We start from the raw sequence: 57,263 nt of genomic DNA on the forward strand, positions 1-57,263 counted from the left end.
GGAAACCCGCGACGACATGCACCAAGCCCTCCTCCAACTCGCCCACTGCATGATCCTCGCCCGCAAACACCCCGCATTCTGAAAGCACCCCTTAGGCAAAATCGTGAGGCTCGCCGGGGCGCCCGCCGATGCGGCTGGTGAGCTCGTCGGCGGTGACGCGCACCAGCCGCGCCAGCTCCGGCCAGGTGCGCCCGCACGATTCCGGGGGCTGCCCGTCGTCCTCCGAACCGGCGCCGACCTCCGCGCAGTGGTGCCGCATGGTCACGCTGATCGCGGCCGCGGGGCGACCGCCGTGGTCGAAGGCCGCGCAGGCCACCGAGGCGAACCCCTCGGTGATCTCGCCGTCCTCCACCGCCCACCCCCTGCGCCGCTCGCGGCTCAGCAGCCGCCGCAGCCCTGGCAGGTCCCGCGGCCCCCGCTCGGTGCGCAGCACGAAGGCATCCGCCCTGGGGAACAGCGCGCGAACCTGCACCCGCGGCAGGTGCGCCAGCATCGCCCTGCCCGAGGCGGCCAGCTGCGCGGGCAGCCGCACCCCCACGTCGGTCACCAGGGTCTGCGGCTGCGCGGGCCGCTCCTTGACCAGGTAGAGCAGCTCGTTGCCGTGCAGCACGCCCAGGTGCGCGTTGTGCCCCACCCGGTCCACCAGCCCCCGCAGCAGCGGCCCGGCCAGCCGCTCCAGCGGCTCGTGCCGCAGGTACGCCGAACCGAGCTCGAAGGTGGCCACGCCCAACCCGTAGCGGCGCTCCTCCGGCAGGTGCGTCACGAAACCGGCGTCGACCAGCTCCGACAGCAGGTGGTACGTCGTCGAGCGCGGCAGCTCCAGCTCCCGCGCGATCACCGCGGCCGAGACCGGTCCCGGGCGGGCGGCCAGCACCCGCAACACCGCCAGCCCGCGCCGCAGCGCCGGCACGTCACTGCTCGATCCCATCGCGACTCCCGGAGCGGGAACACCTGTCTGAAATCCCGGACACAATCACGCTATCCCGGCTTTCCGATCCGCCGCGCTCAGGGTGGGATGGGCGTATGCAGCACAACGCCGAACACGCGGACAACGAGCCAGCGGAGATCGGTCCGGAGCCCCTCACGTTCGAGGACGTGCTCGCGGTCGCACGTGGCCACGCCCGGGTGCGGCTTTCCGAGCGGGCCGAGCAGGGCATCGGCGACACCAGGAAGCACATCGACACGCTCGCCGCGGCGGAACAACCCACCTACGGGGTCTCCACCGGGTTCGGCGCGCTGGCCGTGCGCCACATCCCCCCGGAACGCCGCGCCGCGCTGCAGGCCTCCTTCGTGCGCTCCCACGCGGCGGGCACCGGTGACCCGGTCGAGCCCGAGGTGGTGCGCGCGCTGATGCTGCTGCGGCTGCACACCATCGCCACCGGGCACACCGGTGTGCGGCCGGGGACCGCCCACGCGCTGGCCGCGCTGCTCAACTCCGGGCTGGTCCCCGTGGTCCACGAGTACGGCTCGCTGGGCTGCTCCGGCGACCTCGCCCCGCTGGCCGCGGTGGCGCTGGCCCTGACCGGGGAGGGTGAGGTCTTCGACGCCGCCGGGTACCGCAGGCCCGCCTCCGAGGCGCTGCCCGCGGCGGGAATCCGGCCGGTCACGCTGGCCGAGAAGGAAGGCCTCGCGCTGACCAACGGCACCGACGGGATGCTCGGCATGCTGGTGCTGGCGCTGCACGACCTGTCCGAGCTCGTCGACGTCGCCGACATCACCGCGGCGATGAGCGTCGAGGCCCTGATGGGAACCGACCGCGCCTTCGCGGCCGACCTCCAGAGGCTGCGTCCCCACCCGGGGCAGGCGCACTCGGCGCGCCGGATGCGCGAGCTGCTGGCGAACTCGCCGATCGTGGCCAGCCACCGCGGCCCCGACTGCACCCGCGTGCAGGACGCCTACTCGATGCGCTGCTCACCGCAGGTGCACGGATCAGCGCGGGACACGATCGCCCACGCGGGCACCGTCGCCGAACGCGAACTCGCCTCGGCCATCGACAACCCGGTGGTGCTGGACGACGGGCGCGTGGAGTCCAACGGCAACTTCCACGGCGCCCCGCTGGCCCACGCGCTCGACTTCCTGGCCGTGCCGCTGGCCGACGTCGCGAGCATCGCCGAACGCCGCACCGACCGGATGCTCGACGTGGCCCGCTCCCACGGGCTCCCGGCCTTCCTGGCCGACGACCCCGGGGTGGACTCCGGCTACATGATCGCGCACTACACGCAGGCTGGGGTGCTCACCGAGCTCAAGCGCTCGGCCGCGCCCGCCTCGGTCGACTCGGTGCCGACCAGCGCGATGCAGGAGGACCACGTGTCCATGGGCTGGTCGGCGGCGCGCAAGCTGCGCTCGGCCGTGATCGGGCTGCGCAGGGTACTGGCGATCGAGCTGCTCACCGCGGCGCGGGCCCTGGACCTGCGCGCCCCGCTGCGGCCCGCCCCGGCCACCGGGGCCGTCCGCGACCTGCTGCGCACCGGGGTCGACGGGCCCGGACCGGACCGGCACGTGGCCCCCGAGATCGAAGCCGCCGAACAGCTCGTCGCCTCCGGTGCGGTCCGCCGGGCCGCGGCCGGGCACGTCGACCCCGCAGCCGAGGGAGGACACCAGTGATCACCGGACCCCGAACCGTGCGCGCCCAGCGCGGCACCGAGCTCACCGCCCGCGGCTGGAGCACCGAGGCCCCGCTGCGGATGCTGCGCAACAACCTCGACCCCGAGGTGGCCGAACGCCCCGATGACCTGGTGGTCTACGGCGGCACCGGCAAGGCCGCCAGGGACTGGGCCAGCTACGACGCGATCGTGCGCGAGCTGACCAACCTCGGCGCGGAGGAGACGCTGCTGGTGCAGTCCGGCAAACCGGTCGGCGTGCTCAGCACCCACGAGTGGGCCCCGCGCGTGCTCATCGCCAACGCCAACCTGGTCGGCGACTGGTCAAACTGGAACGAGTTCCGGAGGCTGGACGAGCTCGGGCTGACCATGTACGGCCAGATGACGGCCGGTTCCTGGATCTACATCGGAACCCAGGGGATCCTGCAGGGGACCTACGAGACCTTCGGGGCCGTGGCGGCCGAGCGCTTCGGCGGGTCGCTGGCGGGAACCCTCACCGTCACCGCGGGGCTGGGCGGCATGGGCGGGGCGCAGCCCCTGGCCGTGACCATGAACGAGGGGGTGGCGCTGGTCGTCGAGTGCGACGCCGACCGGGCCCACCGCAGGGTGCGGCACGGTTACCTGGACGAGATCGCCGACGACCTCGCCGACGCCGTGGCCCGCGCCGAGAAGGCCAAGCGGGACCGCAGGCCCTACTCGGTCGCGGTGATCGGCAACGCGGCCGAGGTGCTGCCCGAGCTGCTGCGGCGCGAGGTCGAGGTGGACGTGGTCACCGACCAGACCTCGGCCCACGACCCGCTGTCCTACCTGCCGCTGGGGGTTTCCACGGAGGAGTGGGCGGAGCGGGCCGCGCGCGACCCCGAGGGGTTCACCGCCAGGGCGCGGGAGTCGATGGCCGCGCACGTCGAGGCGATGGTCGGCTTCCAGGACGCGGGTGCCGAGGTCTTCGACTACGGGAACTCGCTGCGCGGTGAGGCGCGGACGGCAGGCTACGAGCGGGCGTTCGACTACCCGGGGTTCGTGCCCGCCTATCTCAGGCCGCAGTTCTGCGCGGGCAGGGGACCGTTCCGCTGGGCCGCGCTGTCCGGCGACCCTGCCGACATCGCGGCCACCGACCGGGCGATCCTGGAGCTGTTCGGCGAGGACGAGCACCTGGCCCGCTGGATCAGGATGGCCGGGGAGCGGGTCTCCTTCCAGGGGCTTCCCGCGCGGATCTGCTGGCTGGGCCAGGGGCAGCGCGAACGGGCCGGGCAGCGCTTCAACGAGATGGTCGCCTCCGGGGAGCTGAAGGCCCCGGTGGTGCTCGGCAGGGACCACCTGGACACCGGATCGGTGGCCTCGCCGTACCGGGAGACCGAGAGCATGGCCGACGGCTCGGACGCGATCGCGGACTGGCCGCTGCTGAACGCGTTGGTCAACACCGCCTCCGGGGCAACGTGGGTCTCCGTGCACAACGGCGGAGGCGTCGGGATCGGACGCTCGTTGCACGCGGGGCAGGTCACCGTGGCCGACGGGACCGAGCTGGCCGCGCGCAAGCTCGGCCGGGTACTGACCAACGATCCCGGCGCCGGGGTGCTGCGCCACGTCGACGCGGGATACGAGCAGGCGCGGGACACGGCCCACCGGCACGGCCTGCGGGTACCGACCGAGTGAGACGAGCGTGCGCGTCGGCGAGCGGCGTGGTGTTTTCGGTGCTCCCGGAGTCGGAAGCACCACGCGGCCGGCCGCGGGCGCTCCGGCGCCGAACCGAGTCGTCGAACACCCACTCCAGAACGGAGGTAGCAGGTGGTCACACCGAACGAGCTGCTCGCCGAGATCGACGGGATCGGGAGGGACCGGACCCGGGGCGGCTACTCGCGACACGTCTTCGACCACGCCGAGCTCGAGCTCAGGGAGTGGTTCACCGCGCAGGCCTCGGCGCGCGGGCTGACGGTGCTTCCCGACGGGAACGGCAACCTCTGGGCCTGGTGGTCCGACCCCGGGGACGACGCCGTGGTGACCGGAAGCCACCTGGACTCCGTCCCGGGAGGAGGGCGGTTCGACGGCCCGCTGGGCGTGGTCAGCGCACTGTCCGCGGTGGACCGGCTGCGGGCCGAGGGGTTCCGCCCGAGCAGGCCGCTCGCCGTGGTCGTCTTCGCCGAGGAGGAGGGCGGGCGGTTCGGCGTTCCCTGCCTGGGCTCGCGGCTGGCCAGCGGTTCCACCGCCCCGGAGACGGCGCTGGGGCTGCGTGACGAGTCGGGCACCACCTTCGCCGAGGCGATGAGCGCGGCCGGGATGGATCCGCGGCTGGCCGGGCCGGACCCGGCCAACCTGGGACGGGTGGGTCGTTTCGTGGAGCTGCACGTCGAACAGGGGCGCGGCCTGATCGACCGGGGCAGCGCCGTGGGGGTGGCTTCGACGATCCTGGCCCACGGGCGGTGGCGGTTCCGCTTCACGGGGCAGGGAAACCACGCGGGGGCCACCCCCATGGGCGACCGCGCGGACCCGATGCTGCCCGCGGCCGGACTGGTACCGGAGGCGCGTTCGGCGGCGCTGCGGTTCGACGACGCCAGAGCCACGGTGGGGCGGCTGCGGCCGAACCCCGGTGGGACGAACGTGATCGCCGAGTCGGTGGACGTGTGGCTGGACGCCAGGGCGCACCGGGACGCCGACACCAGGGCGCTGGTCGACGAGCTGTCCGGGCGGGCGGAGGAACTGGCCGCGCAGGAGGGCTGCTCGGTGCGGGTGTCCGAGGAGTCCTACGCGGACGGCGTGTCCTTCGACTCCGGGGTGCGCGACGAGCTCACCGCGCTGCTGGGAGCTCCCGCGCTGCCCACCGGGGCCGGACACGACGCGGGGGTGCTGTCCGCGCGCACACCGGCGGGCATGCTGTTCGTGCGCAACCCCACCGGGATCAGCCACGCTCCGCAGGAGCACGCCGAGCAGGACGACTGCACCGCAGGCGCCGAGGCGTTGACCGAGGTGTTGCGGCGGTGGAGCCGATGACCGGGAAGGGGCAGCCGGAGCCGATGACCTACTGGTGCGAATGGGCCTGGCTCGCGGACGGGCCCGCGGCGAACGTGCTCGTCGAGACCGACGGCGGGCGGATCACCGGGGTCACCGCGGACGCGGGCGCGTGCCCGCCGCGGGCGCGGCGATTGAACGGGCTGACGCTGCCCGGATTGTCCAATGTGCACTCGCACGCCTTCCACCGGGCGCTGCGGGGGCGCACCGCCGATCAGCGGGGGACCTTCTGGACCTGGCGGGACCGGATGTACCGCGTCGCGGAGCGGCTGGATCCGGACAGCTACTACCGGTTGGCCCGCGGGGTGTACGCGGAGATGGCGCTGGCCGGGATCACCGCGGTCGGCGAGTTCCACTACCTGCACCACGCACCGGGCGGGGGCGCTTACGACGACCCCAACGCGATGTCGGCCGCGCTGGTGCGGGCGGCCTCCGAGGCGGGTATCCGGATCACCCTGCTGGATACCTGCTACCTGAGCAGCGGTTTCGGTCCGCCCGTCGAGGGGGTGCAGGCCAGGTTCTCCGACGGGACGGTCGAGTCCTGGGCGGAGCGGGTGGAGGATTTCGAACCCGATCACGACGGGGTGCTCGTCGGGACGGCGCTGCACTCGGTGCGCGCGGTGCCGCGAGCGGCGATGCCGACGGTGCGGGACTTCGCCCACACGCGGGGAGTGCCGCTGCACCTGCACCTGTCCGAGCAGCGCGCCGAGAACGACGCCTGCCTGGCCGTCACGGGGCGCACCCCGACGCAGCTGCTCGACGAGGAGGGGCTGCTGCGTGCGGGAACCACCGCCGTGCACGCCACGCACCCGGCTCCCGCCGACGTGGCGCGGCTGGGCCGCAGCGGGACCGGTGTGTGCCTGTGCCCGACCACGGAGTCGGACCTGGCCGACGGGATCGGACCGGCCGACGAGCTGGCGGTGGCGGGGTGCGCGCTCTCGCTGGGCAGCGACGGGCACTCGGTGATCGACCCGTTCGAGGAGGCCAGGGCCGTGGAGTCCACCATGCGGCTGCGCAGCGAGGTGCGGGGGCACTTCTCCACCGGGGAGCTGACCTCCATGGCGACCTCGGCCGGGCACCGCGCGCTCGGCTGGCCGGACGCGGGGCACATCGAGCTCGGGGGCCGTGCGGACCTGGTCACGCTGTCCCTGGACAGCGCGCGGTTCGCCGGGGTGCCGCTCTCCTCGGCGGTGCTGGCCGCCGGTTCCGCGGACGTCCGGGAGGTCGTGGTGGACGGAGTTCCCGTGGTGCGGGACGGTGCGCACCTCCGGGTGTCCGATGCGGCCGGCGAGCTGAGCGCGAGCATCGGGGACCTGCTCGAAGCGCCGTGAGCACGAACAACTTCCTGGAGCGGCTCCGGAGTGACAGTTTCGCGCGATACGTTCGACAGTGGTGGGAAAGGACGGAGCAGGGAGCAGTGCCAACAGCCACTATTATCACCGGGATTTCCGAGCTCACCACCAACGACGCCGAGCTCGGCCGACTCGCCGACGCGGCGCTGGTGTTCGAGGGGCAGCGGATCAGCTGGGTCGGCCCCGCGCGGGAGGCCCCGGCCGCCGATCACCGGGTCGACCTGGAGGGCCGAGCCGTGCTGCCGGGCTGGGTGGACAGCCACACCCACCTGGTGTTCGCGGGCGACCGGACGTCCGAGTTCACGGCGCGCATGGCCGGGCGACCTTACACGGCCGGGGGCATAGCCGAGACCGTGCGCGCAACCCGGGCCGCGGACGACGCGGAGCTCGCGGCCAACCTCCGCGCGCACATCGCAGAGGCGGCCGCGCAGGGGACCACCTGCGTGGAGACCAAGACCGGATACGGGCTGACCGTCGAGGACGAGCTCCGCGCGGCCCGCATCGCCGCGAACGAGGCCGACGAGGTGACCTATCTCGGGGCCCACCTGGTCCCACCGGAACGCGAGGCCGAGGACTACCTGGAGACGGTTCGCGGGCCGATGCTCGACGCCGTCGCCCCGCACGTTTCCTGGTGCGACGTGTTCTGCGAGCGCGGGGCCTTCGACGCGGAGCAGTCCCGGCGGGTGCTGCTCGCCGCGCGCGAGCGGGGGCTCGGGCTGCGGGTGCACGGCAACCAGCTCGAGCGGGGGCCGGGGGTCGAGCTGGCCGTCGAGCTGGGAGCGGCCAGCGTGGACCACTGCACCCATCTCGGCGAGGCCGACATCGCCGCGCTCGCGGGCTCCGGCACCGTGGCGACCCTGCTGCCCGCCTGCGATCTGTCCACGCGCCAGCCGTTGCCGCCCGCGCGGGAGCTGCTGGACGCGGGAGCGACCGTGGCGCTGGCCAGCAACTGCAACCCGGGCTCCTCCTACACCTCGTCCATGGCGTTCTGCGTGACCACGGCCGTGCTGCAGCTGCGGATGACCGTGGACGAGGCCGTCCGGGCGGCGACGCGTGGCGGTGCCGAGGCGCTGGGCAGGGACAGCGGCGACGGGGCCGTGGGGGTGCTGCGCCCCGGAGCCAGGGCGGACGCGCAGGCGCTCGACGCTCCCAGCGCGGCGTGGCTGGCCTACCGTCCCGGGGTGCCGCTGACCCACCGGGTGTGGCGGGCCGGGCGGCCGGTGCGCTGAGGGCGCCGGCGGGATCGCCGAGCCGACGCCGCCGCGCCGGGGACACCACCGAACGGTGACCGGGAACGCGCTCCGTAAAACGCTGCTGGTGCGGACGTATGGGAGTGCGGCTGGCTGTTTAACGCCATCGAGTGGTTGATGCCGAACGTGCTGCACGCCGGCTTCGGACTCGGGGAGGATGACTCCCGGCCGTGTGGATCCGACATTTCGGATGGGCACAACGACAGCGTCGAGAGGACAGCACGATGTCCCTGCACCCACGGAACCCGGCGGCATCCTTTCTGGCCGCGGCCGGTTTGCTGGTCACGGCGATTCCGGCCCAAGCCGCGGTGTCTCCGGCCAACGCGGAAGCGGCTCCGCAGGGAAGGGTCTGTATCAACAACTTCTCCCCGGCGAGGGCGTGCTTCATGAGCCATGGGGACCACATCGTGGTGTGGGACGAGGAAAAGGACGGTTCGACCCCCCTGGTCCGGTGGGACACCGATTACTTCCGGTCAGGTGAGTGCGAGTTCGACGGCAGGAACAACCCGACGGACTGCGACTACAACATGAAGGAGGGAAGGAGGATCACTTTCCGGATACTGCTGCACGACGGAAGTGAGATCGTTGAAAGCGGCCCCAGCCGCAGTGCCAGGATTTGATCCACGGGAAAGGCCCGGGTGCGCTCGGAAGCCCCGACGTCGTGCAGACCGCTGCCCGATGTCGGGCCTCCCGGAGCGGGAGCCCGCGAGAGGTTCCGCCACGAAACCGCCTACACCAGCCGAGCCCCCGCGAAAGCCTGCCGCTCCAACGCAGGCGCTCTGAGCCTGCGCAGTCGGCACTGCCGCGGGTTCTCGGTCGAGCGCTCGGCGAGGACGGTCCCGACGTTGTGTAGGTCGCTACCCGATGTCGGGGCACCCGCAGCCGGGCGCCGACCGAGGTTCCGCCGAGTGACCACCCGAGCAGACCGAGTCCTCGGGACCCAGTTCCCTAGAACGGGTAGTGCGCCTGCTGCTCGCGGAAGGTCACCCACCTGGTGTCGGTGAAGGCCTCGACGCCGCTGCGCCCGCCGAAGTGGCCGAACCCGGAGTCCTTGACGCCGCCGAACGGTGCCTGGGGCTGGTCGCCCACCGACTGGTCGTTGATGTGGAAGATCCCGGTCTCGACTCGTCGTGCGATCTCCCAGCCCTTCCTGGTGTCGGCCGTGATCACTCCGCCGGTCAGCCCGTACGGCGTGTCGTTGACGACCTCGATCGCCTCCTCGACCGAAGCGTAGCCGAGCACCGTGGTGACCGGGCCGAAGATCTCCTCCGAGTAGATCCGCTGCTCCGGGGTGACACCGCTGAGCACCGTCGGCCGGTACGCCGCACCCTCCGGCGGCCGGCCGCCGCAGTGCGCCACGGCGCCCTGTTCCAGGGCGTCGTCGACCAGCGAGGCGATCCGCCGCGCGGCGGCCTCGTCGATCACCGGGCCGATCACGGTGTCCGGATCGCGGGGATCGCCGAAGGGCAGTCCGGCGACCTTCTCGCCCAGTCGTTCGGTGAACTCGGCACGCATCGCCGCGGGCACCAGCACCCGGTCGGCGGACATGCAGATCTGGCCCGCGTTCATGAAGGCGCCGAAGGCGACCGCGTCCACCGCGTAGTCCAGGTCCGCGTCGTCGAGCACCAGCACCGAGTTCTTGCCGCCGAGTTCCAGCACCGCGGGCTTGAGGTGGCGGGCGGCCTGGATCCCGATGGAACGCCCGACCTCGGTGGAGCCGGTGAAGTTGACCCGCCGGACCCTGCGGTCGGCTATCAGCGCGTTGCCGATCTCGGCACCGTCCGCGCTGTCGTTGGTGATCACGTTGAGCACGCCGTCCGGCAGCCCGGCCTCCCGCAGGATCTCCGCCAGCCGGAGTCCCGCCGTCAGCGGAGCCTGCTCGCTCGGCTTGAGCACCACCGTGTTGCCCATGGCCAACGCGGTGGCGAACGAGCGTGTTCCGAGGATCAACGGGGCGTTCCACGGCGCGAACGCCGCGACCACCCCGGCGGGCTGCCGCAGCGCGAAACTCCACTCGCCGGGATCGGAGGAGGTCAGCACCTCGCCGCGCGGGCCGGTGGTGGAGGCGGCCGCCTCCCGCAGGATGTCGGCGGCCAGCTCGACGTTGAACATCGCCCACGGTCGGGTTCCGCCCACTTCGCCGGCCATCAGCTCGACGATCCGCTCGGTGTGCCGGCCCAACAGATCCGCTGCCCGCAGCAGGATCTCCCTGCGCCGCAGCGCTCCGGTGCGCGACCACTCGCCGAACGCGGCGGCCGCGGCGTCGACCGCCGCGGTCACGTCGTCGGCGGACGCCGCGGCGACCTCGGCGAAGACCTCACCGGTGTGGGGCTCGGTGACCGTCGTCGTACGCCCGTGAGCGGCGGGGCGGGTGCCGCCCCCGATGATCAGCTGGTGTTCGAAAGGCGCCATCGTCTCTCACTCTCCCCGGAACTTTCCGCCGATCCCACCACCGCGGGGCGGTGGCACGCACGTGCCGGAGCGAAATCGCGTCCTGTTCGCCACTCGGTGTGCGTGCTCCGGACGTCGTTGCTCGAGGTGATCCGCAACGCCCCGAGGCGCCGACTCGCGTGCCGGCTACCCGACCGGCCGCACGAGCCGCTCCGCGGGGCGACTACTCCACGCGGGAGGACTCGTTCGTGTCGCTGTCCTCGGAGGGGAGCCGGATGTCGTTGACGGCGATGTTGACCTCGATGACCTCCAGGCCGGTCATGCGTTCGACGGAGTCCAGCACGTTTCGCCGCACGGCCCGGGTGAGTTCCACGATGGACACCCCGTACTCGACGACCACGTCCAGGTCCACGGCGGCCTGCTTCTCGCCCACCTCGACCCGGACCCCGGACGAGGTGGAGGTGCCGCTCCCTCCGGAGACCCGTTCCCGCAGCGCGCCGAACGCCCTGGAAGCCCCGCTGCCCATCGTGTGCACCCCGGAGACCTCGCGCGCGGCGATCGCCGCGATCTTCTGCACGACCGAGTCCGCGATGCTCGTCCTGCCGCCCCGGTTCTCCCCGTCGTGCCGCTGCTCCACCCGCGTGCTCCGCGTCCCGGAGGTGCTCGTCGGCTGTTCGGCGTCGTCCTGTGCCATGTTCGCTCCCTGTGTCGCCGGTGGTGTTTTCGCGTCGCCGGTTCCCGTGGTCGAAAGTAAGTGGACTCCCCGCGAGTCCGCGAGCGTGGTCGCCTCCATGGTGGCCCCGGTGCCGGGAACGTGGAGCGGCGAGGCCGCTCACATCGGTTGTGCGCTTTCGAGCAGCGCGTCCAGCACGCTCCGCAGCAGCGGGTGCTGTTCGCGACCGTGCCGGACCGCGGCGAACACCCTCCTGGTGGGCACCCGGTCGCTCAGCGGGCGGACCTCCGCGCCGTGCTCGGAGGGGACGGCCCCGCGCGGCACGAGCGCCACCCCGGTGCCCGCGGCGACCAGTGCGACGACCGCGTGGAAGTCGTCCGAGGTGTGCGTGATGTTCGGGGCGAACCCGGCGTCGGCGCACCGGATCTGGATGACCTCGCGGCACGGGTTGTCCGGCAGCGGAACGATCCAGTCCTCCGCGCGCAGCTCCTCGACCCCGACCGTCTCGCGGGAGCACAGCGGGTGCCGGGGCGGCAGCACCGCGTCGAAGGGCTCGGTGTAGAGCGGGTAGCGGGTCACGCGGGGTTCCTCGCCGCGGGCGGTCGCGCTGTACTCCATGGAGACAGCGATGTCGGTCTCCCCGGACAGCAGCATCAACAGGCTGTTGTGGGCCTCCGCGTCGCGGACCAGCACGGTGATCCCGGGGGCTGATCCGCGCAGCGTGGTGATGGCGGGCGCGAGCACCCGCGTTATCGCGGAGGCGAAGGAGGCCACCTCGACCCGTCCGACGGTGCCCGCCGCGCAGGCCGCCATGCTGGCTTCGGCGCGTTCCAGCTCGGCCAGCACGTTCTTGGCGTGCTCGGCCAGGAGCTCGCCCGCCGCCGTCAGGCGGACGCGCCGCCCGCTGCGGACGAGCAGCTCCTCGCCTGCCTCGTGCTCCAGGGAGGTCAACTGCTGTGAGACGGCCGAGGGGGTGAGGAAGAGCGTCTCGGCCGCCGCGCGCACCGTGCCGTGCTCGGCCAGCGCGCGCAGCACGGCCAGTCGACGCGGGTCAATCATTCGGCCAGCTTACCTGCCTTTTCGCGGGCCCTGACGAACGCGGCCACCGCCTTCTCGACGTCGGAGGAGTCGAGCGCGGCCGACATCTGGGTGCGGATGCGGGCCTTGCCGTGGGGGACGACCGGGTAGGAGAACCCGATGACGTAGACCCCTTCCTCCAGGAGCAGCTCGGCCATGCGCGCCGCTTCGGAGGCGTCGCCGATCATCACAGGGATGATCGGGTGCTGGCCGGGCAGCAGGTCGAAGCCCGCTTCGGTCATGCGGGAGCGGAAGAGCTCGCTGTTCGAGCGCAGCTGTTCGCGCAGCCGCGGCTGGGTCGCGATGAGGTCCAGCGCGGCCAGCGCCGAGGCGACGATCGGGGGAGCCAGCGAGTTGGAGAACAGGTAGGGCCGGGAGCGCTGGCGCAGCAGCTCCACGATCTCCGGCCAGGCCGCGACGTAGCCGCCGCTGGCGCCGCCGAGGGCCTTGCCCAGGGTGCCGGTGACGATGTCCACCCGGTCGGTGACCCCGAACAGCTCCGGGGTGCCCGCCCCGGTGGAGCCGAGGAACCCGACCGCGTGCGAGTCGTCGACCATGACCATCGCGTCGTGCCGCTCGGCCAGTTCGCAGATCTCGTCCAGCGGGGCCAGGTATCCGTCCATGGAGAACACGCCGTCGGTGACGATCAGCCGGTGCCTGGCGTCGGCGTGCTCGGTCAGCTTGCGTTCCAGCCCGGCCATGTCGCGGTTGCCGTAGCGCGCGCGGCGGGCCTTGCACAGCCGGACACCGTCGATGATGCTCGCGTGGTTGAGCTCGTCGGAGATGATCACGTCCTGCTCGTCGAGCAGGCTCTCGAACAGGCCGGTGTTCGCGTCGAAGCACGAGCTGTACAGGATCGTGTCCCCGGTGCCGAGGAACTCGGAGAGGCGCCGTTCCAGTTCCTTGTGCGGTGCCTGGGTTCCGCAGATGAACCGCACGGAGGCCATTCCGAGCCCCCACTGGTCCAGTGCCCGCTTGGCTGCCTCGACCAGCTCGGGGTTGTCGGCCAGTCCCAGGTAGTTGTTGGCGCAGAGGTTGAGCACTTCGTCCTCGGAGCCGTCCGAGCCGACCGCGACCCGCGCCCGCTGCGGGGTGTCGAGGACGCGCTCGTGCTTGTACAGGCCCGCCGAACGGATCTCGTCCAGCCTGCCGCGCAGGTCTTCGGCGACTTTGCCGAACATGGGGTTTCCTTTCGCCGTTTGCGACTCGTGGTGGAGCTTCGCGTAGCTGGTCGGGTAGCCGTCACGTGGGTCGGCGCCTTGCCGCGTCGCAGGGCGCCTCGAGCAGCGGCCGCCTCCGGCCCGGCCGCGGGTCGCGCCGCCCGCACCGCCGCGCGGCCGGGCCGGCGAAGTCCTGCTACTCCACCGTCCAGTCCAGGATGACCTTGCCGCACCGGCCTCCGCGGGCGGTTTCGAAGGCCTTCCGGTGTTCGGTGTAGCCGAAGCGGTGGGTGATCACGGGGCTCAGGTCCAGGCCCGACTCCAGCAGCACCGACATCGAGTACCAGGTCTCGAACATCTCCCTGCCGTAGACGCCCTTGAGGGTGAGCATCTTGAGCACGACGGAGCTCCAGTCGATCGCGAAGCCCTCGGCGGGCAGACCGAGCATGGCTATGTGCCCGCCGTGGGCCATGTTGGAGATCATGTCGCGCAGCGCCGAGGGCTGTCCGCACATCTCCATGCCGACGTCGAAGCCCTCGGTCATCCCGAGCCGTTCCTGCACCTCGTGCGGCTCGTGCTCGGAGACGTTCATCGCGAAGTCCACGCCGATCCGGCGCGCGAGTTCCAGCCGGTACTCGCTGGCGTCGGTGATCACGATGTGGCGGGCGCCAGCGTGCCGCGCCACGCCCGCGGCCATCAGCCCGATCGGTCCGGCGCCGGTGATCAGCACGTCCTCGCCGACCACGGGAAAGCTCAGCGCCGTGTGCACGGCGTTGCCGAACGGGTCGAAGACGGCGGCCACGTCCGGGTCGACGGACTGCTGGTGCACCCAGCAGTTCGACTCGGGAACGGCCGCGTACTCGGCGAACGCCCCGTCGTAGTGCACACCGAGCCCCCGGGTGTTCGCGCACAGGTGCCTCCTGCCCGCCAGGCAGTTGCGGCACCGCCCGCAGACCAGGTGGCCCTCGCCGCTGACCAGGTCACCCACGGCCACCTGGCGCACCCCCGCACCGACCTCGACCACTTCGCCCACGAACTCGTGACCCGCGATCAGGGGTGGTGTGATGTTCTCGGCCGCCCACTCGTCCCAGGCGTCGATGTGCAGGTCGGTGCCGCAGATCCCGGTTCGCAGGATCTTGAGGACCACGTCCCGCGGCCCGGGTTCCGGGTCGGCGACCTCGGTGAGTTCCAGCCCCGGGGCGGCGGCCGGCTTCACCAGTGCTCGCACGGTTCCTCCAATTCCGTGGCGATCCGGCCGGGCTGTTTACCCTGGGTGTAGCCGCGTCCGTTCCGCCGGTACGCCGGTCGGCGTATCGGGATCGCCGCACGGGATTGTCTCCCCGCCCGCGGCGCCGGTCCAGCAGGACTTTCCGCACAGGGGGGTAAGCCGGACTGCACAGCGCGGGAGCGTGCTCACGTGTCCGCTCGCCGGGCAGGAGGCGTCACCGTGACCGGTGCTCCCGCTCAGAACCGTGTTTCGTGTTCGCTCCTTCCGAGGAAGAGGAATGTTTTTCTATTTTTGCTGCTCGAATGGGTGGAAAAAACCACTGTTCGGGTGTTGAACACATGCTGCTGGGTGGTTTCCGGAAAAATGTTCGTCTATTTTTTCGCTCTTGTGGGCGATTGTCGATTGTTCGCGGTTTCCATTAGTTTCTTGTGTGGCGGAGATGCCGTCGAACCGATATGAATCGAGGTATGCGATGAAGCGTTTCGGTGTGACCCTGAGTGCTGTTGCCATGGCTGTGGGTGCCCTGGCCATGGCCGGTCCGGCCGCCGCGGCTCCGGGAACAGTCTACTGGGGTGATAGCCAAGGAAACTGGTATTCCATCGACAACCCCAAAGGTTGCTACGACACTCCGGACGGGGACAAGCTGAACAATAGGACTACGGGTCCGATCAAGCTCTACAGCGAATCCGGCTGCGGTGGAACAATCGTGTACGAGGTTGCTCCGCACAGGTCGGTTCCCCCGCCTGAGGTGCACTTCGAGAGCATCAGGGCCTGAGTCCCCGGCGGAGTGATTTCAGATGCACGGTGGTTCTTCTCGTGGTGTGTTCCCGCCTGGGAAGCGCCACCGTGCGCTGTGTTTCCCGTCGGCGGTTCAGCGTTTTTCGTGTGGACTTTTCAGGAGGAGGTTTGGCGGTGAAGATTTTCGGTGTGACCTGAGTGCTGTCGCCATTGCTGTGGGTGCCCTGGCCATGGCCGGCCCGGCAACCGCGGCCCAGGGGAGCGTCGACTGGAAGGACGGCCAAGGGAACTGGCATACGGTCACCAACCCGAAGGGGTGCTATGACACTCCGGAGGGTCGGGCGTTGAACAACAAGACGATCGATGCGATCGAGTTGTATTCCGAGCCGAAGTGTGGAGGTATGCTCGTGTACAAAGTCGGCGTCAACAAGTCGGTACCACCGCCCAAGGTGCACTTCGAGAGCTTCAAGGCCTGAGGAGGTGATCCTTTCGGTCGTGTGTCGGGTGCTTCAGCGCGCCCGGAGCGGCGCGGAAATCGATCCGCGCTGAGAACGGAAAAATTATGTCGTGCGTCCTTTGCGGGCCTGGCCGAAAACTGGTGCGATGTCGCTTCGTTCGCTCTGTCCGGTTATTTTCGTTTTTTTGGTGATGGCTTTTCCTGCTTCCGCGCACGCGGCTGTCGGGGATTTTACCTATTCGAACCGGAGTGGTAATCTGATTATTTTCCGCCATCCCGACGGTTGTTATGATACGGCCGCGTCGGGTTCCATGTGGAACGAGACCGACGCCCCGGCTCGGGTGTTCGCTCTGCCGAACTGCGAGGGGGAGCTTCTGTTGGAGCTGACCCCCGGGGAGCGTGCCGAGGTCCCGGGGTTCCAGAGTGTTCGCTTTTGACGGGTGGAAAATGCGGCACGGGGTGGAACCGTGGATATCCGTTCGGTTCGAGGAGGTGATCGGGAGGATTCGGTGGGCGAGTCCTCCGGCGGTCGGGCCGGCGGAGGACTCGGCTGCTCCGCCGCGACCGTGAGGATGTCGACCGTGATGTGGTGGCGCGCACCACCGGATCTCAGTCCTCGTCTGCCTCGTCCTCGGAGCTCTCCTCGTCGCCCTCGTCGCGGGCCAGGAAGGTCGCCAACCGCTCGACGGAGTCCTCGAACTCGGGATTCTCGTCGACGAACGCGCGCATCCGGTCGGCCAGCCAGACCATGCTCACCTGTTCGTCCCCGCGACGTTCCTCGAGCTCTTCGAGACCACGGTCGGTGAAGTACAAACCCGCCTCCCAACAACGGTCCTGGTTTCCTGTTCGGTGGATCGTCGAGGGGAAGCCTAAGCTGCCCCGTCCTGCCGGTGCTGGACCGGGGCCGAGCGCGCCGGGTGCTCGACCGGTTCGACCGGGGCTGCGGGGCCGAGGGGCCCGCAGCCGTGTTGCGGATGGTTCCCGGAGCGCTCGTGCCCAGGGCCGAGGGGGCGGGGCTCGCCCGAACTGTTCGCACGTCGGAGGCGACGCACCCGGCGGCGGCTCTCGAAAAGGCCGTTCCGCTCTCGGTGGGCGACGTACCCGGTGATGGTCATCCCGGCACGACAGGGAGGAAGCCGCCGCGCGGGAAGGTGGCCTGCCCGCGCGGTGAGGTCCCGGCACGTCCCGCGCGGCCCCGCCCCGAGAGCAACGGGGCCGCCGGCCCGTGCGGACCGGCGACCCCGTCACCGTGCGAAACCCCCGGCCGCTCGGGCCGGCCGTTGGGCGAGCCGAGCCGCCGACTCCTCCTAGTCGGCGAAGGCGTTGGTGATGACCTCTGCCTGCTCCACGTCGTGGACCTTCTTGAGGCCGGTGGCCGGAGCCGCCATGGGCCTGCGTGCGACGACCTTGAGCCGACCCGCCAGCTCGGGACCGAACTGCTGGGGCAGCGCGAGCCCGAGGAACGGCCAGGCGCCCTGGTTGCGCGGCTCCTCCTGAACCCAGCGGAGCTCGGAGGCGTTGGAGTAGCGCTCCAGCAGCCTGCCCAGCTTGCGGTGCGGGAGCGGGTAGAGCTGCTCCAGCCGCACCACGGCCGTGTCCTGCGACTCCCGCTTGGCCTGCTCGGCGGCCAGCTCGTAGTAGAGCTTGCCGGTGCAGAGCACGATCTTGCGCACCTCGCCCGGGTCCGGCCCGGTCGGGTCGTCGATGACCGAGGCGAACTTGCCCGAGGTGAAGTGCTCGATCGGGCTGGTCGCCTCCTTGAGCCGCAGCATCGACTTGGGGGTGAACACGACCAGCGGCCGGTCGATGCCGTCCAGGGCGTGCCTGCGCAGCAGGTGGAAGTAGTTCGCCGGAGTGGACGGCATGGCCACCGTCATGGACCCTTCCGCGCACAGCTGCAGCCAGCGTTCGATGCGGGCCGAGCTGTGGTCGGGACCCTGCCCCTCGTGCCCGTGCGGAAGCAGCATGACCACGTCCGAGCGCTGTCCCCACTTGGCCTCGCCGGAGGAGATGAACTCGTCGATGATCGGCTGGGCCCCGTTGAAGAAGTCACCGAACTGGGCCTCCCACAGCACCATGGCGTCGGGGTTGCCCACCGAGTAGCCGTACTCGAAACCGACGGCGGCGAACTCCGACAGCGCGGAGTCGTAGGTGAGGAACTTGGCCTGCTCCGGGGAGAGGTTCTGCAGCGGGGTGTACTCGGTGCCCGTCTTGCGGTCGATGACCACCGCGTGCCGCTGCCCGAAGGTGCCGCGCCGGGTGTCCTGCCCGGTCAGCCGCACCGGGTAGCCCGAGGTGGTCAGCGAGCCGAGCGCGAGCAGCTCGCCGAACGCCCAGTCGATCCCGCCTTCCTTGCCCATCTTGGTGCGCCGCTCCAGCACGGGCTTGACCCGCGAGTGCGGGTTGAAGCCCTCCGGGAGGTCGGTCTGGGCGTCGGCGATCCGCCGCACCTCCTCCTCGGAGATGCTGGTGTCCAGCTTCGTGGGGATCTGCTGCTCGGACTCGACCGACGGGCTCGGCTCCGGCGGGTGCTTCTCCAGCTCGCGCACCTCGTTGAACACGTGCTCGAGCTGGTTGGCGTAGTCCTTGAGCGCGTTCTCGGCCTCGTCGACCGTGATGTCGCCGCGTCCGATCAGCGACTCGGTGTAGGTCTTGCGGACGCTGCGCATCTTGTCGATGGCGTCGTACATGGACGGCTGCGTCATCGACGGGTCGTCGCCCTCGTTGTGCCCGCGCCTGCGGTAGCACACCATGTCGATCACGACGTCCTTGCCGAAGGTGTTGCGGTACTCCACCGCGAGCTTGGCGACCCACACGCAGGCCTCGGGATCGTCCCCGTTGACGTGGAACACCGGCGATCCGGTCATCTTGGCCACGTCCGTGGAGTACTTGCTCGAACGTCCCGACTCGGGCGTGGTGGTGTAGCCGACCTGGTTGTTGATGATCACGTGCACCGTCCCGCCGGTGCGGTAGCCGCGCAGCAGCGAGAGGTTCAGCGTCTCGGCGACGACTCCCTGCCCCGCGAAGGCGGCGTCACCGTGCAGCAGCACCGGCAGCACGGTGAAGCCCTCCTGACCCTTGTTCAGGATGTCCTGCTTGGCCCGGACGAGGCCTTCCAGCACGGGGTCGACGGCTTCCAGGTGCGAGGGGTTGGAGGTCAGCGAGACCTTGGTCTCGCCGTCACCGAACATCCTGAAGTACTTGCCCTCGGCACCCAGGTGGTACTTCACGTCGCCGGAGCCGTGCGCCTGCCCCGGGTCGAGGTTGCCCTCGAACTCCTGGAAGATCTGGGCGATCGGCTTGCCGACGATGTTGGCGAGCACGTTGAGCCTGCCCCGGTGGGGCATGCCGACGACGACCTCGTCGAGTTCGGTCCGTGCCGAGGAGTCCAGCACCGCGTCCAACAGCGGGATGATGGTCTCGGCGCCCTCCAGGGAGAAGCGCTTCTGCCCGACGTACTTGGTCTGCAGGAAGGTCTCGAAGGCCTCGGCCGCGTTGAGCTTGGACAGGATGTACTTCTGCTCGGACTGGTCCGGCTTCTCGTGCGGCTTCTCGACGCGGTGCTGCAGCCACTCGCGCTCGTCCGGCTCGAGGATGTGCATGTACTCCACGCCGACCGTGCGGCAGTAGGAGTCCCGCAGCACACCCAGGACGTCGCGCAGGCTCATGTGCTCCTGCCCGGCGAAACCGCCGACGGGGAACTCCCGGTCGAGGTCCCACAGCGTCAGGTTGTGCGAGAGGACGTCGAGGTCCTCGTGCCTGCGCTGCCGGTAGTTCAGCGGGTCGATGTCGGCCATCAGGTGACCGCGGGTGCGGTAGGCGTCGATCAGCTCCAGCACCCGGGCGGTCTTGTCGACGGCGCCCTCCGGGATGTCCGTGGACCACCGAACCGGCTCGTAGGGGATGCGCAGCGAGGCGAAGATGTCGTCGAAGAAGTTGTCCTCGCCGAGCAGCAGGTTGTGCACCTTGCGCAGGAACTCGCCGGACTCGGCGCCCTGGATCACCCTGTGGTCGTAGGTGGAGGTCAGCGTCACGATCTTGCTGATGCCCATCTCGGTGAGGGCCTTCTCGCTGGCGCCCTGGAACTCGGCGGGGTACTCCATGGCGCCCACGCCGATGATGGCGCTCTGGCCCTGGGTGAGCCTGGGAACCGAGTGGTTGGTTCCGCTGGGACCCGGGTTGGTCAGCGAGATCGTGGTGCCCGCGAAGTCCTCGGCGGTCAGCGCGTTGTTGCGCGCCTTGCGGATGATGTCCTCGTAGGCCTGCCAGAACTGGAGGAAGCTCATGTTCTCGCACGCCTTGATGGAGGCCACCACGAGGTTGCGCGAACCGTCCTTGCCCGGCAGGTCGATCGCCAGGCCCAGGTTGACGTGCTCGGGGGTCACGACCGCGGGCTTGCCCTTGGCGTCCTCGTCGTAGTGACGGTTCATGCCGGGGAAGTCCCGCAGGGCGCGCACCAGGGCGTAGCCGATCAGGTGGGTGAACGAGATCTTGCCGCCCTTGTTCCGCTTCAGGTGATTGTTGATCACGATGCGGTTGTCGAAGAGCAGCTTCGCCGGGATCGCGCGCACGCTGGTGGCGGTGGGCACCGACAGCGACTGCTCCATGTTCTTGGCGATCGCCGCGGCCGGGCCGCGCAGCGGCTTCGTCTCGTCGCCGCCGGACTCCTCCTTGACCGGTGCGGCCTTGGCCGCCTCCTGCGGGGACGGCTTGGAAGCCTGCTGCGCGGTGCTCTGCCTGGCGCCGTCCTGCGCGGCACCGGTCTTGGTGGAGGCGGATTGCTGCTTGGTCGGTTGGGAGCCCGCGGCACCTTGAGAGCTGGGGCGTTGCGCGTCCGCCGGGGCGGAGCTCACCGTCGCGCCGTTGTGGACCTGGCCGTTCTGCTGGTCGGCCTTGGTGGCGGTCGAGGTGCTCCGGCTCGCTGTCGCGCTTGCCGCCTCAGCCGAGGTCTCCCCGGTGGTTGACTGGCCGGGCCGGTAGTCGGCGAAGAACTCGTGCCATGCCGAGTCTACCGACGACGGGTCATTGAGGTACTGCTCATACATTTCCTCGATCAACCACTCGTTGGGGCCGAACTGTGAGGCTGGACTGCTGCTGGACACGGCTGGCGTTCGCCTCGATCCATCTGCTCGTGGTTTTGCAACGCTCGCGTACCAGGCTAACGCTTCCGGGGTGTTTCGTTGGCACTCTCCCGAGATCCTTGCGGTTGAGCGCGGGTTGCCGAATCGATCAGGTGGAGGACGGGCGCCTCCTTCCGGGTGATTCCGCTCCTGCTCGAGCTCGGCTTTTCCGGTAGTATGTGGGGTTTTTGCCTCATCGCCTTGAAGCGCTCGTCCCGGGCGGGACCGCGCTCCGAGAGGAATGTGAGGTTTCGCGCACTTTCCGGATTTCCTGCATGGTGGTTCCCCGGTGGTCACATGCTGGGAACCTCGATCGGCGCGTTCCGTCCCCCGGTGAGGCGTGGTCGTCGCGGGATGAGGTCACCCGCCGCGATCACATCGGCGCGCAGCGGGGTCGGGGGTGAACGAAGTCCCGGATGAGTTCAGCAGGTGAACTCGTAGAGGGCTTCGGTGATCTCCTCGAGGGAGAGTTGGTTCTGCGCGGTTCTGCAGACCAGGTCCTCGGCCTTGTCCGTGTCGAGCGGCTCGACCAGCGGATGCCCGTTGAGTTCCAGGAAGACCATCGTCGTGGCCCAGGCGGTGCGTTTGTTGCCGTCCACGAGCGCGTGGTTGGTGGCCAATGAGTGCAGCAGCGTGGCGGCCTTCATGTGCAGGACGGGATAGGCGTCTTGGCCGAACACCGAGGTGTAGGGACGCTCGATCGCGCTTTCCAACAACCCGTAGTCGCGCACAGTCGGTGGGTTCGTCAGAGTTACACGGGCGATCTCGAGCACGTCGGCGACGTCGAGAGTTTCGAGGTCGATTTCGCTCACTTCTCGGCCAGACGAGTGTTCAGATCGGCGGACAGCGTGGCCACGCGCGTTGCCGCGGCGGTGACCTTGCGACGCCGCAGCTCGGTGAGCACCGCATCATGAGCCATCGCGCGTAGGCTCTTGGCCTCGCGTCCGGCCGCGTGACGGAGCTGAGTCATCTCTTCCTCGGTGAATTCCACGTTCAGAGCAGGCATGAGGCCAGCATACCTGCCAGGTACCAGATTTGGTACCAGCCCGTGGCGGCTCGACCGGTGCCGCCGCGGGAGGCCGCCTCCCCGTGGCGGCACGCCGAGCGAGCTGAGCGAGAACCGCTAGGGACTCGTGGCCACCCGTTCGGCCGGCTCGTCGGTCCCGGTCCCCCACGGCAGCTGCTGCCCGTCGAGGCCGTCGAAGTCGCCTCCGCTCTCCCAGAGCCGCGCGTAGAAGCCGTCCTCGGCCAACAGCTCCCGGTGGGTGCCCTGCTCCACGAGCCGCCCGCCGTCCAGCACCGCGATGCGGTCCGCGCGGGCTGCGGTGGCCAACCTGTGCGCGACGACGAAAGTGGTCCTGTTCTCCGCGAGACGGCTGTGCGCCGAGGCCACCATCGCCTCGGTCGCCGGGTCCAACGCGGCGGTCGCCTCGTCCAGCAGCAGGATGTCCGGATCGACGAGTTCGGCCCTGGCCAGGGCGACGAGCTGACGCTGCCCGGCCGAGAGCGACCGGCCGCCCTCGCCGGTTCGCTGGCGGAAACCCTCCGGGAGCGCGGCTATGCCGGGCAGCGCCCCCACCCGGCGGGCCGCGCGTTCCACGTCGGCCGGTCCGGCCTCGGGGCGCCCGTAGGCGATGTTGCTCGCGACGTCGCCGGCGAACAGGTGCCCCTCCTGGGGGACCACGGCCAGGTGCCGGTGATAACCGCAGGTCGGGTAGTCGCGGATGTTGACGTCGTCGGCCAGCACCGCCCCCTCGGAGGCGTCGTAGAACCTGGCCAGCAGTTTGACCAGCGTCGACTTGCCCGCGCCCGTGGCACCGACGAGCGCGATGGTCTCGCCGGGCGCCGCGTGCAGCGAGATGTCGGACAGCGCCGTGTCGTCCGAACCCGGGTAGTGGAAGGACACCGAGCGCAGCTCGACCTCGCCGGAGAGCTTGCTCGGCACGGTGGCCGGATGGGTGGCCTCGGGAACCGAAGTGGGGGTGCGCAGCAGCTCGCCTATCCTGCGCAGCCCCACCACGGCCTGCTGGTAGGAGTCGAAGACCCCGGACAGCTGCTGCACTGGGCTGAAGAACATCCCCAGGTACAGCAGGAACGCCGCAAGCGCACCCGCCGTCAGGTCCCCCTGGGCGACGCGCGTCGCCCCGACGCCGAGAACCACGGCCTGGGCCAGCTCGGAGAGCATCGTCACGAAGGGGAAGTAGGTGGCGATGTAGCGCTGGGCCCGCAGCCGGGAGCGCCGGTAGGCGTCGCTGCGCGCGGCGAAGCGCTCGGCCGCCAGTCGTTCCCTGCGGTGTGCCTGGGACACGCGCAGCCCGGAGACGTTCTCCTGCATCTCGGCGTTGACCGTGCTCACCCGCTCGCGCGCCTCCGCGTAGGCGACGGAGGAGACCCTGCGGAAGATCACGGTGGCCACCACCAGCAGCGGCAGCACCGACAGGGAGACCAGCGCGAGCGAGAGGTCGGTGACCAGCAGCGCCGCGGCCACCCCGAGGATCGTGGAGAAGCTGACCACGGCCGTGGCCAGCCCCGTCTGCAGGAACGAGGAGAGCGCGTCCACATCGGTGGTCATCCGCGTCATGACGCGCCCGGCCCGCTCCCGCTCGTAGAAGTCCAGTCCCAGCCGTTGCAGGTGGGAGAAGCTGCGCAGCCGGAGCAGGTACAGCAGGGTCTCCCCGGTGCGGGCGGCCACCACCGTCTGCGCGCGCACGGCCACCCAGCCGAGCAGCACCACGCCCGCTCCCACCGCGGTCGCGGTGAACAGCGTCCTCGGGTCGCTCGCGCCGACGCCGCCGTCGACGCCCCAGCGCACCAGCGAGGGGAGGGTCACCGACGCGGCGGCGCTCAGGGCGAACAGCAGCACCGTGAGCAGCAGCTTCCCGCGGATCGGCCGGAACAGCTCACGCAGCCGGAAGCACGGGTCGGGGGCGGTCGGGTTCACGCCGTCGAGTTCCGGCTCGTCCGCGGCGCGCGGCAGCCGGCTGATCGCGTTCGCCAGCTCCGCGGTGGGCGGGGCGTCCGTCGTCGCGCCGGCCGCGCCCCCGGGGGAGCGCGTTCCCGCACCGCCTCCGGCGCGGGCTGCCGGGGTCGTGCCCTCGGCCCGGGGAGTGCCGACGCGGTCCGGGCCCGCGCGCCCGGCTCCGCGCTGTTCGTCCGGCCAGAGCTCCGGGGTCGGTTCCTGCCCCGGGGCCCCCACCGGGTTTCCGGACCGTTCCCCGGGGGCGGCCCGCTCCACGGGCCCGGACGGTCCGGACAGCAGGGAGCGGAACAGCTCCGAACGCCGCTCCAGTTCCCGCCTGGTGCCGCTGTCGACGACCCTGCCCCCGTCGAGCACCGCGATGCGGTCGGCCAGCTCGAGGGTGGAACGGCGGTGCGCGATCAGCAGGGTGGTCCGCTCGGCGGTGACGGACCGCAGGGTGTCGTGGATGGCCGCCTCGGTGGCCGGGTCCACGGCCGAGGTCGCGTCGTCCAGGACCAGCACCCGCGGGTCGGTCAGCAGGGCCCGGGCCAGCGCTATCCGCTGCCGTTGCCCCCCGGACAGGGTCAGGCCGCGTTCCCCCACGACGGTGTCGTAGCCCTGGGGCAGGTCGGTCACGAACTCGTGGGCCTCGGCCGCGCGGGCAGCCGCGACGATCTCCTGCTCGGACGCGTCCGGATGCCCGTAGGAGATGTTGCCCCTGATCGTGTCCGAGAACAGGAAGGCCTCCTCGAAGACGACGCCGACGGCCGAGCGGAGCGAGTCCATCCGCACTTCCCGGACGTCCTGCCCGCAGGGCCGTTCGGCGCCTTCCCCGCCGATCCGGATGCTGCCGGAGCGCACGTCGTAGAAACGCGGAAGCAGCAGCGAGACGGTCGATTTGCCCGATCCGGCCGACCCGACCAGGGCCAGGGTCTCGCCGGGCCGGATGTCCAGGCTGGCCCCGCGCAGCACGGGCTGGTCTTCGGTGTAGCCGAAGTGGACCTCGTCCATCTCCACCCGCAGCGGCCCCGCGGGCAGGTTCACCGCGTCGGGGGCGTCGGTCACGTCCGGCCGGGTGTCGATCACCTCGTGGAGTCGTTCCAGCCCGGCCCTGGCGTGCTGGGACTGGATCAGCACGTTGGACAGCATCCGCGCCGGACCGGCGAGCATGGTCAGATAACCGGCGAAGGCGATGAACGTGCCCACGCTGACCTGCCCGTTCAGGGCGAGCCAGCCGCCGAGCCCGAGCACGCCGACCTGCCCGGCGAGCGGAAGGGCCGTCAGGTGCGCGGAGGGTGAGGCGGTCACCCTGGCGGCGCGCATCCGGTCGGCGAACAGGTGGCGCGCGCGGCTGGTCATCCGTTCGACCTCGCGCCTCTCCTGCCCGAAGCCCTTGACCACCCGAACGCCGCTCACGGTCTCCTCGACCTGTTCGGCGATGTCGGCGGCGCGCTGCTGGGCGGTCCAGGTCGCCGGGAACAGGCGTTTCTTGCTGTACGCCGTGACCAGCGCGATCAGCGGCCCCACCACGAGCGCGATCAGCGTGAGCAGCGGCGACAGCCACAGCATCGCCGCGAGGGAGAAGACGGCGAGCATCACGGTTCCCGCGGCCAGCGGCAGCATGGACAGCAGACCGTTGACCAGCTGCAGATCGCTGATCGAGCGTGAGACGACTTGTCCGGTGCGCAGCGAGTCCTGCTTGCCCCCGTCGAGGCGCTGGACGGAACCGAACACGGCTCTGCGCAGGTCGTGCTGCACGTCCACCGCGAGCCTGCCCGCGCTGTAGCGGCGCACGAACGCGGCACCGAAGCGGAACAGTCCCAGCCCGAGCATCGCGACGACGATCCAGCCGAGCCGTGCGGTCGTTCCGGACACCGCGTCGTCCACCGCGATCTTGGTCAGTACGGGTACGGCCGCTTCCATGCCGACCGCGGTCACAGCGGAGCCCATGGAAAGCAACACGGCCACGGGGTGGCGCCAGCAGGCGGCGGTCAGCCGCCGGATCCAACCCGGTTTCGGGCGTGCTTCTCCGGTTTCGGACACCCCGTCAGGTTAGGGGGTGGGTCCAGAGGTGACCGGGCGGATACCGCCGTGACGTGGGGCGATGTGAGCGGCGGAACACCCGTTCGGCGCTGTTCGCCCGGGTGTGCCGGACTGTGTTCTTCGTCGCCCCGCAGCACGCGGGGGGCGTGCCGGAAGGGCGGTGCGCGGCGTTAGGATTCCCGCCGCGCGTGCTGGGGTCGCGGTCACCCGAGAGTTTCCCTTTTTCGCGGAGGAATTCCGCCATGGCTATTCCTGCGCCGGGGATGTCACGCTCGGGCGGCGGTTGGATCAACCACCGGGCCAAGTACCGAAGCAGGCTATTTCGCGTTCGAGGTGTTTTCGTAGCGGCGTTTGTCGGGGGAGTCCGATGAAGTACGTGTGGTTCGGCGTGCTGCTTCTGCTGGGGCAGTTGGTGCCGGAGTTGTTGTTCCCGGAGGACGCCACCGTCGAGTTCGGCCGGTTCGCCGCCATGTTCGGTACGGCGGTGCTGGCGGCGGTGGTGCTCTTCGCCTGGGAGCGCTGGTCGCAGGGGCGCGGCCTGCCGCTTCGTCGGACCCGAGCGTGCGAGAACGAAGGCTGATTCCTGCCAGTAGGTTCGGCGGCTCGGCTTGCTTGGTGGGTTCCGCGGCGGTGCCGACTGCTCGGGCTCGGAGCGTTTGCGTTGAACGGTGCCCTTCGGTCTGAAGTTCCTGTCCGGGAGTTCGGCGGTGCCGCTGGTGCCTGAAGCAGCGCCCTCCCGACGGCCGAGCTGACGAACTCTCCACTCACCCACCCGGAAGGCCGCTCACCCGGGAGGAAGGCCCGCGGCGAGCTCGCGGGCTGCCTGCCTGAGCGGCTCCAGGTGGGCGTTCGTGGCCGGTGCGGGGCGATCCGGCTTCATGGCCAGTTCCTTCGCGATGCGGCTCGTGCACCTGGGGTACGCGGTGCACGTGGTCGGCGAGGCCACCGCCCCGGCCTTCGCCGCGGGGGACGTGCTCGTCGGGGTGTCCGGTTCGGGGAACACGAGCGGGACGGTGCGGGCCGCGGGGGAGGCGCGCCGCGCCGGTGGCCGGGTGGTCGCGGTGACCACGGACGCGGACTCCGAGCTGGCCGCTGCGGCCGACGCCGTGCTGCTGGTCCCGGCGGCGACCAAGAACCGGGCAGAGGGCGAGACCGCGACCGCGCAGCCGCTGTCCAGCCTGTTCGACCAGGCCGTGCACCTGGCGCTGGACGCGGTGTGCCTGCGGCTGGCCGCCGAGGCGGGGATCGACAACGCCACGGCGCGCGGCGCGCACGTCAGGACCGAGTGACCGCGGAACCGTCCTTTGTGGACCTCCGGTGAACGGGTGGACGCCCGGTGAAACGGCCCCCGGCGCGGGCGCGCGTGTGCCCGTGCCGGGGGTTCCGTGGTGACCTGGGGCTCCCAATTTTGCCTATAATTGGAAGTTTTCCCCAGGAGGAAACCCCCTGTGGACGGCTCGGGCCGCTCCGCTGAGCCGCGAGCGCGCCGGGCCGTGCTCCCAGTTCTGCCTGTAACTGTCAGCCGCCGGGGGACAGCAGCGCCGCGTTCCGCGGCGGCCGGCTCAGCAGCCACCAGCACAGCCCGCCCCACATCAGAAGGTTGAGCGACAGCTTCACCGTCAGGGCGAGGGCGCTCTGCGCGTAGAGCACGGGATACGCCGTGAGCACCAGGAACGGGTCGGCGAGCTCGACCCAGCGCAGCCCGAGATCGGTCGAGGTGAGCGGGACCTGGGCCAGCAGTACCCCCGCGATCAGCAGGCCGGCCGCTCGCTGGTTGCGCACCCCGTTGACGATCGCCGCCACGAGCAGCCCGGTCAGCACCAGTGCGGCCCAGTCGAGCAGCAGCGCCAGCAGCACGAAACCGATTCCCGGCTGGATCACCGGGTCCAGTCTCTCCACGGTCGCCGCGGACAGCAGTACGCTCTGCGGGCCAGATCCGAGCTGGTAGCTCCTATAGAGCAACAGCAGCAGCCAGAGCGCCAGGAAGGCCGTGGCGGTGAGCACCACGGAGCCGACCACGGAAGCGACCCAGCGCCGGAAACCGAGCACCAGCTGGGCGTGGGTGTGCAGCCCGTTCGCCCGGGCCAGGGACTGCATGGTGGCCAGCAGCAGCGCGTAGAAGACGACCAGTTCCAGCGCCAGGGTTCGCGGGGACAGCGAGGACAGCACCACCCAGTCGCCGTAGGTCGCCTCGGGAAACATCCCGGGTGGTGCGGAGCTGGTACCGACGAAGAACCAGCCCAGCAGGATCGCCGGGGTGGACCAGCGCAGCGCGGGCAGCGTGGCGAGCATTGCCGCGAGACGGGCGGTGCCGCCGCGCCGTACCGGGTTCGGGTGTCGCGGCATCACCAGCTGTCCAATCCGCGGAAGGGCTGTTCGATGTCGCGGCCGAGGTCGACCACGTTCGACAGCGGCAGTTCCGCTGCGGAGAGCAGGGCGAGCAGTTCGTGCAGCGGCGCGGACTGCGCCGCGATCAGGCCGACGTACGGGTCGATCCAGTGCGCCCAGTCGTACTCCTTCAGGGCGACCGAGGCCGCGTGCCGGGAGTTCTCCGGTTCCGCGGCCTCACCCGCCAGGCGCAGCTTCCACCAGCGGGGGCTGTCCTCGGCCCATCGGGTGACCACCCGGCCTTCGGAGATGTAGACGACCTCGTCACTCATCTCGTCGACGTCGGCGATCGAGTGACTGCTGAAGATCACTCCGGTCCCGGCGCGGGCCCGCTCGGCCACGAGTTCCTTGAGTCGGATGACCCCGGCGGGGTCGAGCCCGTTGCCGGGTTCGTCGAGCACCAGTATCTCCGGCTCGCCCAGCAGTGCCCGCGCCAGGCACAGCCGACGGCGCATGCCCAGCGAGTAGGTTCCGACCCGCCGGTGCGCAGCGGCGCGCATGCCGACCGCGTCGAGGCAGTCGTCGATCTCGCCGCTGGTGACGTTGCCCAGCATCCCGGCCCACTGGTCGAGGTTGCGGCGGCCGGAAACGCTGTTGATCAGCCCGTCCTGGTCGAGCACCGCGCCGAAGCGGGGACGTGCCGAGTTCGCGTCGCCGAGGCTCAGCTCGCCCGCGCTCGGTTCGATCAGGCCGAGCAGCGCGGCCAGCAGCGTGGTCTTGCCCGCCCCGTTGGGGCCGACGATGCCGATGGTGCGGCCACTGCGGACGGACAGGTCGACGTCGCGCACCGCCCAGTGCTTGCCGAAGCGTTTGCCCAGCCGCGTGGCTTCGAGCAGTGCTCTGTTCGGGGAATCCATGTGCTCGTTCAACCTAGCGTTCGGGGCGGGGGGCGAGTGTCGCCAGCGCGATGGTCAGGGCAGTGTTCACGACCAGCAGCAGCGCGGGACCGGCCGCCCAGTTCAGCGGGTTGTGCGGGAAGAGGTGGGCACCGTGTCCAGGGGTGATCATCAGCTTCAGGAAGGGAACCCCGAGCTCCTCGCCCGCGAACGCGCCGAGCATCACCATCAGCGGTGCGCAGACCAGCGCGACCAGCCGGGGAGTGCGGTACACGGCGAGCAGGTGCGCCACCAGCAGCACGCTCGCCGAGAGCAGGCAGCACCACAGCAGCATGACCAGGTCCACGACCGGCCCCAGTCCGTGCAGCGCGGGCCACAGGACAGCGCTCTCGTCGACGGTGCGCAGCGGGTAGAAGAACAGTGCAAGCACGTCGACGAGGACGAGCAGCGCGGTGGTGATGAGCAGCGCTCGCATCGCGGCGACCCGCACCGAGCTGAGCACGTGCCTTCGCGGGCCGACCCCCGCGATCCGCAGATACGGGGTGCGCCCGGTCTCCTGGTCGGTGAGGAAGACCGGCGCGGCGGCCAGCACACCGATGAACAGGGACAGAACGATCGGTATGGGGTCCGAGTAGGCGAAGTAGCCGAGGGCCGCTTCCTTCAGCGAGATCCGGTGCTGGAGCTCCACCAGGAACAGGGCCGCTCCGAGCAGCAGCCCGGAACCGATGTCGACCAGGGGTTGGCCGGGCCAGTACCCGGCCAACCCGCTGCGTCTGGCGACGAGATTCATAGTGACAGGAATCTACCACAAGCGATCAGACGAGGTGAACTGAGAACTTTGCGTGAGTTTCGAACGCCCAAGAATCGGCATTGCCGTATACCCTTACCTTCTTGGCCCCAGTTCCTGGGTTTGTCCATAGCGCGCGACTCATCTGCCCAGCACTCAGAAACCTACAATCACCAACTTCGGAGTCATTGGAAACAAGTCTTAGGCAGAATCCGACATTGTCTTCGGCTTCGTGTAGGTAGATCTGCACAGTCTGTTTGATGTGGACAGTTATGGTTGCGCACTGAAATCCTCCCGAAGAGGGTATAGTGCAGTTGTAAGTTCCGATTTTCTCAGCGTTGGCTCCTGGGGCGCTCAGGAGCACAAACGTGAGAACAGTTACGATACTCCCCAGTGTGGAATATAGTCTTCGCATGACTATCCTTTTTGTGTGGATAATGGAGTGCGTTTCTTGGTGCCTATTAATTTATCTCGTTTGCTCTTTCTTTGGCCTCTTCGCAGCGTTCCAGGAACTCCAGTGGAGTTACCTTGCGAAGATCTTGGTACCTGTAAAATGATTCTGTGCTAGCCATGTCACTCTCTTTGAGGAACCATTTCACGCCCACGTCTTGCCAGTGTGGGCTAATTATTATTCCGGGATGATTACGAACTAGACCCATACCAGGAGCGCGGCGGTCCTCTTCTCCTTCTGGTGGGTCCCATACGACGTATACTCCGGCGTACAGCTCACTCGGGTCCATAGTTGCCTCGCTGGGATCGGGACTATCTCTGAACTAGGCGTAGGCACACTCCGACCAGGATCCTTCTTCATTGTCGTAGGTAAAGGAAGTTAATATTCCGTTGTCTCCAGCGGTCAGATGTGCCCAACGTCCAGCACTCCAGACGAAGTGCCACTGGCGCTTGCCATTGTTGTCTAATTCGTAATTTCCGCGGTCGATTATATTGGCCATGCAATCCAGGGTCACAGACCAATCGCTGACGTTGTGCTTAGTTCCTATGTGGACTGCACCCCAAGTGTGGCCGTTACCACAGAGGAGTTCCTCTATTTCGCCGTTATCCGGCATAACGCTCTTGTAGTACTTGTATTGGTTTTCCGAAGGGACATCGGCACTCTCACTTCCGTGATTGTAAGCACCGCAGTAGTCCACTGGCCAGGGAGGATCCGCTTTGGTTTCGCTGGCAGAAGCAGCAGTGGAACCGAGTACGAAGGAAGCGATCAAGGAAAAAATACTGCAGGTGGTCAAGATAGAGCGTCGAATCATTCCATCTCTTTCGTGCTTGGTTGTCATGATATTTTTCAGTGAATGTTCAGTTGCTGTGTACCGTGAAATCTATGTCGGTCGTGCAGCACCAAGGGTTCGCATTCGCCATAACGTCTATGTTTACAGTTTCAAATCCTGGATTGGTCCACAGTACAGCGGAGGTTCCTCCTTCGTTGATCGCCCGGCAGTCGCCAACTTCATTCCCGGTGGAAGATCTTTGCAAACAGAAACCGGTTTCCACTCCTTCGCTGGAGTTCAGTTCGATAGTGATCGATTGTTTTGCTCCCACATCTACGTTTGCACATTGCCATGCATCGGAGAAGGGAACCGAGCAGTTGTATGTCCCAAGTGTTTCAGCATTAGCTGCTGGAGCAGTGAACATAATCGCGGAAAATACTACCGTAGCTATACCGGATAAAGCGAGAGTCTTGCGCATTGTAAACCTAAACGTTTCTGTGTTTTCTGGATTTCCCAAGAAATATATTTGCCATCAACCTCTGTGTCAATTGTACCTAAGATCATCTTCTATTTGCTCTGATTGCTCCAGTATGTTCTACAACAAAACAATAAAAACACTTGACTGGGAAATGTGGCAAAGGCAGTGATGAATTCCATCATTGATTTTCTCGGGTGCTGACGAGGCATCCCGGATCCTGTGGTTGGGGTGTCCTCCGAATGTGCTCGTCGTGGGTGCTTCTTGCGTACTTTGGCGGGCAATGTGGTGTTTTTGTCTAGTTTGACTGGCGTGGCTAGTACTGCAGCCGGACTTCGGTGATCGCTGTTGGTGAGGGGGCATGCAGCGAAGACGGCCACCGCGTGATCATGTAGTGCTGTGGAGGCAACTGACGATCGCGTGGTGGCCGCAGGCCACGGCATAGATCCTGTCGGATGGCAGACGGCACTGGATGCGCTGATGCAGCGAGTGGCTGGCGGTTCGTCCGTGTCGAGACGCGGCAGCGGGCGCGTGCGCTGGTTCAGGGGCTGGTCTCGGACGTAGGCCACAAGAACTGCTGGACCTTGGCCGAGCACGCCGGTGACGCCACGCCGGACGGGATGCAGTACTTGCTACGTCAAGCCTCGGGGACGCCGATGCGGTCCGTGATGACGTGCGTGACCTCGCTGTGGAACATCTCGGCGACCGGCAGGCGGTGCTGGTGCTCGATGAGACCGGCGACCTGAAGAAGGGCAGCCACGCGCTCGGCGTGCAACGGCAGTACACCGGCATCGCCGGACGCATCGAAAACCGGTGTTTGCCACCTACGCCACCGAAGCTGGACACACACTCATCGACAGGGAGCTATACCTGCCTCGCTGCTGGGCCGATGAGCCGGATCGACGCCAGGCGGCCGGGGTACCCGCCGACGTGGAGTTCGCGACGAAACCAGAGCTGGCCACGGCCATGATCACTCGAGCCGTAGTCGCTGGTGTGTCCGCCGGATGGGTGGCCGCCGATGACGTCTACGGCGGCAACACGATCCTGCGCCGCGAGCTGGAAATCCAGCAGCTCGGCTACGTACTCGCTGTGTCTTGCGATCACCAGGTGCACACCGGCGCAGGAACAACCCGATCCGACACGACGGTCGTCACACTGGGACAACGGGCGTGGCAACGCGTGTCCGCCGATGCTGGAGCGCACGGGCAACGCTACTACGACTGGGCACTCGTCGAGCTGGATGAACCCGACGCCGCCTGACAACGGTGGCTGCTGGCCCGCCGCAACCGCACCACGGGCGAACTCGCCTACTACCGCTTCCACGCACCTCATCCGGTGCCGCTATCCACACTGGTCACTATCGCCGGACGTCGCTGGACCGTCGAGGAATCCTTCCAAACCGCCAAAGGACAGACCGGACTGGATCAGCACCAGGTGCGCCGCTGGCACTCCTGGTGCCGCTGGACAACACTTGTGTTGCTGGCCTACGCCTTCCTCGCGATCACCACCGCCACCGCCCACTCGACATCAGCACCACCAGGACTGATCCCCTGACCCTGCCGGAGATCGCCCACCTGCTGCACTCCCCCACCGGCACCTCGCCCAAACAACCCACCCACATCCTGGCCTGGTCCCCCTGGCGACGACGTCACCAACACCGCGCCCGCAAAGCCCACTACCAACGACAACACCGCCGTGAACACTGAACTACGGCTGCAGTACTAGGTACGGGATACACATGGACGTGCTGGACGTCCCTAAACTCATCGACCAGACGCCCTAAGATCTCCGAAGCTCTACTTGCCGTGCTCGGCGTTCTCAGTCGATGGCCCCGGGCCGCCGCCGTGGATGTGGCTGCTTTTCGCTGCCAGCAGTGGTCTGTCCTCTCCGATGGGGACCAGATCCTCGTGCTCACTCGGGTCCATGCGGTTATAACTGCGAGTGCTCCCCAGGCAGGAATCTCCTGGGGAGCACTCGCTCGTGCCGTCTCGCTAGTTCTGCAGCGCGTTGAGCTGCTCGGTGAGGTAGGTGGTCAGCCGTTGCTTGTCGGCTCCGGCGAAGGTGTTCCACTCGGCGCCGTCGTTGTTGCGCCGGGTGGTGACGCTGTAGCGGCCGGTTTCGGTGTCGCGCCAGCCGATGGCGGGCAGGCGCGTGGTCTCGCCGCCGTGTCCTCGTCCGGTGACGAAGAAGTAGCCGATCCGGTGGGTGGGCTGTCCCAGGATCCGCTGGGCGGCTCGCAGCTGCGGACCACCACTGCGGGCGGTGGCGGTGTTCTCGGGGCGGGCCAGCCACGACGTGTCCTCGCCGTCGTCATCGCTGCTGCCGCGCGCCGGTTCCTGGGCGGCGTTGATGGTGGCCGCTTCCAGTCTGCCCGGTTTCTCCTCGGGCAGCGGGTCGGTGCACAGCCGGGCGAGGCCGCGCGGGTCGACGAATTCGAGCCGGATGTGCTCGGGCTGCTGGGTGGCTCGGACTCCGGTGCGCCCGGTCACCACCGTGCGTGCCCGGTGGACTTCCTCGGTGGCCGCTTCCAGGTAGGTCGTGGCGATCTCGATCCGGGGCGTGTGCAGCAGGAGCAGGGCGGCTTCGACGTCCTGGTCGAGCTCCTTGCGGTCGACCAGGCCACGTCGGGACAGTTCGTTCCACACCTCGTGGCGCAGTTCGGAGCGCTCCTCGGTGGTGGCGCCGTGGTGGTCCAGTTCGAACGGGAACTGGCGCAGGTTGATCCCGAGGTGTTCGCCGAGGACGTCGGCGGCCCGGGTGGACAGACTGAACGATCGCGGCATCAGCGTCCGCCTTCCTCGTCGGGCCGGGCTCCGATGACCGGGGGCGCGACGGCGGGCAGGCCGAGCTCGTCCCCGATCTCGTCGGAGTCGAGGACGTACTTGCGCTCGTGCTCCTCTTCCTCGTCACCGCCCTGGCTGTTCCCGGCGCCGGCCCCCATGGGCGCGCGTCCACCGCCTCGGCTATGGGAGGAGGCGGCGGTGCCGCCCGCGGTGCCTGCGGAGGGGCTGGACGGGGTGCTGCCGACACCGGCGCGTCCGCCCGCGCCGAGCGTGTTCCCTCCGGACCCGGCTCCGGATCCGGGGCCGAAACCGCCGGAGTAGCCTCCCGCACGGCCACCGCCGGCACCACCGGCGCCGCCCGCGCCCGCGTAGCCGCCACCGGCGCGGCCACCGCCGGCGCTGCCGCCTGCACGCCCGCCACCGGGGACCTGCTGTCCGGGAGGAACGGGGGCCCAGCGGCCGTTGGCGGAGTTCTGGCGCATCCACTGCCCGGTTTGGGGATCCTTGCGGTAGAGGGTGCCGTCGGGTCCGCGCACCACGCCGGGGGGCAGACCGGAGTTTCCGGTGTTGCCGCCGGAGTTCCACGCGGTGTTGGTGGAGGAGGGCGGTGTCTGGCTCTGGCCGGTGGAACCGGGCGGGTTCGCCGTGCCCGAGCCGGCCGAAGCCGTTCCGGTGCCGGCGGAGTAGGTCCCGGCCGGGGCCGTTCCGGTGCCGATGGACGCGGTGCCACCGGTACCCACGCCTGTTCCGGTGCCGGTACCGCCCGTACCCGCTCCGGTGCCGCCCGTGCCTGTTCCGGACCGGCCGTCGCCGGGGCCTTCCGGAGGAGGGGTGAACAGTGGAGTGTTGTCGGCGGCCTGCCCGAAGTTCTGCTCCATCTTGCCCATCACCTGGGCGGCTTCCTGGTGGGCCTGCTGGGCCTGTTCGGCTTTTTCCTTGACCTCGTTGGCGCGCTGCACGGCGGTGAACGGGTTCGGGTTGCTCATCAGCCCGGCCAGCTCGGCCTTCATGTCGAACTCGGGGTCCTCGGGCATGGAGTTGCGGGCCTGTTCACCGGATTCGGCCTGCATGCCGATCTGGTTGGCCGTCAGCTGAGCTCCTTGCCCGGAATGGCCCATGTGGTCGGAGATCGTCCTCATGTGCCCGCGCATCGCGTCCCCGGCGCGGCCGGTCCAGGTCTGTTCCGTTTTGGCCGCCGCCTGGTGAATGCGATCGGAGAAGTCGGTGAGCTTGGCGCCGTGCTCGTGATAGATGCGTCCGACATCGTGAACTTTGCTCGGCTCGAAGTCCTCGTTGACGAACCGAGCCAGTTCCTTGTGCGGGTAGGACTCGTAGCGGGTACTGCCCAGTTCCGCGGGGCGGCCGCGCACCAGCTGTTCCTGGGACAGCGTTTTGGCCTGCTGCTGCGAGTACTGCTGTGCGGCTTCCTCCGCCTCGGCTTGGGCCATCATCTTCCTGGCCAAACCGACCGGCATTCCCCCGATCCCGCCGGATTCGATCTGTTGTTCGGCCTCGGTCCCGCCCTGCTCGCGGTACACCTCTTGTTCGTGGTCGGCCACGTACTCGTGGCTGCGGTAGTCCTGTTCCCCCTCGGACACGGAAACCCCTCGGTGCCTCAGTTTTCCGGAATGTTCTTCTCGACCATCGGAGCGACCTTCTTGGCCACTTCGCAGGAAGTGGCGTTCCCGTCTCCCTGGGCGTCAACTGAAATCGATTCCGAATCGTTGACCGGTATAACTACGCTGCAAACGCCGAGTGTCTCCTCAAGAGATACTCGGCCCTGCCGGTTTCCTATCGAGAAGGAACTTGTTTCTTGGTTTGAAACTTCTAGGTCTTCCATGGATTTGTCGGTATGTAGTACAATGTTTGTACTACCCTCTCTTGTTCTCCACTCGCAGCTTTCAGCGCCAAGGGTTTCGTTGGTTTTTCCTTTATTTTCTATTCCTAGAGTGTTCTTTTGCTTTTGCGTCAAGGTGTCACAGGGTGACATGCTTGAAAGTATTTTCTTTGTTGATGCCGAGTTGTTTGTTGTGCTTGGTGTTTGCTGCGGTTCTGACGAAGAGCAAGATGAGACCAGGGGTAGTATGGTCAATGTTGCTAGTGTAGTTGCCAATTTTAGCGTCTTGTGGTTGATCATTGTTATGACAGGTTTCCCATCTGGGAAGAGTTGTTGTCGTCTGTCTTTTGGTAAAGTGCTATACCTTGCTTTATTGAACTAATCACTTCAGGGGTGTTCTTGGAAAGTTTTTGGAGGAGTGCTTCGTATGATTCTTCATCGCCAGCTGCAACAGTCTTGTTGAAATTTGAAATACTTTCTCCTGCTGGGCTGTTTCCGAGAGGGGTGCGCTGTTTAAGTGTTGTGAGTTCGTACTTAGCGCTCTCAAGCCAGTCATCCAATTCCTCGAAGATCTGGATGAGCTCGTCGCCTGCATCGGGCGTGATGGTGAATTCGCCCTTGTTGGCGGCGGTGATGATGCCCTGCATGGCATCGTTGGTGGCCGACAGATTACCGGTCAGACCCTGTTTCTCGGGCATGGTGACGTGTTCCCCCAACGTTCGCGTACACGCTCAACCACCGAGATTCTAATGATCATGGAAAAACACGGTCAATGATCATGGAGTAACACAACGATAACTATCCAGCCTCATGGATTAGTGCGAATGGGTGAGTCGTGTGTCACTGCGCTGTTTCGGGGAAAGCGCTACCGCGTTCGGTGTGATTCGAGCGCGGCGTTCTTGATGCCGTTCACGAAGTTCGTCCACGCCTCGGGCGTGACGGTGAGCATCCCGCTCGCGCGATCCTTGGTGTCCCGCACGGCGACGGAGGCGGAGGTGAAACCGACTTCGACGCAGTTGTTCGCGCCGCCGCTGCTGCGAGTGCTCTTCCGCCAAACAATCGGTGTCTGACTGCTGGTCATCCTGAATCCTCGTTTCCTAGGTCAGTGATCACACGATCGAGTGTATGCACCGTCTCGCGAGGTCCCAAGGCCGCGATGCGGAGCTGTTCGATGACGAGCTGGTACACCTCGATGTGGTGTTGGCCGTCCAGAGTGTCGGCTTTGGTCAGATCCTCGAGGTAGGCGTAGGTGAACGCTCGACCCTCCAGATCCAGACGTAGAACGGTGAACGAGGTTCCCATGGCGGCGTGCTCTCCGGAACTGAACGGGAGTATCTGGAGTGTGATGTTGGGGAGTTCGGCCAGCTCTCGGAGATACTGGAGCTGATGGCGCAGTACTGCTGTTCCACCTACCTGCCGATGTAGCGCGGCTTCACCGAGCACGACGCCGACCTCGGGCGGGTCCTGGCGTGTGAGCAGTGACTGGCGATGCATGCGTGCCTGCACGGCCTGATCGACGTCTGCTGGTGGAACTACGACCGAGGTCGACACGATCGCTCGTGCGTACTCCTCGGTCTGAAGGAGGCCGGGGACCAGCTCGCCGTCCCAGATCTTTAGTGAGCCCGCGTCCGACTCCAAGCCCATGTACTGGCGCGACCAGTCCGGCACCCTGCCGAAGCTGCCTCGCTTGCGGGCCTGGGTCGCCAATGTGCGAACGCGTTCGCACTCTTCAGAAGCGGGGCGGAACAGTTCGAGCAGCCGTTCGAGCTCCGCTCGTTGCACTGTTGCTTGCCCTTGCTCGATCCTGCTGATTTTGCTCGGTTGCCACTTCGTCGATTTGGCGAGCTCCTCGCGACCGAACCCGGCCACTTCGCGGAGTTCTCGCAGCTCGCGTCCCAGCAGGAGACGGCACACGGCGGGGCTCGGTGTGTTCATGGCACTAGATCCTGCCTGTCTCTCGACAGTCGTCTCATCACTCCAAAGTGTAATTGTAAGTCGCATTGCGAGTTGCAATGCTCTTCAGGTGACGACGAGGAGGTGCATATGACCTGGCTGTGGTTCCGGGAGCGGGAGGGCGGGGCAGCGGAACGGCTGGTGCACGCGGTGGACGTGGCGATCGGAAGGAGCTACGTGATCACGCCGTGCGGGCGGCACTTCGGGCGCGCGGAGGTCGAGTGGGTCTCCGAACCCCGCCGGTGCTCCGGCTCCGATGAGTCCGGTGAGCCGTGCGCGGTGTGCGTGCTGCGAGTGCTGCTGACAGCGAACAGAGGTGAGACCCCCCGCGGTGGCCTGCGAGGGGCCGGCCGCGAGTCGACACGAGTGGAGATGTGACGAGAGATGATCGGTCTGTCCTGGGAAGGACCCGTGGTGTGGTGGAACCCGGTGGAGGGGCTCCGGCACGCGTTCACCCCGGAGCAGCGCCCGCGTCCCGACCAGTGGCGCGCAACCCTGTGCGGGCCGCGGGTCACGCTGATCGAACCCGACGAGGTGGACTGGCTGCTGCCCACCTGCGACGACTGCATGAGCGCGGCCGTCACCCGCGGGAGGGACAGGGAACACCGCCGGGAAGAGACGAGCAGACAACTGCGCGAGCGGTTCGGCCCGGAGGTCCGCTGATGACCCCGGCCGCGTTGATGCACCAATCCCCGGGACTGCTGGTGGTGCTCGGCGCCGTGACCGTGTTGGCCCTCGGCAGCGCGCTGCTGCCGCTGCGGCCGGGGCACCGGCAACGCCCCGGTGCCGCCCCTTTGGGACGACGAGCCCGCGCACTTCGACGACGATGAGCCGAGGACGGGCACCGCGCTTCCGGCCACGGGACGGCGGAACGGAGCGCGGTGCCTCGCGGAGGTCTCCGTCAGGTGATGTCGCGTTTGCTGGACGTCAGCCAGCCACCGGCGACGAACACGGCAGCGTAGCCCGCGAAGACCAGCAGGCTCCCCCACCAGGGGAAGCCGTAGCTTCCGCCGAAGACGGAGTGCAGCAGCCTGTAGGCGGTCTCCGAGACCATCGGCTCGCGCGCCCCGGCCACATCGGAGACGAACATCGGCACGGAGAGGTTGCTGACGATCCCGTTGGACGCCGCACCGGGAAGGTAGTCGCCCAGCCAGCTCATCGCGGAGCTGGACATCGCGGAGGAGACCAGGCTCTCGAACACGAGCACATAGCCGAGCAGCACCAGCACCGCCACCACGGAGCTGGTGACCATGGCTCCGAAACCGAGCCCGAGCAGCGTCCACAGAACTATCGACAGAATCCCGGCGCCGCCGACCATGAGCCACTGCGCGAACTCGCCGAACCCGTCGCTGCCCGCTCCGAGCAGCCCGCCCAGCGAGGCGAAGAGCGTGTTCGCGATCCCGTAGATCAGGGCGATGTTGGTGTAGGCGATCAGCTTCGCGCCGAGGACCGCACCCCTGGGGTTGGCGGTCAGGAAGGTCGTGGTCGCCGTCTTGTGCCGGTACTCGCCGGTCATCGCGAGCGCGCCGAGCAACGCGGCGAACACGGTCACGTAGTTCGTCGACAGCGACATGGTCAGCAGCCCGGTCGGCAGATCCTGACCACCGGTCATCTGCCGGATGATGCTCATCTGGCCGAACTCCGTTCCGCCCCACCCCGCGAGGAAGCTCAGCACCACCACCGGGATCAACAGCGCCCACCACAGGTGAGTGGTGAAAATCTTGCGGAACTCCGCCTTGATCAGACCGTTCATCAGGCGTTACCCCCGTAACCGCCGTTGCCGCCCTGGTTGTTCTGGTCCTGCTGCGGATACACCTGCTGGTATCCCTGACCCACGCCGGGAGAAGGCGGTGTCCCCGGAGGCGGCGCACCCGGCTGGGGTGGTTGCTGCGGTCCGCCCGGCCCCCACTGCGCGGCGCCCTGCGGTGGCTGCGGCGGTCCCTGGGGCGCGCCCCCGGAGTACTGGCCGGTGGTCAGCTGGAAGAAGATCTGCTCGAGATCGAGGTTCTCCTCCTGCATCCCGTGCACGGCCACGCCCGCGCCCAGCGCAAGGTCGGCGACCGTCTTCGAGTCCGTGCCCGGCACCGCCAGCGATCCGTCCGGAAGGTACTCGGCGGTGAGCCCGGACTGGCGCAGCGCCTCGACCAGGGTGGCGGGGTCCGCCGTCCGCACGAGCACACGCGACTGCTGGGCCGCGCGGAGCTGATCCAGATCACCGTTGTAGACGCACTGGCCACGGCTGACGATCACGACGTTGTCGACGGTGTGCTCCATCTCGCGCAGCAGGTGACTGGACACCAGCGCCGTGCGTCCCGTGGAGGCGAAGGACTTCAGGAAACCGCGCAGCCAGGCTATGCCCTCCGGGTCCAGCCCGTTGGCCGGTTCGTCCAGGATCAGTATCTGCGGATTGCCGATCAGCGCGGTCGCCAGCGCCAGCCGCTGGCGCATGCCGAGGGAGAAACCGCCGGTCTTGCGGGTGGCCGCACTGCTGAGGCCGACCAGTTCCAGCACCTGGTCGGCCTGCTGGTCCGGCAGGTTCAGCGCCGCCGTGTAGCAGCGCAGATGGGTCCGTGCGGTTTGACCGGGGTGGAAGCCCTGCGAATCCAGCACGGCTCCGACGACCGTCGCCGGGTTGGGCAGCCGGGAGAACGGCTGCCCGTTGATGAAGGCCCCTCCGGCAGTGGGGCTGATCAGCCCCAGGATCATCCGCAGCGTGGTGGTCTTGCCCGATCCGTTCGGCCCGAGAAAACCGGTCACCGAACCGGGCTCGACCGAGAAGTTGAGGTTCTGGACCGCGTTGATCGGTCCGAAGCTCTTGTTCAGCCCCTGAACCAGTATGCGGCCGCTGCCGTCGTGCACTCGTCCCTCCAGATCACGGAATACGTGGGCGTCTGAACGGCCGTTACGGTCGGGGATCGGCCGCCGAGCCGGACGCCAACCACATCCTGCCTCATGTGACTCGTCCCGGGGGCGGGCACAGCGTTTTTCGCCCGGGCAGGAGGAGTCACCACCTGCGGATGCGCTCCGTTGGACTGGTGCTTCGCCGCCGTTGTCCGGCAGCGGCGGGTCACCGGCGGCGGCCCGGTGTGCGATCGGCCACTCCGGCGCGGTGGATGCGGGTGTGATCCGTTTCCAAGTGCCCGCCGAGCGGCGGCACGGAGGTCGTCTCCGCGGTCGCGGTGCCGGCCGCCGGGCTCCCGGCCGCGGCGCCCTCGAACGTGTCCGCGTCCGTGGCTCCCGCCGCGCTCGATCGATCGTCCTCCGCGGGCAGCGCCTCCAGTTCCCCGGTGTCCCAGCGGCCCGGGTCGTGGGTGCCGCCGGAGACGATGGGTTCGCTCACCACCGGAACGCTCGGCCGGGAGGTGCCCTCGGCGCGTTCTCCGCCGAGGCGGTGGCGTGGTGACCGCCTGCCCGCTCGTTCGGGAGCTCCCCGCGCGGTGTCGCCGAGCTGGTCGGGATCCTCCCCGACGAGTTCGGTGTAGATGGTGCGCCAGACCCCGCACGGCCACCGGCGCGCCCGCAGTCCTCCCGGGCACGTCCGGCACCTGCCCTGCCCGTCCGGGCGGTGCTCGTCCAGCAGCGCGCGCAGCCCTTCGGTCAACCGGTGCAGTTCCGGCCTGGCGAGCGCCAGCAACTCGTCGGCCTCCCCGTGGTCCGCGAGCTCCTCGAGCCGGTCCAGCCGGGCGGTGTCCGCGCTCGGGGCGGCGTCCTTTCCGGCGGACTCCTCCGGGGCGGCGCTCCGAGCCCCAGCAGTGTGCTCCGCGCTTCTCCGCGGGGGTTCGGAGAGGGCCTCGGAGAGCTGTCCGTGGAACGTGGTCGTGCGGTGCGAGTGGTTCGCCCGGGTGGAATCGAGCCGCATGGGGGTCCTTCGGGGGACGGGTTCGACTGTCTGGTGCGGAAGCGCTGTTCCCTGCGTGGACGGACGAATCCTCGGGGCGTCCCGTCGGCGGGAACGGCGGTCCGGAGTACCTCCACGTCCTCATCGGCATTAATATGTAAAAACTTCAGATTCCGACTGTTTTTTCACTCTCAAGAGTGAGTCGGGTGGTGTGAGTAGCGGATCACGCCGAAAATTCGGAGAACACGCGCGGTTGGCTCTTCGGTAACCGGGGCGTCATGTCCTATACTGAAAGCGGCGGCCAGCTCCCGGTGACCCCCAGGCTGGTTGAGCAGGCCGCCCCCAACGAGAAGTCCCCTCGCCCGCCGGGCGAGGGGACTTTTTGGTGAAGAGTCGGCTTCGGGGAGAGTCGGCGGTGCCGATGGCTCGGGCTCAGCGCGCTTGCGTCGGAGCGGCAGGGGGTCGGGGACTCGGTTTGCGGAGGTGGTTTCGCGGCGGAACCGAATCCCCGTCGACTCTCGGCCGCCTGCTCAGCCGAGCACGCTGTCCACCTCGTCGTAGGCCAGCCCGTGCGCCGCGGCGACCGGTTCGTTCACCAGCTTCCCGTCGTGCGTGTTCAGGCCGCAGGCGAGAGCCTCGTCCTGCCTGCACGCCGCACGCCAGCCCTGGTCGGCGATCCGCAGCGCGTAGGGCAGGGTCACGTTGGTCAGCGCGTGCGTCGAGGTGTTCGGAACCGCCCCAGGCATGTTGGCCACGCAGTAGAAGACCGAGTCGTGCACCCGGTAGGTCGGCGCGTCGTGCGTGGTGGGGCGCGAGTCGGCGAAGCAACCGCCCTGGTCGATCGCGATGTCCACGAGCACGCTGCCCGGCTTCATCCGCCCCACCAGTTCGTTGGTGACGAGCTTGGGGGCCTTGGCCCCCGGGATCAGCACCGCGCCGATGACCAGGTCCGCGGTGCGCACCGCCTGATCCACGCTGTAGCGGTTCGAGGTGACCGTGCGGATGCGGCCCCCGAAGTCCCTGTCGATCTCGCGGAGCTTGTCCACGTTCGTGTCCAGCAGCTCGACGTCGGCACCCATGCCGAGCGCCACCCGCGCCGAGTTGAGCCCCGCGACCCCGCCGCCGATGACGACCACGCGCGCGGGGTGGACACCGGGGACTCCGCCGGGCAACATGCCGCGCCCCCCGCTCGGACGCATCAACGAGTAGGTCCCGACCTGGGGGGCCAGCCTGCCCGCGACCTCGCTCATGGGGGCCAGCAGCGGCAGTGCCCCGTCGGCGGTCTGCACCGTTTCGTAGGCGATGCCGGTCACGCCCGAGTCGAGCAGCGCGTTGGTGAGCCCGGCGGAGGCGGCCAGGTGCAGGTAGGTGAACAGCACCTGGTCCCGCCGCAGGCGGGGATACTCCTCGGCGACAGGTTCCTTGACCTTGAGTACCAGGTCACCCTCGGCCCAGACCTCCTCCGCGCCGGAGAGCACCTTCGCGCCCGCGGAGAGGAACTCCTCGTCGGAGATGGACGAACCCGCGCCCGCCTGCGTTTCCACGAACACCTCGTGACCCCGACTGACGAACTCGTGCACTCCCGCCGGGGTGAGCGCGACGCGGTACTCGTTGTTCTTGATTTCCCGGGGTACGGCGATCTGCACTGTGTTTCCTTCCTGCGTACCTTTTCGAACCTGCTTGAGTGATCACCGAACCGGCGGTCGTGCCGGAGGGCTCGCCGGCCTGCCTTCCGAGCGCGTGGCCCGGCGGACAGCGGAGTCGCGCGGCAGGATCGGAGTTTGTGCGCACCACGATGCGTTGTCAGCAGCCCGGCCGCATCATTCTCACACGATGAGATTGCTCGGGAGTGGTTGTGCTCTCGGCACAAATCGTTCCGTAACCCGCCGGTGCGGGGGGCGTGCGGCCTCGCGTGGGCTCCTCGGCGCGGCGGCGCCGAGCTCACCACCCGAGCCGCGCGGCGGAGGTTTCGCGCGGATTCCCTACCCGTGCGGGTTCCAGCGCTCGCTCAACAGCTGCACCAGCAGCGCAGAACGGACCTCCACGTCGTCCAGATCCGCCTCGACGAGCTGGGAGATCCGCTTCATCCGGTAGCGGAAGGTGTTCGGGTGGACCCGCAGCTCCGCGCCTGCGGCACGCGGATCACCGGGATGACGCAGCCAGGCGTACAGCGTGTCCAGGTAATCGGTTCCCCGGTTGCGGTCGTGCTCGCGCAGCACGTGCAGCGGCCCGAGAGCGCTGATCCCCGCGTCACCGGCTGCCCCGGCCATCCTGGTGAGCACGAGCAGGTGCCAGAGGTCCTCGTGGACCGCCACCTCCCCGTCCACCGTGCCGCCCCGGAGCAGGGTCAGCACCTCGTCGGCCCTGAGGCGGGAGGTCGGCAGCTCGGCCACCGGAACCGAGGTGCCCGCCGCCACCAGCGGACGCGGCGTGTCGGCGTCCAGCTCGCGGATGTGCGCCAACAGCGCCTCCCTGAGCGCGGGCCACCCCCCGGAGCCCGGCCGGTCCGGAACCACCGCGTACAGCACCCCGCCCGACTCGGTCACCAGCGGTCTGTGCCCGATCCCCCTGGTGATCCACTCCCACATCGCGAGCCGGTGCCCCTCGTCCGTGCCGTCACCCGCGCGCACGTCGATGGCCACCACCCGGTGCGGCTCGGCCCGCACCGCCAACTCGTTCGCCGCCGCACGCCACCCCTCGGCGCCCTCGAGCACGAGACGCACCAGCCGCGCGGAGCGCTGCCGCTCGGAATCGGTGAGCATCCTCCTGCGCAGCAGCTGCAACGCGACCAGCGCCGCGGTGTCGGCGAAAGCGGAGGCCCGCCGCTCGGAAACCTCCCCGGTGACCACGGCCCACATGGACCCGAGCAGCTCGCCGCCCATGCGGATGGGAACGACCAGCCTGGGCAGCGTCCCGTCGGGCTGCTCCGGGACGTAGATCGCGGAACTCCCCTTGGTCAGCTGCCGGAACGTCCCCCTGGCCCTGAACTTGGCCAGCACGTCCTCGGGCTGCCTGCGCCCCATGATCGTGGAGACCCGGGCGGGGTCGGTCAGATCCTGCCGCGCCGAGTAGGCGAGCACCTGCGAGTGCGCGTCCTCGATGGTCACGGGGGCGTCGACGACCTCGGCCACGGCGTCGGCCAGGCGGAACAGGTCCCCCAGACCGGCCGAACCGCCCCTGTCCGGCGAGTCCCCCGCGCCCTCACCGTCAGCGAGAGCGGCGCGCAACAGCCAGACCAGCTGCGCCCAGGCCGTGCCGTCCCGGACCTCGATCAGGGCCAGCCCGTGCCGCCGCGCCTCGACGGCCACAGTGCTCGAGGTGGACAGCGGGGGCTTGAGCAGCACGGCGGCCGCGTCGCGCTCACCGCACTCCCGCAGCAGCTCAACGGCCTGCCGCTCGTGCGTGAGCCCCACCCCGAGCACCACGTCGGAGGTGGCCGCCCCGCAGCTCTCGCTCGGCTCGGCTATCACCACGTCCCCGACCCCGCCGGTTCCCTCCGGAGTCGACACCGGACGCAGCAGCGCGGGGCCCGCTCGTTCGACCAGCCCCTGGACGTCGACCATCACCGGCTCCTCGTAGTAGTGCCCGCGGCGGGGTCCGCGTCGCGGATCCGGCGGAGAGGTCCCACCGGAGGGTGGATCACCTCACACCGCCCGGTGTGGCGTGTCCCGCTATCCGGGGTTGGGGTTGGACACCGTCATCCGCCGGGTTATCGTTGCCGAACACAGCGACAATCGCATACCGGCCTACGACATCGGGCGGGAGAGCCCCGGCAGGTGAGCGATCTCCGCGATCGCTTCGACCGGGCGCCGAAGGAGCAAAACTCCCCGCAAACTCTCAGGCAGCCGTACCGTCCGACCGAGGCAACTCTGGAAAGCGCCGCCCACCGGGGCGGCGCACCCACGGTGCAAACCGCGACGGTGCGGTGAAGCTCTCAGGTTCCGCAACAGAGGGGGAGGCCGCCAGGTACGCGGACACGGCATTCCCGGTGATCCTCGGAGAGGATGGGCACCGGGCGCGACCGTGATCGCGACACGGCAGCCCTCCGGGCTGCCGGAGACCGTGTCCAAACGACAGTGATGGAGCCTCCCCATGAGCCTGCCCACGGACCTCAAGTACACAGAGGAACACGAGTGGCTCGCCGAACGCGACGACGTCGTGCGCGTCGGCGTCACACCGTATGCCGCCAACGCCCTCGGCGACATCGTCTATGTGGACCTCCCCGAGGTCGGCAAGCAGATCACGTCCGGTGAAGCCTGCGGTGAGCTGGAATCGACCAAGTCCGTCAGCGACCTCTACGCGCCGGCCACCGGCGAGGTCACGGCGGTCAACGAAGCCGTGATCGACGACCCGGCCCAGGTCAACGCCGATCCGTTCGGCGAGGGCTGGCTGCTGGAGATGCGCGTCAGCGAGTACGGCAAGCTGCTGGACTCCACGCAGTACGCCGAACTCACCGGTGAGTGACGGCCCGGTTCACGGCCGTCCGGGCGGGTCCCGTGGTTCCGGAGGGGCCCGCCATCCCTGAACACCGACTCGACACGTGAAGAAGAGACGATCAATGGCGATCAGTGTCTTCGATCTTTTCTCGGTGGGAATCGGTCCGTCCAGTTCGCACACCGTCGGTCCGATGCGTGCCGCCGCGCGTTTCGCGGCGCGGCTGCGCGCCGAGAGCCTGCTGTCCCGCGTCGCGAACGTGCGGGCCGAACTGTTCGGTTCGCTCGGTGCGACCGGGCACGGGCACGGCAGTCCCAAGGCGGTACTGCTCGGTCTGGAGGGGCACCACCCGGAAGCGGTCGACCCGGCCGCGGTTTCCGGGCGGGTCGACGAGATCCACTCGACCGGCCGGCTGCTGCTGGACGGTTCCCACGAGATTCGATTCGATTCCGACAGCGACCTCGTGATGTATCGCGGGGAGTCGCTTCCCGTGCATCCCAACGGGATGCGTTTCAGCGCCGCCGCTTCCGACGGGACCGCGCTGTGCACGGTGGTGTACTACTCGGTCGGCGGTGGTTTCGTCCTCGACGAGGAAGCCGCCGGTGCCGACAGGGTCAAACAGGACACCACGGAAGTCGCCCACCCGTTCCGCACCGGAGCCGAACTCCTGCGGCGGTGTGCCGAGACGGGAAAGACGGTCAGCGGGCTCATGCTGGCCAACGAGCTCTCCTGGCGCGACGAGCGGCAGGTCTCCGACGAGCTGCTGAACATCTGGCACGTCATGCGCGAGTGCGTGCACAACGGGTGCGGCAACACGGGCAGTCTGCCCGGTGGGTTGCGCGTCGACCGCCGTGCCGCCGAGCTCCGCTCCAAACTCGTCGACGCCGACGACCCGATGGAGTGGGTGACGGTGTACGCGCTCGCCGTCAACGAGGAGAACGCGGCCGGTGGGCGAGTGGTGACGGCCCCCACCAACGGTGCGGCGGGCATCGTCCCCGCCGTGCTGCACTACTACGTGCGGTTCCTGCCAGGGGCCGACGACGCCGGGGTGGTTCGTTTCCTGCTCGCGGCCGGGGCCGTAGGTGTGCTCTTCAAGGAGAACGCCTCGATCTCCGGAGCCGAGGTGGGCTGTCAGGGCGAGGTCGGTTCGGCGTGCTCGATGGCGGCGGCCGGGTTGGTCGAGGTGCTGGGCGGGACCCCGGAGCAGGTGGAGAACGCCGCCGAGATCGCGATGGAGCACAACCTCGGGCTGACCTGCGATCCGATCGGTGGGCTGGTGCAGATCCCGTGCATCGAGCGCAACGCCGTCGCCTCGGTCAAGGCCATCACGGCCGCGCGGATGGCGCTGCGCGGTGACGGCAGTCACTTCGTGTCGCTGGACAAGGTCATCAAGACCATGCGGGACACCGGCAACGACATGAAGGACAAGTACAAGGAGACGGCGCGGGGCGGTCTGGCCGTCAACGTCATCGAGTGCTGAGGCGGGAACGACCGCCGTGCGATGTCGGGCTCCCGCTCCCCGGAGCGGGAGCCCCCGTCCCCGCACCGCCGTGCCGGGGTGGTGGATTCACATCTTCGCCGGGGTTCTCCCGCCGCGGCGGGAACGGTCGAGCACCCCGGACAGCACCGCGAGCGCCAGGCCGATCAACACCAGCACACCGCCGGCCCGGTTGGTCGAGGTGAGCCCGTAGCCCGCGGCGATGACCTGTCCGCCGATGAGCGCGCCGAGAGCGTTGGCCGTGTTGAAGGCGGACTGGTTGGTGGCCGAGACCAGCGTGGGGGCGCTGCCGGCCAGGTCCAGGAGACGTTTCTGCACGGGGGGTTCGGCGGCGAAGGAGGACATCCCGATCAGGAACAGGTTGATCGCGGCCGTGACTTTGTTGTCCGCGCTGAGGGGGAAGGCGAACAGGGCGGCGGCGAGCAGTGCCAGGAACCCGTACAGAGTGGGCAGTACTGCGCGGTCGGTGAGCCACCCACCGAGCAGGTTGCCGACGGTGAATCCCGCTCCGAAGATCGCCAGCAACCAGGTCATCGCCCCGGCCGGGTATCCGGCCACCTCGGTCATCATCGGAGCGATGTAGGTGAAGCAGGAGAACAGCCCGCTGAACCCGATCGTGACGACCGCGATCACCAGCAGCACCTTCGGGTCCTTGAACGCCCGCAGCTCGGCGCGCAGGTCGGAGGGGGCGTCGGCACCTCCGACGGCGGGCACCCAGCGGATCACGGCGGCCAGTGCGAGTGCGCCGATCACGGCCACGAGCAGGAAGGTGGCGCGCCACCCGAACTGCTGGCCGACGGCGGTACCCGCGGGGACCCCGACGATGTTGGCGACGGTGAGTCCGAGCAGGACCAGGGCGATCGCACGTCCCTGGCGGTGGGCGGGGACGAGCTTCGCACCCACCACCGACGCGACACCGAAGTAGGCGCCGTGGGGCAGGCCGCACACGAAACGCAGCACCAGCACCCACGGGTAGCTGTCGACGGCGGCGAGCGAGACGTGACCGGCCACGAAAACCGTCAGGAGCGTGAGGAGCACACGCCTGCGGGGGACGTTCGCGAACGCGGCGACCAGCAGCGGTGCGCCTACCACCACGCCGAAGGCGTAGGCCGATACCACGGATCCCGCCGAGCTCACCGAGACATCGAGGTCATCGGCGAGTTCGGGCAGGATGCCCATGACGACGAACTCGGTGGTGCCGATCGCGAACGTTCCCAGGGTGAGTGCCAGCAAGGCCAGCCGAGTGCGCATCTCACTTCCTCTGGTCGTGAATCCGGAAAGCTCGTTTCCGAGCGGGTCGAAAGCCCGAGTAAAGTCCTCGCGGGCGAAGGGACGACCGATCGTGATCCTAGTTTCGGGCTTCGTTCACGACTTCAGCGGGGAAATTCAGCGGAATCGTCCGAGCGGACGAGTGATTTTCGTTGACACCACCTCGGCCCCGACCTTCGGCGCCGACGGCTCCGAAGCACCACCCGGGCAACTCGCACCGCCGCGGGTTCTCGGTCGAGTGCCCGGTGAGGACGGCCCCGACGTCGTGCAGGTGGCTACCCGATGCCGGGGCTTCCGCAGCCGGGCGCCGGTCCGAGGTTCAGCTACCCGCGCCGCCAAGCGAACCGAGCCGTGCCACGGTCTCCTTCAGAAGTTGAACACCGCTCCGGTGTAGGCCTTCATCTCACAGGCGTTGGAGTACCGCTGGCTGTGCTGAACGGGGGAGTTCTTCCAGGTGCCGGTGGCCGTCACGGTCACGGGCCGGTACACCAGCGGGCACATCGGTTTTTCCTTGCCCGCGCGCAGGGAGCCGAGTCTGCCCTGAACCGCGTCGAGCTGTTCGCAGGCCGCGGCCGCCTCGGGGTGCGTTCCTCCAGCGGGGTCGCAGTGCAGCAGGGCCGTCTTCGAGTCCTCCGTGCGGGTTCCCGGGGTCACTCGCAGTTCGAGCACGCTGACCTCCCGGTTCACCCGGTCGGATCCGGTGGTGGCTCGTTCGGCCTGGGCTGCCGGTTCGGTCGCGGACGCGTGCGGAACGAGCGGGACCAGTGAGGTGGCCACGACGGTTCCGGCCGCCAGCAGGGACCGGCTGATGAACCGAGAGACGCCCATGTCGGGTTTCCTCCGTACGAAATCGGCAGTTTGACGCCCAACATGGTTACCGGGAAGAGGGACTCGAACGCTGCAATCGAGCCACAAGATCACTACATCGAGTTTCCCTCGTTGGTGGGATTGCTACACAGCGAGTTCGCATGCTGTGCAACAGGAATCAGCCAGTCGCCCGGTCCGCATCAGCTCACCTTTTCGAGGGTTGGTTGATCACGTGTGGTTGCGGATCACTTCGTTGACCGCGCGCTGGAAGCCGTTGACCAGCACCTGGATGGTCAGCGGGCGCAGCTGGTCGGCTGTCGCGCGCACCCGCTCGCGCTCCGCCTCCGGGCGTCCCCGCTCCACGTACGGGCGCAGCACGTTGGCAGCGAAGAGCTCGCGGAGCTCCCCGGCCATCTGGGCGGTGTGCTGCTCGACGATGTCCTTGGCCCGCAGCAGCATGTCCGAGGGCAGTTCGAGCTCCGTTATCCGCAGACCGACGTTCAGCATGGAGGTGTTGGTCAGGAGGAACTCCTCGGCGTCCTCCTCGGTGCCGCGCTCCAGGACGCCGAGTGTCAGCAGCTGCTCGATCTCCTGGTCGTTCAGCGTGCGGCCGGCGCGGCGGTCCAGCTCGTGCCGGCCGATCCGCTCCGCCTGGTCGCTGGTCCACGGAGCCAGCAGCGCCCGTTGCAGCGCGAGCTCCTCGGGAGGTGCGTCCTCCGGGATGCGCTCGAGGTGTCGTTCTATCGCGGTCAGCGTGAAGCCGAGGTTCTGCAACTCGCGGATGAGGTCCAGCCGCGCCAGGTGATCAGCTCCGTACAGCCCCACCCGGCCGCGCAGCCGCGGCGGGGGGAGCAGACCGCGTGACGCGTAGAAGCGAACCGTTCGCACGGTTACTCCCGATCTGGAGGCCAGCTCGTCGATCGTGAGTTCTTCGTCGTCTGCTGTTCGGAGCATGTCCCGCAGGGTACTACTTGACCAATGTGACACCAGCAATGTAACACTAACTCCGTCAAAATGAGGGCGGTCACGGTCGAGCGGAGGAAGGTGTCGTGGTGCAGCGCTCGGATGACGGATCTCCCGGCGAGCCGGGGGAACGGACCGGAGGGACCGGCCCCCTGGCCGGGGTGCGGGTCGTCGAAGTCGCGGGAATGGGACCCGCTCCGTTCTGCGCCATGCTGCTGGCCGATCTGGGGGCCGACGTCGTCCGGGTGGAACGCCCGACCAACCCGGGCGGCAAGCAGGACCTGCTCAACCGGGGCAAGCGCTCGGTGCTCGTCGACCTCAAGCACGAGCGTGGCCCGGAAGCCCTGCTCGCGCTGGCCGAGCGAGCCGACGTCCTGCTGGAGGGGTTCCGCCCGGGGGTGGCGGAACGGCTGGGTGTCGGGCCCGAGGAGTGCTTCGAACGCAACCCCGAGCTGATCTACGGCCGGATGACCGGATGGGGCCAGGACGGGCCGCTGGCGGACACGGCGGGCCACGACGTGGACTACATCGCGCTCAGCGGCGCCCTGCACGCGAGCGGAGAGGCCGGCGGACCGCCGCGGTTCCCGGTGAACCTGCTGGGCGACTTCGGCGGAGGGGCGATGTACCTGGCCGTGGGAGTGCTCGCCGCGCTGCTGCGGGGCCGTGCCGGTGGCGGTGGTCAGGTCGTGGACGCTTCCATAGTGGATGGTTCGGCGCACCTGAGCACCATGCTCTACGGCATGCTCGCCAGCGGAGGCTGGAGCACCGAGCGCGGAACCAACCTGCTGGACGGCGGGGCCCCCTTCTACGACGTCTACGCCACCTCCGACGGGGAGCACATGGCCGTCGGAGCCCTGGAACCGCAGTTCTACGCGGAGCTGCTCGAAGGCCTCGGGCTGTCGGGGACGCTGCCCGACCGGGACGACCCGTCCAACTGGCCCGAGATCCGCCGCCGGCTCGCCGAGGCCTTCGCGGGAGGAACGAAGCGGCACTGGACCGAGGTCTTCGACGGTTCCGACGCGTGCGTCACCCCGGTCCTGTCGATGGCCGAAGCACCCGAGCACCCGCACGTGCGCGCACGGCGGACGCTCGTGGAGAACGACGGGGTGGTGCAGCCCGCCGCCGCGCCACGGTTCTCCGGAACACCCAGTCCCGACCCCCGACCCGTACCGGACGCGGGAGCGCACACCGCCGAGGTGCTCGGTGAGTGGCACGTCGCCGAGCGCGACGTCCTGCTGCGGTCCGGTGCCCTACACGGCGAGCTTGTCCGGCGAGAGGACGTGTGAGACAGATGCGCAGGGAAATATTCGACGAGGACCACGAGGCCTTCCGGCAGACCTGCCGTACCTTCATAGCCAGGGAGCTGGTTCCGCACCTGCAGGAGTGGGAAGAAGCGGGAGTGGTCAGCAAGGAGGCCTGGCGCAAGGCGGGCGCGCAGGGGCTGCTCGGCACCGCGATCGAGGAGCGCTTCGGCGGCGGCGGCGTCGACGACTTCCGGTTCAACGTCGTGCTGGACGAGGAGCTGATCGCGGCCGGGGTGACCGGTTTCGGTGCTCCGGTGCACAACGACATCAACGTGCCGTACCTGACGAAGCTGGCCACCGAGGAGCAGAAGCAGCGCTGGCTCCCGCACTTCTGCACCGGCGAGACCGTGACGGCCATCGCGATGACCGAGCCGGAGGCGGGCAGTGACCTGCAGGGCATCCGGACCACCGCCGTGCGCGACGGTGACGAGTACGTGATCAACGGTCAGAAGACGTTCATCAGCAACGGGATCAACGCCGACCTGGTCATCGTGGTGGCCCGGACCGATCCGGATCCGTCCTCGGGGCACGAGGGCATCAGCCTCCTGGTGGTCGAGAGCGACGCGCCCGGTTTCGAGCGCGGGCGCAACCTGGAGAAGATCGGGCAGAAGTCGCAGGACACCGCCGAGTTGTTCTTCAACGACGTCCGCGTTCCCGCGCGGAACCTGCTCGGCGAGGAGGGGCAGGGCTTCGTCTACCTGATGCAGAACCTGCCGCAGGAGCGCCTGTCCATCGCGGTCGCCTCCGCGGCCGGGGCCGCCAAGGCGCTGGAGCTGACGAAGGAGTACTGCAAGGAACGCACCGCCTTCGGCAGGCCGATCGGCAAGTTCCAGAACACCAGGTTCGAGCTCGCCGAGATCGCCACCGAGGTCGAGATCGGGCAGGTTTTCGCCGACCGTTGCATCACCGAGCACGTTCGCGGTGAACTGAGCATCGAGCACGCGGCCATGGCCAAGTGGTGGCTGACCGAGATGAACAAGCGCGTGGTGGACAGGTGCCTCCAGCTGCACGGAGGATACGGTTACATGCTCGAGTACCCGATCGCGAAGGCTTTCCTGGACACCCGGGTACAGACCATCTACGGCGGCACCACGGAGATAATGAAGGAGATCGTGGGCAGGCAACTGGGCTTCTAGTGAAAGGTCGTGTCGACTCGGTTCGCGTAGCCGCTCGGGTGGTGTGCTTCGGCGCCGCAGGCGTCGAAGGACGAGCTCGGACAACCGGATGGACACACCCAACAAAGCATTACCGATCAGGAGGTTCGCGAGATGGACTGGGTCGTCGCCCCCGGTGATGCCGAATGGCGCTTGTCCGAGGTGCTCCCCTCGGCGCTGGGGGCGATGGGAGTCGCAGGCTTCACCGACACGGTCGGGCTTCCCGAGTGTTCGAGTGCGGCGGTGCTGCTGGTGGACGGACTCGGCTGGCGGCTGCTGCGCGAGCACGCTTCGGACGCGCCCCTGCTGAACTCGCTGGACACGGGCAGACCCGGGGCCGCGGGCTTTCCCACCACCACGGCCACGAGCATCAGCTCGCTGGGGACGGGTACCTGCTCCGGGGAGCACGGTGTGGTCGGCTACTCCTTCGCCGAACCCGGCGGCGGTCTGTTCCGCCCGCTTTCCTGGTCCAAAAAGGATGAAGCAGGGCGCGGGCAGAGCATGTTGGAGGAATGGCCCCCGGAACAGGCCCAGCCTGCCGAACCAGTGCTGGAGCGCGCGACCGCTTCCGGTGTGGACGCGCGGCTTGTCGTGCCGGCCGAGTTCGAGGGAACCGGTCTGACGCGGGCGGCGCTGCGCGGTGGCTCGCTCCGGGGAACCCGCGCGCTGGGGGACCTGGCGTCCGAGGTGGTCGAGTCTCTCCGGCGGAAGTCCCCGGTGCTGTGCTACGGCTACCACGGACAGCTGGACATGCTGGGACACGTACACGGTCCGGGCTCGCTGCCCTGGAGGATGCAGCTGCGCCAGGTGGACACGTTGGTGCGTTCGATCGTCGAGAACCTGCCGGGCGAGACCGCGCTGCTCGTCGTCGCCGATCACGGCATGGTCGGGGTGGATCCTGAACTGTCCCCCGACGTCGACGCCGACCCGGCCCTGCGGGAGGGCGTGCGGCTGATCGGCGGGGAAGCCCGCGCCAGGCACGTCTACACCGAGCCGGGGGCCGCCGAGGACGTGCTCGCCGCGTGGCGGGAGCGGCTGGGTGCGGACGCGCTCGTGGTCAGCGCCGCGGAGGCGATCGAGGCCGGTTGGTTCGGGAACACGTTGAGCGGCGCGGCGCGGGAGCGGATGGGCGACGTCATCGCGCTGGCGCGGCGCAACGGGGTGATCCGTTCGGTCACCGAGCCGAACGAGTCCGCCCTTCGAGGCCAGCACGGTTCGTTGACGGCGGAGGAGCAGTACATTCCCATGTTGCTGGCACAGGGGTGAGAGCGTTGTCCGAGTCCGATGTCGTGGAGCCGTGGTTCGACCCGCTGGCGAGATACTCCCGGTTGCGGCTGATCCGCAGGCTGGACCCGGAAAGTGAACACACGCTGATCTACCGGATATCGGCGGGTCTGGAGTTCCCCTGGGACTACACGCGGGCGTTGGAGCTGGCGCTGTTCCGGACCTTCTGCGTGCCGAGCATCTCGGAACTGCTGCAGCGCACCGGGGAGTTCGCCCACAGGACCCAGAAGCGCTACGACGACACCTCGGTGCTGATGGAGGAGATCAGCAGGCACGGCTACGACTCGCAGCGTGGCAAGCAGGCGCTGCGCAAGATCAACCGGATGCACGGGCGCTACGACATCGGCAACGACGACATGCTCTACGTGCTGTCCACTTTCATCTACGAGCCGATCCGCTGGATCGACGCCTACGGCTGGCGGCGGCTGAGCGAGCACGAGCGCCTCGCGGCCTACCACCACTACCGGCGGATCGGTGCGCGGATGGGGATCCACTCGATTCCCGGTTACACGGAGTTCGAGCGGTTCAACCGGGAGTACGAGGCCGAGCACTTCGTGTTCGCCGAGAGCAACCGGGCGGTCGGTCGGGACAACCTGGACCTGGTGTGCGGGTGGTTCCCGCGTCCGCTGCGTCGTGTGGTTTCCCGCGGTGTCATCGCCGGGTTGGAACCGGAGATGCGCAGGTCCTTCGGGTTCGCGGAACCGCGGAGCTGGGAGACGCGGGCCGTTTCCACCGCCCTCCGCCTGCGCGGCGGGGCCGAGCGGTTACTGCCCGCGCGCCGGGTCAGCAGGCTCGGACGTGGCAAGAAGCGCAGCTACCCGAACGGGTACCACCTGGACGAGCTGGGAGTGCTCAGCAGCGGGTGACCGTCGGAGCTCACCGACGTCTTCAGCCGGGTCGACCCGGTGCGGTGCGTTCGGTGCCCGCGGTGCCGAAACGCGCCGCCCGATCAGCTCGCGAGGAGATTGAGCGGTGTGGTGATCAGGAACGCCACACCGAGCACGACGAGGACGGTCCGCACCGTCCCCCCGGCCAGCGCGCCCAACCGGCCGCGGGGGCGCGTGCGGTGCTTGCGGGCGAGGAACAGGCTGATCAGAAACAGCACGTCGGAAACCCAGGTGAGCACGATCAGGGCTTTGAACACCGGTTTCCAGGTAGCGCTGCCCTCTCCGTAGGGCAGGTCCAGCTCCAACATGATCGCCCCGGCCACCACGCAGAGCGCGAAGACGGTTCCCGTGATGACGCTGGCCGGCACGGAGGGGCCGGAGCGTCTTCTCGGTTCGTTCGTCGCGGGCGTCGCCATGCTGTCTCCTCGTCCGGGGACTGTTGCTCGGGCAGGGGAGCCGCGGCGGGAGTCCGCGGGACCCCGGGAGAGCGTTGCGCCGACCGGGCCGACGAATTCCGGACAGGAGCCGCTCGCGCACTCGGTACGGCGGAAGCCGCTCGGCCGAGTCCGCGTTCCCCGACGGCCCGCTCTCGAAGCCGTCCGGCACGTGCCGGAACGTTTCCGTGGAGCCCACCGAGATTCCAGCAGCGACCCAGTTCGGACGTGATCGTACTCGGTTCGGGGCTCTTGCACGGCCGAATTCGACGATCTCTTGTATCCAAGTTGTATCCAACCTATGATCCACGTTACATCGCCTGGTTCGTTCAGCGGTGAAGGCGAGGTGAGGAGCAGGACCATGGAGTCCACCGAACCGGCGCCGCCCACGCGGGAGGGCGCGAGCGCCGACCTCGACGGATGCGTCGAACTGCTGGGGAAACTGCTTCCCGAGGAATCGCTGATCACGGATCGGCAACGCGTGCGGACCTACGAGTGCGACGGGCTGGCCAGCTACCGCACGGTGCCCGCGGCCGTGGTGCTGCCGGAGAACGCCGAACAGGTTCGCTCCGCGGTGGCGGCCTGCTCCGAGCACGGGGTTCCCTTCGTCGCGCGCGGCTCGGGAACCGGACTGTCCGCCGGGGCGCTCCCCCGGTCCGACGGCGTGCTCATCGTGACCTCGAAGATGCGCCGGATCCTGGAACTGGACATCGCCAACGAACGCGCCGTCGTGGAACCGGGGGTGGTCAACCTCGATGTCACGAAGGCCGCCGCTCCCCACGGCTACTACTTCGCCCCGGACCCCTCCAGCCAGCAGGTCTGCTCGGTGGGCGGCAACGTCGCCGAGAACTCCGGAGGGGCGCACTGCCTGAAGTACGGGTTCACCACCAACCACGTCCTGGCCGCGCAGGTGGTCACCGCCGACGGTGAGCTCGTCGAACTGGGCGGAGCGGCCCACGACGCACCCGGTTACGACCTGCTCGGTTCGTTCATCGGCAGCGAGGGCACCCTCGGTGTGGTCACCTCGATCACCGTGCGGCTGCTCCGCTCCCCGGAGAGCG

Annotated in this window: 50 protein-coding genes, 1 pseudogene and 1 riboswitch (1 of these 52 running past the window's edge); of the genes and pseudogenes, 20 read left to right on the forward strand and 31 right to left on the reverse strand. The window is 68.6% G+C overall.

Features of this window, described 5'->3' with window-relative positions:
• Positions 1–91: 91 nt before the first annotated feature.
• The gene (locus FHR84_RS13460; RefSeq protein WP_179535875.1) at positions 92–928 is read right to left on the reverse strand and encodes an IclR family transcriptional regulator; all 837 of its coding nucleotides are present in this window, start codon (positions 926–928) and stop codon (positions 92–94) included.
• Between the two features lie 95 nt (positions 929–1,023).
• Between FHR84_RS13460 and hutH the strand changes: the two genes are divergently transcribed.
• The 6 genes from hutH (at position 1,024) to FHR84_RS13490 (ending at position 8,825) form a co-directional block, all read left to right on the forward strand.
• Entirely contained in the window at positions 1,024–2,604 is a 1,581-nt protein-coding gene (gene hutH, locus FHR84_RS13465; protein WP_179535876.1) for a histidine ammonia-lyase, read from the forward strand.
• Positions 2,604–4,253 carry a urocanate hydratase gene (hutU, locus tag FHR84_RS13470; RefSeq protein ID WP_179536235.1) on the forward strand — a complete coding sequence of 550 codons (1,650 nt, stop codon included), beginning with the start codon at positions 2,604–2,606 and terminating at the stop codon, positions 4,251–4,253. The genes hutH and hutU overlap by 1 nt, the downstream gene beginning before the upstream one ends.
• Positions 4,254–4,385: 132 nt before the next feature.
• On the forward strand, positions 4,386–5,585 hold the full coding sequence (locus FHR84_RS13475; RefSeq protein WP_179535877.1) for an allantoate amidohydrolase: 1,200 nt from the start codon (positions 4,386–4,388) through the stop codon (positions 5,583–5,585).
• A gap of 23 nt (positions 5,586–5,608) precedes the next feature.
• Entirely contained in the window at positions 5,609–6,934 is a 1,326-nt protein-coding gene (locus FHR84_RS13480) for a formimidoylglutamate deiminase (RefSeq protein ID WP_179536236.1), read from the forward strand.
• A gap of 86 nt (positions 6,935–7,020) precedes the next feature.
• The gene (gene hutI / locus FHR84_RS13485) at positions 7,021–8,184 is read left to right on the forward strand and encodes an imidazolonepropionase (protein ID WP_179535878.1); all 1,164 of its coding nucleotides are present in this window, start codon (positions 7,021–7,023) and stop codon (positions 8,182–8,184) included.
• 245 nt (positions 8,185–8,429) lie between these two features.
• The gene (locus FHR84_RS13490; RefSeq protein ID WP_179535879.1) at positions 8,430–8,825 is read left to right on the forward strand and encodes a hypothetical protein; all 396 of its coding nucleotides are present in this window, start codon (positions 8,430–8,432) and stop codon (positions 8,823–8,825) included.
• A 328-nt stretch (positions 8,826–9,153) separates the two neighbouring features.
• On the opposite strand, the gene FHR84_RS13495 is transcribed toward FHR84_RS13490, so the two are convergent.
• From FHR84_RS13495 to tdh, 5 genes are all read right to left on the reverse strand, one after another.
• The gene (locus FHR84_RS13495; RefSeq protein WP_179535880.1) at positions 9,154–10,617 is read right to left on the reverse strand and encodes an aldehyde dehydrogenase family protein; all 1,464 of its coding nucleotides are present in this window, start codon (positions 10,615–10,617) and stop codon (positions 9,154–9,156) included.
• A 202-nt stretch (positions 10,618–10,819) separates the two neighbouring features.
• The gene (locus FHR84_RS13500) at positions 10,820–11,290 is read right to left on the reverse strand and encodes an Asp23/Gls24 family envelope stress response protein (protein WP_179535881.1); all 471 of its coding nucleotides are present in this window, start codon (positions 11,288–11,290) and stop codon (positions 10,820–10,822) included.
• A 138-nt stretch (positions 11,291–11,428) separates the two neighbouring features.
• Complete coding sequence (locus FHR84_RS13505; RefSeq protein ID WP_179535882.1) at positions 11,429–12,328, reverse strand: LysR family transcriptional regulator; 900 nt, start codon at positions 12,326–12,328, stop codon at positions 11,429–11,431.
• Positions 12,325–13,527 (reverse strand): glycine C-acetyltransferase, encoded by a 1,203-nt coding sequence (locus tag FHR84_RS13510; protein ID WP_179535883.1) that lies wholly within the window; start codon positions 13,525–13,527, stop codon positions 12,325–12,327. The genes FHR84_RS13505 and FHR84_RS13510 overlap by 4 nt, the downstream gene beginning before the upstream one ends.
• Positions 13,528–13,702: 175 nt before the next feature.
• Positions 13,703–14,734, reverse strand: coding sequence for an L-threonine 3-dehydrogenase (gene tdh, locus FHR84_RS13515; protein ID WP_179535884.1), 1,032 nt, complete (start codon positions 14,732–14,734; stop codon positions 13,703–13,705).
• 968 nt (positions 14,735–15,702) lie between these two features.
• Between tdh and FHR84_RS13520 the strand changes: the two genes are divergently transcribed.
• A complete protein-coding gene (locus FHR84_RS13520; protein WP_179535885.1) occupies positions 15,703–15,948 on the forward strand; it encodes a hypothetical protein in 246 nt (81 codons plus the stop codon).
• Positions 15,949–16,538: 590 nt separating this feature from the next.
• Here the strand turns inward: FHR84_RS13520 and FHR84_RS13525 are convergent.
• The 5 genes from FHR84_RS13525 to FHR84_RS13545 form a co-directional block, all read right to left on the reverse strand.
• Positions 16,539–16,742, reverse strand: coding sequence for a DUF6104 family protein (locus FHR84_RS13525; RefSeq protein ID WP_179535886.1), 204 nt, complete (start codon positions 16,740–16,742; stop codon positions 16,539–16,541).
• Positions 16,743–17,236: 494 nt separating this feature from the next.
• Entirely contained in the window at positions 17,237–21,031 is a 3,795-nt protein-coding gene (locus FHR84_RS13530) for a multifunctional oxoglutarate decarboxylase/oxoglutarate dehydrogenase thiamine pyrophosphate-binding subunit/dihydrolipoyllysine-residue succinyltransferase subunit (protein ID WP_179535887.1), read from the reverse strand.
• A gap of 440 nt (positions 21,032–21,471) precedes the next feature.
• Positions 21,472–21,861: a type II toxin-antitoxin system death-on-curing family toxin gene (locus tag FHR84_RS13535; protein WP_017973518.1), complete on the reverse strand. Its 390-nt coding sequence runs from the start codon at positions 21,859–21,861 to the stop codon at positions 21,472–21,474.
• Positions 21,858–22,055 carry a hypothetical protein gene (locus tag FHR84_RS13540; RefSeq protein WP_017973519.1) on the reverse strand — a complete coding sequence of 66 codons (198 nt, stop codon included), beginning with the start codon at positions 22,053–22,055 and terminating at the stop codon, positions 21,858–21,860. The genes FHR84_RS13535 and FHR84_RS13540 overlap by 4 nt, the downstream gene beginning before the upstream one ends.
• A 117-nt stretch (positions 22,056–22,172) precedes the next feature.
• On the reverse strand, positions 22,173–26,051 hold the full coding sequence (locus FHR84_RS13545; RefSeq protein WP_179535888.1) for an ABC transporter transmembrane domain-containing protein: 3,879 nt from the start codon (positions 26,049–26,051) through the stop codon (positions 22,173–22,175).
• Positions 26,052–26,418: 367 nt separating this feature from the next.
• Here FHR84_RS13545 and FHR84_RS13550 point away from each other — a divergent pair, with 367 nt between their 5' ends.
• Together FHR84_RS13550 and FHR84_RS13555 are read left to right on the forward strand one after the other, a co-directional pair.
• Positions 26,419–26,631, forward strand: a complete 213-nt coding sequence (locus FHR84_RS13550) for a hypothetical protein (RefSeq protein WP_179535889.1) — start codon at positions 26,419–26,421, stop codon at positions 26,629–26,631.
• A gap of 298 nt (positions 26,632–26,929) precedes the next feature.
• Entirely contained in the window at positions 26,930–27,340 is a 411-nt protein-coding gene (locus FHR84_RS13555; protein ID WP_179535890.1) for an SIS domain-containing protein, read from the forward strand.
• 229 nt (positions 27,341–27,569) lie between these two features.
• Here FHR84_RS13555 and FHR84_RS13560 read toward each other — a convergent pair whose 3' ends face one another.
• The 5 genes from FHR84_RS13560 to FHR84_RS13580 form a co-directional block, all read right to left on the reverse strand.
• Complete coding sequence (locus FHR84_RS13560) at positions 27,570–28,397, reverse strand: hypothetical protein (RefSeq protein ID WP_179535891.1); 828 nt, start codon at positions 28,395–28,397, stop codon at positions 27,570–27,572.
• Entirely contained in the window at positions 28,397–29,296 is a 900-nt protein-coding gene (locus FHR84_RS13565; RefSeq protein WP_179535892.1) for an ABC transporter ATP-binding protein, read from the reverse strand. The genes FHR84_RS13560 and FHR84_RS13565 overlap by 1 nt, the downstream gene beginning before the upstream one ends.
• A gap of 13 nt (positions 29,297–29,309) precedes the next feature.
• Positions 29,310–30,065, reverse strand: a complete 756-nt coding sequence (locus FHR84_RS13570; protein WP_179535893.1) for a hypothetical protein — start codon at positions 30,063–30,065, stop codon at positions 29,310–29,312.
• A gap of 770 nt (positions 30,066–30,835) precedes the next feature.
• Entirely contained in the window at positions 30,836–31,351 is a 516-nt protein-coding gene (locus tag FHR84_RS13575) for a hypothetical protein (protein WP_179535894.1), read from the reverse strand.
• Positions 31,352–31,370: 19 nt separating this feature from the next.
• Positions 31,371–31,760 (reverse strand): hypothetical protein, encoded by a 390-nt coding sequence (locus tag FHR84_RS13580; protein WP_179535895.1) that lies wholly within the window; start codon positions 31,758–31,760, stop codon positions 31,371–31,373.
• A 452-nt stretch (positions 31,761–32,212) separates the two neighbouring features.
• Here FHR84_RS13580 and FHR84_RS13585 point away from each other — a divergent pair.
• Positions 32,213–33,463: pseudogene (locus FHR84_RS13585) on the forward strand (IS701 family transposase).
• A gap of 285 nt (positions 33,464–33,748) precedes the next feature.
• Here the strand turns inward: FHR84_RS13585 and FHR84_RS13590 are convergent.
• The 6 genes from FHR84_RS13590 to FHR84_RS13615 all read right to left on the reverse strand — a co-directional run bounded on the left by FHR84_RS13590 (position 33,749) and on the right by FHR84_RS13615 (position 38,312).
• Complete coding sequence (locus tag FHR84_RS13590; protein WP_179535896.1) at positions 33,749–34,540, reverse strand: ESX secretion-associated protein EspG; 792 nt, start codon at positions 34,538–34,540, stop codon at positions 33,749–33,751.
• Positions 34,540–36,138: a hypothetical protein gene (locus FHR84_RS13595; RefSeq protein ID WP_179535897.1), complete on the reverse strand. Its 1,599-nt coding sequence runs from the start codon at positions 36,136–36,138 to the stop codon at positions 34,540–34,542. Before FHR84_RS13595 ends, FHR84_RS13590 begins: the two co-directional genes overlap by 1 nt.
• 17 nt (positions 36,139–36,155) lie before the next feature.
• The gene (locus FHR84_RS13600; protein WP_179535898.1) at positions 36,156–36,632 is read right to left on the reverse strand and encodes a DUF3558 family protein; all 477 of its coding nucleotides are present in this window, start codon (positions 36,630–36,632) and stop codon (positions 36,156–36,158) included.
• A gap of 47 nt (positions 36,633–36,679) precedes the next feature.
• Positions 36,680–37,075 carry a hypothetical protein gene (locus FHR84_RS13605; RefSeq protein ID WP_179535899.1) on the reverse strand — a complete coding sequence of 132 codons (396 nt, stop codon included), beginning with the start codon at positions 37,073–37,075 and terminating at the stop codon, positions 36,680–36,682.
• Between the two features lie 167 nt (positions 37,076–37,242).
• Positions 37,243–37,458 carry a DUF397 domain-containing protein gene (locus FHR84_RS13610; protein ID WP_179535900.1) on the reverse strand — a complete coding sequence of 72 codons (216 nt, stop codon included), beginning with the start codon at positions 37,456–37,458 and terminating at the stop codon, positions 37,243–37,245.
• Positions 37,455–38,312 carry a helix-turn-helix domain-containing protein gene (locus FHR84_RS13615; RefSeq protein WP_179535901.1) on the reverse strand — a complete coding sequence of 286 codons (858 nt, stop codon included), beginning with the start codon at positions 38,310–38,312 and terminating at the stop codon, positions 37,455–37,457. The genes FHR84_RS13610 and FHR84_RS13615 overlap by 4 nt, the downstream gene beginning before the upstream one ends.
• Before the next feature lie 108 nt (positions 38,313–38,420).
• Here FHR84_RS13615 and FHR84_RS13620 point away from each other — a divergent pair, with 108 nt between their 5' ends.
• From FHR84_RS13620 to FHR84_RS13630, 3 genes are read left to right on the forward strand one after another with little or no spacing between them, the layout of a single operon-like run.
• The gene (locus tag FHR84_RS13620) at positions 38,421–38,708 is read left to right on the forward strand and encodes a hypothetical protein (RefSeq protein WP_179535902.1); all 288 of its coding nucleotides are present in this window, start codon (positions 38,421–38,423) and stop codon (positions 38,706–38,708) included.
• Positions 38,709–38,714: 6 nt separating this feature from the next.
• Entirely contained in the window at positions 38,715–38,993 is a 279-nt protein-coding gene (locus tag FHR84_RS13625; RefSeq protein ID WP_179535903.1) for an HC3 family zinc finger protein, read from the forward strand.
• Positions 38,993–39,160, forward strand: coding sequence for a hypothetical protein (locus tag FHR84_RS13630; RefSeq protein WP_179535904.1), 168 nt, complete (start codon positions 38,993–38,995; stop codon positions 39,158–39,160). The genes FHR84_RS13625 and FHR84_RS13630 overlap by 1 nt, the downstream gene beginning before the upstream one ends.
• 71 nt (positions 39,161–39,231) lie before the next feature.
• Here the strand turns inward: FHR84_RS13630 and FHR84_RS13635 are convergent, their stop codons facing one another.
• The 5 genes from FHR84_RS13635 to FHR84_RS13655 all read right to left on the reverse strand — a co-directional run bounded on the left by FHR84_RS13635 (position 39,232) and on the right by FHR84_RS13655 (position 45,731).
• Positions 39,232–40,083 carry an ABC transporter permease gene (locus FHR84_RS13635; protein WP_179535905.1) on the reverse strand — a complete coding sequence of 284 codons (852 nt, stop codon included), beginning with the start codon at positions 40,081–40,083 and terminating at the stop codon, positions 39,232–39,234.
• On the reverse strand, positions 40,083–41,189 hold the full coding sequence (locus tag FHR84_RS13640; RefSeq protein ID WP_179535906.1) for an ATP-binding cassette domain-containing protein: 1,107 nt from the start codon (positions 41,187–41,189) through the stop codon (positions 40,083–40,085). The genes FHR84_RS13635 and FHR84_RS13640 overlap by 1 nt, the downstream gene beginning before the upstream one ends.
• A 208-nt stretch (positions 41,190–41,397) precedes the next feature.
• Positions 41,398–42,189 (reverse strand): hypothetical protein, encoded by a 792-nt coding sequence (locus FHR84_RS13645; RefSeq protein ID WP_218862885.1) that lies wholly within the window; start codon positions 42,187–42,189, stop codon positions 41,398–41,400.
• Positions 42,190–42,698: 509 nt separating this feature from the next.
• The gene (gene ald, locus FHR84_RS13650) at positions 42,699–43,814 is read right to left on the reverse strand and encodes an alanine dehydrogenase (protein ID WP_179535907.1); all 1,116 of its coding nucleotides are present in this window, start codon (positions 43,812–43,814) and stop codon (positions 42,699–42,701) included.
• 336 nt (positions 43,815–44,150) lie between these two features.
• Entirely contained in the window at positions 44,151–45,731 is a 1,581-nt protein-coding gene (locus FHR84_RS13655; protein ID WP_179535908.1) for a PucR family transcriptional regulator, read from the reverse strand.
• Between the two features lie 186 nt (positions 45,732–45,917).
• A riboswitch (glycine riboswitch) is annotated at positions 45,918–46,031 on the forward strand.
• 229 nt (positions 46,032–46,260) lie between these two features.
• Between FHR84_RS13655 and gcvH the strand changes: the two genes are divergently transcribed.
• Both gcvH and FHR84_RS13665 read left to right on the forward strand, forming a co-directional pair.
• A complete protein-coding gene (gcvH, locus tag FHR84_RS13660; RefSeq protein ID WP_179535909.1) occupies positions 46,261–46,632 on the forward strand; it encodes a glycine cleavage system protein GcvH in 372 nt (123 codons plus the stop codon).
• 94 nt (positions 46,633–46,726) lie between these two features.
• Complete coding sequence (locus FHR84_RS13665; RefSeq protein WP_179535910.1) at positions 46,727–48,082, forward strand: L-serine ammonia-lyase; 1,356 nt, start codon at positions 46,727–46,729, stop codon at positions 48,080–48,082.
• Positions 48,083–48,169: 87 nt separating this feature from the next.
• Here the strand turns inward: FHR84_RS13665 and FHR84_RS13670 are convergent, their stop codons facing one another.
• The 3 genes from FHR84_RS13670 to FHR84_RS13680 all read right to left on the reverse strand — a co-directional run bounded on the left by FHR84_RS13670 (position 48,170) and on the right by FHR84_RS13680 (position 51,130).
• Positions 48,170–49,351 (reverse strand): MFS transporter, encoded by a 1,182-nt coding sequence (locus tag FHR84_RS13670; RefSeq protein WP_179535911.1) that lies wholly within the window; start codon positions 49,349–49,351, stop codon positions 48,170–48,172.
• Positions 49,352–49,735: 384 nt separating this feature from the next.
• The gene (locus FHR84_RS13675) at positions 49,736–50,197 is read right to left on the reverse strand and encodes an SSI family serine proteinase inhibitor (RefSeq protein WP_179535912.1); all 462 of its coding nucleotides are present in this window, start codon (positions 50,195–50,197) and stop codon (positions 49,736–49,738) included.
• A gap of 207 nt (positions 50,198–50,404) precedes the next feature.
• On the reverse strand, positions 50,405–51,130 hold the full coding sequence (locus tag FHR84_RS13680) for a MerR family transcriptional regulator (protein WP_179535913.1): 726 nt from the start codon (positions 51,128–51,130) through the stop codon (positions 50,405–50,407).
• Between the two features lie 95 nt (positions 51,131–51,225).
• Between FHR84_RS13680 and FHR84_RS13685 the strand changes: the two genes are divergently transcribed.
• From FHR84_RS13685 to FHR84_RS13700, 4 genes are all read left to right on the forward strand, one after another.
• Positions 51,226–52,425, forward strand: a complete 1,200-nt coding sequence (locus FHR84_RS13685) for a CoA transferase (protein ID WP_179535914.1) — start codon at positions 51,226–51,228, stop codon at positions 52,423–52,425.
• Positions 52,426–52,430: 5 nt separating this feature from the next.
• Positions 52,431–53,579, forward strand: a complete 1,149-nt coding sequence (locus FHR84_RS13690) for an acyl-CoA dehydrogenase family protein (protein ID WP_179535915.1) — start codon at positions 52,431–52,433, stop codon at positions 53,577–53,579.
• 132 nt (positions 53,580–53,711) lie between these two features.
• Entirely contained in the window at positions 53,712–54,863 is a 1,152-nt protein-coding gene (locus FHR84_RS13695) for an alkaline phosphatase family protein (RefSeq protein WP_179535916.1), read from the forward strand.
• Positions 54,860–55,747, forward strand: a complete 888-nt coding sequence (locus FHR84_RS13700) for an oxygenase MpaB family protein (protein WP_179535917.1) — start codon at positions 54,860–54,862, stop codon at positions 55,745–55,747. The genes FHR84_RS13695 and FHR84_RS13700 overlap by 4 nt, the downstream gene beginning before the upstream one ends.
• Positions 55,748–55,830: 83 nt before the next feature.
• On the opposite strand, the gene FHR84_RS13705 is transcribed toward FHR84_RS13700, so the two are convergent.
• Positions 55,831–56,184 (reverse strand): hypothetical protein, encoded by a 354-nt coding sequence (locus tag FHR84_RS13705; protein ID WP_179535918.1) that lies wholly within the window; start codon positions 56,182–56,184, stop codon positions 55,831–55,833.
• A gap of 379 nt (positions 56,185–56,563) precedes the next feature.
• Between FHR84_RS13705 and FHR84_RS13710 the strand changes: the two genes are divergently transcribed.
• Positions 56,564–57,263, forward strand: partial view of an FAD-linked oxidase C-terminal domain-containing protein gene (locus FHR84_RS13710; protein WP_179535919.1) — the beginning only. Its footprint extends 803 nt past the window's final position; 700 of the gene's 1,503 nt are visible here — the first part of the coding sequence; its start codon is at positions 56,564–56,566; the stop codon falls past the right edge of the window.

This window comes from Actinopolyspora biskrensis, from assembly GCF_013408175.1.
Lineage (GTDB): Bacteria > Actinomycetota > Actinomycetes > Mycobacteriales > Pseudonocardiaceae > Actinopolyspora > Actinopolyspora biskrensis.

Coding starts and splice junctions, on each gene's coding strand:
- FHR84_RS13460 (WP_179535875.1), bottom strand. CDS start 928: ATGGGATCGAGCAGTGACGTGCCGGCGCTGCGGCGCGGGCTGGCGGTG.
- hutH (WP_179535876.1), top strand. CDS start 1,024: ATGCAGCACAACGCCGAACACGCGGACAACGAGCCAGCGGAGATCGGT.
- FHR84_RS13480 (WP_179536236.1), top strand. CDS start 5,609: ATGACCTACTGGTGCGAATGGGCCTGGCTCGCGGACGGGCCCGCGGCG.
- FHR84_RS13490 (WP_179535879.1), top strand. CDS start 8,430: ATGTCCCTGCACCCACGGAACCCGGCGGCATCCTTTCTGGCCGCGGCC.
- FHR84_RS13495 (WP_179535880.1), bottom strand. CDS start 10,617: ATGGCGCCTTTCGAACACCAGCTGATCATCGGGGGCGGCACCCGCCCC.
- FHR84_RS13500 (WP_179535881.1), bottom strand. CDS start 11,290: ATGGCACAGGACGACGCCGAACAGCCGACGAGCACCTCCGGGACGCGG.
- FHR84_RS13505 (WP_179535882.1), bottom strand. CDS start 12,328: ATGATTGACCCGCGTCGACTGGCCGTGCTGCGCGCGCTGGCCGAGCAC.
- FHR84_RS13510 (WP_179535883.1), bottom strand. CDS start 13,527: ATGTTCGGCAAAGTCGCCGAAGACCTGCGCGGCAGGCTGGACGAGATC.
- FHR84_RS13520 (WP_179535885.1), top strand. CDS start 15,703: ATGGCCGGCCCGGCAACCGCGGCCCAGGGGAGCGTCGACTGGAAGGAC.
- FHR84_RS13540 (WP_017973519.1), bottom strand. CDS start 22,055: ATGCCTGCTCTGAACGTGGAATTCACCGAGGAAGAGATGACTCAGCTC.
- FHR84_RS13550 (WP_179535889.1), top strand. CDS start 26,419: ATGAAGTACGTGTGGTTCGGCGTGCTGCTTCTGCTGGGGCAGTTGGTG.
- FHR84_RS13555 (WP_179535890.1), top strand. CDS start 26,930: ATGGCCAGTTCCTTCGCGATGCGGCTCGTGCACCTGGGGTACGCGGTG.
- FHR84_RS13560 (WP_179535891.1), bottom strand. CDS start 28,397: ATGCCGCGACACCCGAACCCGGTACGGCGCGGCGGCACCGCCCGTCTC.
- FHR84_RS13565 (WP_179535892.1), bottom strand. CDS start 29,296: ATGGATTCCCCGAACAGAGCACTGCTCGAAGCCACGCGGCTGGGCAAA.
- FHR84_RS13570 (WP_179535893.1), bottom strand. CDS start 30,065: ATGAATCTCGTCGCCAGACGCAGCGGGTTGGCCGGGTACTGGCCCGGC.
- FHR84_RS13575 (WP_179535894.1), bottom strand. CDS start 31,351: ATGACAACCAAGCACGAAAGAGATGGAATGATTCGACGCTCTATCTTG.
- FHR84_RS13580 (WP_179535895.1), bottom strand. CDS start 31,760: ATGCGCAAGACTCTCGCTTTATCCGGTATAGCTACGGTAGTATTTTCC.
- FHR84_RS13590 (WP_179535896.1), bottom strand. CDS start 34,540: ATGCCGCGATCGTTCAGTCTGTCCACCCGGGCCGCCGACGTCCTCGGC.
- FHR84_RS13605 (WP_179535899.1), bottom strand. CDS start 37,075: ATGCCCGAGAAACAGGGTCTGACCGGTAATCTGTCGGCCACCAACGAT.
- FHR84_RS13610 (WP_179535900.1), bottom strand. CDS start 37,458: ATGACCAGCAGTCAGACACCGATTGTTTGGCGGAAGAGCACTCGCAGC.
- FHR84_RS13615 (WP_179535901.1), bottom strand. CDS start 38,312: ATGAACACACCGAGCCCCGCCGTGTGCCGTCTCCTGCTGGGACGCGAG.
- FHR84_RS13620 (WP_179535902.1), top strand. CDS start 38,421: ATGACCTGGCTGTGGTTCCGGGAGCGGGAGGGCGGGGCAGCGGAACGG.
- FHR84_RS13625 (WP_179535903.1), top strand. CDS start 38,715: ATGATCGGTCTGTCCTGGGAAGGACCCGTGGTGTGGTGGAACCCGGTG.
- FHR84_RS13630 (WP_179535904.1), top strand. CDS start 38,993: ATGACCCCGGCCGCGTTGATGCACCAATCCCCGGGACTGCTGGTGGTG.
- FHR84_RS13635 (WP_179535905.1), bottom strand. CDS start 40,083: ATGAACGGTCTGATCAAGGCGGAGTTCCGCAAGATTTTCACCACTCAC.
- FHR84_RS13645 (WP_218862885.1), bottom strand. CDS start 42,189: ATGCGGCTCGATTCCACCCGGGCGAACCACTCGCACCGCACGACCACG.
- FHR84_RS13655 (WP_179535908.1), bottom strand. CDS start 45,731: ATGGTCGACGTCCAGGGGCTGGTCGAACGAGCGGGCCCCGCGCTGCTG.
- gcvH (WP_179535909.1), top strand. CDS start 46,261: ATGAGCCTGCCCACGGACCTCAAGTACACAGAGGAACACGAGTGGCTC.
- FHR84_RS13665 (WP_179535910.1), top strand. CDS start 46,727: ATGGCGATCAGTGTCTTCGATCTTTTCTCGGTGGGAATCGGTCCGTCC.
- FHR84_RS13670 (WP_179535911.1), bottom strand. CDS start 49,351: ATGCGCACTCGGCTGGCCTTGCTGGCACTCACCCTGGGAACGTTCGCG.
- FHR84_RS13675 (WP_179535912.1), bottom strand. CDS start 50,197: ATGGGCGTCTCTCGGTTCATCAGCCGGTCCCTGCTGGCGGCCGGAACC.
- FHR84_RS13680 (WP_179535913.1), bottom strand. CDS start 51,130: ATGCTCCGAACAGCAGACGACGAAGAACTCACGATCGACGAGCTGGCC.
- FHR84_RS13690 (WP_179535915.1), top strand. CDS start 52,431: ATGCGCAGGGAAATATTCGACGAGGACCACGAGGCCTTCCGGCAGACC.
- FHR84_RS13695 (WP_179535916.1), top strand. CDS start 53,712: ATGGACTGGGTCGTCGCCCCCGGTGATGCCGAATGGCGCTTGTCCGAG.
- FHR84_RS13705 (WP_179535918.1), bottom strand. CDS start 56,184: ATGGCGACGCCCGCGACGAACGAACCGAGAAGACGCTCCGGCCCCTCC.